Annotated in this window: 47 protein-coding genes, 1 tRNA gene and 1 pseudogene (1 of these 49 running past the window's edge); 39 read left to right on the forward strand and 10 right to left on the reverse strand. The window is 37.9% G+C overall.

Annotated elements, in window-relative coordinates; translation table 11 throughout:
* Positions 1-193 precede the first annotated feature (193 nt).
* Both LDB17_RS07125 and LDB17_RS07130 read left to right on the forward strand, forming a co-directional pair.
* Positions 194-880, forward strand: coding sequence for a hypothetical protein (locus LDB17_RS07125; protein WP_393924963.1), 687 nt, complete (start codon positions 194-196; stop codon positions 878-880).
* 154 nt (positions 881-1,034) lie between these two features.
* Positions 1,035-2,270 carry a CinA family nicotinamide mononucleotide deamidase-related protein gene (locus LDB17_RS07130; RefSeq protein ID WP_252636910.1) on the forward strand — a complete coding sequence of 412 codons (1,236 nt, stop codon included), beginning with the start codon at positions 1,035-1,037 and terminating at the stop codon, positions 2,268-2,270.
* Between the two features lie 253 nt (positions 2,271-2,523).
* Here LDB17_RS07130 and LDB17_RS07135 read toward each other — a convergent pair whose 3' ends face one another.
* Both LDB17_RS07135 and LDB17_RS07140 read right to left on the reverse strand, forming a co-directional pair.
* Complete coding sequence (locus tag LDB17_RS07135) at positions 2,524-3,426, reverse strand: hypothetical protein (protein WP_393924964.1); 903 nt, start codon at positions 3,424-3,426, stop codon at positions 2,524-2,526.
* 9 nt (positions 3,427-3,435) lie between these two features.
* On the reverse strand, positions 3,436-4,875 hold the full coding sequence (locus tag LDB17_RS07140; RefSeq protein ID WP_393924965.1) for a carboxypeptidase-like regulatory domain-containing protein: 1,440 nt from the start codon (positions 4,873-4,875) through the stop codon (positions 3,436-3,438).
* A gap of 262 nt (positions 4,876-5,137) precedes the next feature.
* Between LDB17_RS07140 and rnpA the strand changes: the two genes are divergently transcribed.
* Positions 5,138-5,566, forward strand: a complete 429-nt coding sequence (gene rnpA / locus LDB17_RS07145; RefSeq protein WP_252636907.1) for a ribonuclease P protein component — start codon at positions 5,138-5,140, stop codon at positions 5,564-5,566.
* A complete protein-coding gene (gene yidD, locus LDB17_RS07150) occupies positions 5,563-5,784 on the forward strand; it encodes a membrane protein insertion efficiency factor YidD (RefSeq protein ID WP_006843153.1) in 222 nt (73 codons plus the stop codon). Before rnpA ends, yidD begins: the two co-directional genes overlap by 4 nt.
* Positions 5,785-5,858: 74 nt before the next feature.
* Here the strand turns inward: yidD and LDB17_RS07155 are convergent, their stop codons facing one another.
* Positions 5,859-6,257, reverse strand: a complete 399-nt coding sequence (locus tag LDB17_RS07155; protein ID WP_252636905.1) for a hypothetical protein — start codon at positions 6,255-6,257, stop codon at positions 5,859-5,861.
* 323 nt (positions 6,258-6,580) lie between these two features.
* Positions 6,581-6,775: pseudogene (locus tag LDB17_RS07160) on the reverse strand (AraC family transcriptional regulator); the annotation flags it as partial.
* Positions 6,776-6,804: 29 nt separating this feature from the next.
* Between LDB17_RS07160 and LDB17_RS07165 the strand changes: the two are divergent.
* The 21 genes from LDB17_RS07165 to LDB17_RS07265 all read left to right on the forward strand — a co-directional run bounded on the left by LDB17_RS07165 (position 6,805) and on the right by LDB17_RS07265 (position 40,325).
* Positions 6,805-7,374 (forward strand): helix-turn-helix domain-containing protein, encoded by a 570-nt coding sequence (locus LDB17_RS07165; protein WP_393924966.1) that lies wholly within the window; start codon positions 6,805-6,807, stop codon positions 7,372-7,374.
* A 331-nt stretch (positions 7,375-7,705) separates the two neighbouring features.
* Positions 7,706-10,885, forward strand: coding sequence for a TonB-dependent receptor (locus LDB17_RS07170; RefSeq protein ID WP_252636904.1), 3,180 nt, complete (start codon positions 7,706-7,708; stop codon positions 10,883-10,885).
* A 16-nt stretch (positions 10,886-10,901) separates the two neighbouring features.
* On the forward strand, positions 10,902-12,596 hold the full coding sequence (locus tag LDB17_RS07175) for a RagB/SusD family nutrient uptake outer membrane protein (RefSeq protein ID WP_252636902.1): 1,695 nt from the start codon (positions 10,902-10,904) through the stop codon (positions 12,594-12,596).
* Positions 12,597-12,616: 20 nt separating this feature from the next.
* Entirely contained in the window at positions 12,617-13,876 is a 1,260-nt protein-coding gene (locus LDB17_RS07180; RefSeq protein ID WP_252636901.1) for a glycan-binding surface protein, read from the forward strand.
* 22 nt (positions 13,877-13,898) lie between these two features.
* Complete coding sequence (locus LDB17_RS07185; protein ID WP_252636900.1) at positions 13,899-15,839, forward strand: IPT/TIG domain-containing protein; 1,941 nt, start codon at positions 13,899-13,901, stop codon at positions 15,837-15,839.
* 65 nt (positions 15,840-15,904) lie between these two features.
* Positions 15,905-17,563 carry a glycosyl hydrolase gene (locus LDB17_RS07190; RefSeq protein WP_252636899.1) on the forward strand — a complete coding sequence of 553 codons (1,659 nt, stop codon included), beginning with the start codon at positions 15,905-15,907 and terminating at the stop codon, positions 17,561-17,563.
* Between the two features lie 70 nt (positions 17,564-17,633).
* Positions 17,634-18,605: a glycoside hydrolase family 5 protein gene (locus LDB17_RS07195; protein WP_393924967.1), complete on the forward strand. Its 972-nt coding sequence runs from the start codon at positions 17,634-17,636 to the stop codon at positions 18,603-18,605.
* Between the two features lie 244 nt (positions 18,606-18,849).
* Positions 18,850-20,619, forward strand: coding sequence for an acetylxylan esterase (locus tag LDB17_RS07200; RefSeq protein WP_252636897.1), 1,770 nt, complete (start codon positions 18,850-18,852; stop codon positions 20,617-20,619).
* Positions 20,620-20,621: 2 nt separating this feature from the next.
* Entirely contained in the window at positions 20,622-21,917 is a 1,296-nt protein-coding gene (locus tag LDB17_RS07205; RefSeq protein WP_252636896.1) for a cellulase family glycosylhydrolase, read from the forward strand.
* 70 nt (positions 21,918-21,987) lie between these two features.
* Positions 21,988-23,160, forward strand: coding sequence for a glycosidase (locus LDB17_RS07210; RefSeq protein WP_252636895.1), 1,173 nt, complete (start codon positions 21,988-21,990; stop codon positions 23,158-23,160).
* Between the two features lie 142 nt (positions 23,161-23,302).
* Entirely contained in the window at positions 23,303-24,733 is a 1,431-nt protein-coding gene (locus LDB17_RS07215; protein ID WP_252636894.1) for an MFS transporter, read from the forward strand.
* A gap of 3 nt (positions 24,734-24,736) precedes the next feature.
* Entirely contained in the window at positions 24,737-25,903 is a 1,167-nt protein-coding gene (locus tag LDB17_RS07220; RefSeq protein ID WP_252636893.1) for an AGE family epimerase/isomerase, read from the forward strand.
* A 16-nt stretch (positions 25,904-25,919) separates the two neighbouring features.
* A complete protein-coding gene (locus tag LDB17_RS07225) occupies positions 25,920-28,358 on the forward strand; it encodes a GH36-type glycosyl hydrolase domain-containing protein (protein ID WP_252636891.1) in 2,439 nt (812 codons plus the stop codon).
* A 178-nt stretch (positions 28,359-28,536) separates the two neighbouring features.
* Complete coding sequence (locus LDB17_RS07230) at positions 28,537-30,849, forward strand: glycoside hydrolase family 3 N-terminal domain-containing protein (protein ID WP_252636889.1); 2,313 nt, start codon at positions 28,537-28,539, stop codon at positions 30,847-30,849.
* A gap of 143 nt (positions 30,850-30,992) precedes the next feature.
* Positions 30,993-32,102, forward strand: coding sequence for a glycoside hydrolase family 26 protein (locus LDB17_RS07235; protein WP_252636888.1), 1,110 nt, complete (start codon positions 30,993-30,995; stop codon positions 32,100-32,102).
* Between the two features lie 158 nt (positions 32,103-32,260).
* A complete protein-coding gene (locus tag LDB17_RS07240; protein WP_252636886.1) occupies positions 32,261-33,385 on the forward strand; it encodes a glycoside hydrolase family 26 protein in 1,125 nt (374 codons plus the stop codon).
* Positions 33,386-33,808: 423 nt separating this feature from the next.
* A complete protein-coding gene (gene mutA, locus LDB17_RS07245) occupies positions 33,809-35,695 on the forward strand; it encodes a methylmalonyl-CoA mutase small subunit (RefSeq protein WP_252636884.1) in 1,887 nt (628 codons plus the stop codon).
* A 21-nt stretch (positions 35,696-35,716) separates the two neighbouring features.
* Complete coding sequence (locus LDB17_RS07250) at positions 35,717-36,619, forward strand: prenyltransferase (RefSeq protein WP_252636883.1); 903 nt, start codon at positions 35,717-35,719, stop codon at positions 36,617-36,619.
* On the forward strand, positions 36,616-37,233 hold the full coding sequence (locus tag LDB17_RS07255) for a CPBP family intramembrane glutamic endopeptidase (protein ID WP_006843133.1): 618 nt from the start codon (positions 36,616-36,618) through the stop codon (positions 37,231-37,233). The genes LDB17_RS07250 and LDB17_RS07255 overlap by 4 nt, the downstream gene beginning before the upstream one ends.
* Positions 37,234-37,254: 21 nt before the next feature.
* Positions 37,255-39,402, forward strand: coding sequence for a methylmalonyl-CoA mutase (scpA, locus tag LDB17_RS07260; protein ID WP_252636881.1), 2,148 nt, complete (start codon positions 37,255-37,257; stop codon positions 39,400-39,402).
* 467 nt (positions 39,403-39,869) lie between these two features.
* Entirely contained in the window at positions 39,870-40,325 is a 456-nt protein-coding gene (locus LDB17_RS07265; protein WP_291105145.1) for a hypothetical protein, read from the forward strand.
* Positions 40,326-40,345: 20 nt separating this feature from the next.
* Here the strand turns inward: LDB17_RS07265 and LDB17_RS07270 are convergent, their stop codons facing one another.
* The gene (locus tag LDB17_RS07270; protein ID WP_252636877.1) at positions 40,346-41,176 is read right to left on the reverse strand and encodes a glycosyltransferase family 2 protein; all 831 of its coding nucleotides are present in this window, start codon (positions 41,174-41,176) and stop codon (positions 40,346-40,348) included.
* Positions 41,177-41,899: 723 nt separating this feature from the next.
* On the opposite strand from LDB17_RS07270, the gene LDB17_RS07275 reads away from it, so the two are divergent.
* From LDB17_RS07275 to LDB17_RS07295, 5 genes are all read left to right on the forward strand, one after another.
* Positions 41,900-42,133 (forward strand): hypothetical protein, encoded by a 234-nt coding sequence (locus tag LDB17_RS07275; RefSeq protein WP_252636875.1) that lies wholly within the window; start codon positions 41,900-41,902, stop codon positions 42,131-42,133.
* A gap of 375 nt (positions 42,134-42,508) precedes the next feature.
* Complete coding sequence (locus LDB17_RS07280; RefSeq protein WP_252636874.1) at positions 42,509-43,159, forward strand: hypothetical protein; 651 nt, start codon at positions 42,509-42,511, stop codon at positions 43,157-43,159.
* A gap of 399 nt (positions 43,160-43,558) precedes the next feature.
* Positions 43,559-44,341 (forward strand): HipA family kinase, encoded by a 783-nt coding sequence (locus LDB17_RS07285; protein ID WP_252636871.1) that lies wholly within the window; start codon positions 43,559-43,561, stop codon positions 44,339-44,341.
* On the forward strand, positions 44,319-44,702 hold the full coding sequence (locus tag LDB17_RS07290; RefSeq protein WP_252636870.1) for a DUF3037 domain-containing protein: 384 nt from the start codon (positions 44,319-44,321) through the stop codon (positions 44,700-44,702). The genes LDB17_RS07285 and LDB17_RS07290 overlap by 23 nt, the downstream gene beginning before the upstream one ends.
* 307 nt (positions 44,703-45,009) lie before the next feature.
* On the forward strand, positions 45,010-45,654 hold the full coding sequence (locus LDB17_RS07295; protein ID WP_252636868.1) for a hypothetical protein: 645 nt from the start codon (positions 45,010-45,012) through the stop codon (positions 45,652-45,654).
* 14 nt (positions 45,655-45,668) lie between these two features.
* Here the strand turns inward: LDB17_RS07295 and LDB17_RS07300 are convergent, their stop codons facing one another.
* The gene (locus tag LDB17_RS07300; protein WP_252636866.1) at positions 45,669-46,331 is read right to left on the reverse strand and encodes a DUF2461 domain-containing protein; all 663 of its coding nucleotides are present in this window, start codon (positions 46,329-46,331) and stop codon (positions 45,669-45,671) included.
* A 200-nt stretch (positions 46,332-46,531) separates the two neighbouring features.
* Between LDB17_RS07300 and LDB17_RS07305 the strand changes: the two genes are divergently transcribed.
* Complete coding sequence (locus tag LDB17_RS07305; protein ID WP_252636864.1) at positions 46,532-47,212, forward strand: hypothetical protein; 681 nt, start codon at positions 46,532-46,534, stop codon at positions 47,210-47,212.
* 78 nt (positions 47,213-47,290) lie between these two features.
* On the opposite strand, the gene LDB17_RS07310 is transcribed toward LDB17_RS07305, so the two are convergent.
* Positions 47,291-47,758 carry a MaoC family dehydratase gene (locus tag LDB17_RS07310; RefSeq protein ID WP_006843122.1) on the reverse strand — a complete coding sequence of 156 codons (468 nt, stop codon included), beginning with the start codon at positions 47,756-47,758 and terminating at the stop codon, positions 47,291-47,293.
* A 275-nt stretch (positions 47,759-48,033) separates the two neighbouring features.
* Between LDB17_RS07310 and LDB17_RS07315 the strand changes: the two genes are divergently transcribed.
* Both LDB17_RS07315 and LDB17_RS07320 read left to right on the forward strand, forming a co-directional pair.
* Positions 48,034-48,939 carry a TIGR01777 family oxidoreductase gene (locus tag LDB17_RS07315; RefSeq protein WP_252636862.1) on the forward strand — a complete coding sequence of 302 codons (906 nt, stop codon included), beginning with the start codon at positions 48,034-48,036 and terminating at the stop codon, positions 48,937-48,939.
* An 82-nt stretch (positions 48,940-49,021) separates the two neighbouring features.
* Positions 49,022-50,116: a Gfo/Idh/MocA family protein gene (locus LDB17_RS07320; protein WP_252636860.1), complete on the forward strand. Its 1,095-nt coding sequence runs from the start codon at positions 49,022-49,024 to the stop codon at positions 50,114-50,116.
* A gap of 113 nt (positions 50,117-50,229) precedes the next feature.
* Here the strand turns inward: LDB17_RS07320 and LDB17_RS07325 are convergent, their stop codons facing one another.
* Positions 50,230-51,366, reverse strand: coding sequence for an adenylyltransferase/cytidyltransferase family protein (locus LDB17_RS07325; protein WP_252636858.1), 1,137 nt, complete (start codon positions 51,364-51,366; stop codon positions 50,230-50,232).
* Between the two features lie 567 nt (positions 51,367-51,933).
* On the opposite strand from LDB17_RS07325, the gene LDB17_RS07330 reads away from it, so the two are divergent.
* The 3 genes from LDB17_RS07330 to LDB17_RS07340 all read left to right on the forward strand — a co-directional run bounded on the left by LDB17_RS07330 (position 51,934) and on the right by LDB17_RS07340 (position 54,027).
* Positions 51,934-52,407, forward strand: coding sequence for a hypothetical protein (locus LDB17_RS07330; protein WP_135104974.1), 474 nt, complete (start codon positions 51,934-51,936; stop codon positions 52,405-52,407).
* Between the two features lie 51 nt (positions 52,408-52,458).
* Entirely contained in the window at positions 52,459-52,869 is a 411-nt protein-coding gene (locus tag LDB17_RS07335) for a hypothetical protein (RefSeq protein WP_252636856.1), read from the forward strand.
* 132 nt (positions 52,870-53,001) lie between these two features.
* Positions 53,002-54,027: a low specificity L-threonine aldolase gene (locus LDB17_RS07340; RefSeq protein ID WP_252636854.1), complete on the forward strand. Its 1,026-nt coding sequence runs from the start codon at positions 53,002-53,004 to the stop codon at positions 54,025-54,027.
* Positions 54,028-54,037: 10 nt separating this feature from the next.
* Here the strand turns inward: LDB17_RS07340 and LDB17_RS07345 are convergent, their stop codons facing one another.
* Positions 54,038-55,723 carry a peptidoglycan DD-metalloendopeptidase family protein gene (locus LDB17_RS07345; protein WP_252636852.1) on the reverse strand — a complete coding sequence of 562 codons (1,686 nt, stop codon included), beginning with the start codon at positions 55,721-55,723 and terminating at the stop codon, positions 54,038-54,040.
* A 247-nt stretch (positions 55,724-55,970) separates the two neighbouring features.
* On the opposite strand from LDB17_RS07345, the gene LDB17_RS07350 reads away from it, so the two are divergent.
* The 3 genes from LDB17_RS07350 to LDB17_RS07360 all read left to right on the forward strand — a co-directional run bounded on the left by LDB17_RS07350 (position 55,971) and on the right by LDB17_RS07360 (position 57,081).
* A tRNA-Glu gene (locus tag LDB17_RS07350) sits at positions 55,971-56,042 on the forward strand.
* A 40-nt stretch (positions 56,043-56,082) separates the two neighbouring features.
* Complete coding sequence (rpsT, locus tag LDB17_RS07355) at positions 56,083-56,334, forward strand: 30S ribosomal protein S20 (protein WP_006843113.1); 252 nt, start codon at positions 56,083-56,085, stop codon at positions 56,332-56,334.
* Between the two features lie 309 nt (positions 56,335-56,643).
* Complete coding sequence (locus tag LDB17_RS07360; RefSeq protein ID WP_006843112.1) at positions 56,644-57,081, forward strand: Hsp20/alpha crystallin family protein; 438 nt, start codon at positions 56,644-56,646, stop codon at positions 57,079-57,081.
* Positions 57,082-57,160: 79 nt separating this feature from the next.
* Here LDB17_RS07360 and sucD read toward each other — a convergent pair whose 3' ends face one another.
* Positions 57,161-57,671 carry the 3' portion of a succinate--CoA ligase subunit alpha gene (gene sucD, locus LDB17_RS07365; protein WP_252636851.1) on the reverse strand. The gene runs 362 nt beyond the window's last position, so only the last 511 of its 873 coding nucleotides appear in the window; its start codon lies off the right edge, out of view; the stop codon is at positions 57,161-57,163.

The raw sequence follows: 57,671 nt of genomic DNA on the forward strand, positions 1-57,671 counted from the left end.
GTACTTCCTGAGCAAACAAGAAAAAAGTGGACAGGAAGAAGCTGAATAGAAAAAATATTCTTTTTCTCATGGCATCATCATTAAGTTTTTAATATCGTTCCGATATTAATAGAGAAAAAGAATATTTTTTCTATTCAGCTTCTTCCTGTTCACTTTTTTCTTGTTTGCTCAGGAAGTACAAACTATACATGTAATGGTTGCCCTCTGTGATAATAAATATCAGGGAATCGTAAAAGTACCGAAGCGAATAGGTAACGGACAAGATCCTGATAATAATTTATATTGGGGTTGCGGATATGGCGTTCGCACATACTTTAAGAAAAGCCCTGATTGGCAGGAAGTAAGACATTATAAAAGCGCAGATGATATCTGTCTGGAACGAATTGTTTTCAAGCATAAGACAAAAAACTACTATCTTGTTGCAGATGCTTATGACGGAAGATATATAAGTGATTGTACCATCGATTTTCTTAAGGCTTGTGCCGGTAGTAAGAAAAATACAATAAAGCTTGATGATAAGCCAATATTGGGGTTGTATGGCGATGCTAAGCTGGTGGCGTACATCGGCCATAACGGATTAATGGATTTTTCGCTGGCTAATACATATCAAAATACAGATGGGAAAAAGCGGGATGCAATTATTCTAGCCTGCTATAGTAAACGATATTTTTCACCTTACTTGCAATCAGCCAAAGCCGAACCTTTACTATGGTCAACTCACCTAATGAGCCCTGAAGCATATACGTTGCATGATGCTATAGCTGTATACATAAACGGAGGTACATCTGTATCTATCCGTGAGGCTGCAGCTATGGCCTACAATAAATATCAGAAGTGCGGAATGAAGGGTGCTCGAGGATTATTAGTTACAGGATTTTAGACGTTTTTCTGATATATAGTTCATTTGTGAACATTCTGTAAATTATCTAATCTGTGGTATTTCATTTCAGAAGTATTTGTTGCCGAAATAAGCTTTTATAGTACATTTGCATCTGTCAAATTGAAAATAAAAGTTTGTAAAATTTCAGATAGAAATGAAAGCAGCAATAGTTACAATTGGTGATGAAATTCTGATAGGTCAGATTGTGGATACAAATTCTGCATGGATGGCTCAGAATCTTACACTAGCCGGATTTGAGGTAGAAGAGATGCAGTCGATAGGCGACAATGCTCAGCAAATAAAAAATACGATAAGCGATGTTTTTCAACGTGTTGATGTCGTGTTGATGACGGGAGGTCTTGGGCCTACGAAAGATGATATAACGAAGAAAACCCTTTGCGAGTATTTTGATACCACATTAGTTTTTGACGATGCTGTACTGGATAATATAAGGAATGTAATATCTAATTTTACATCTCTAAACGAATTGACTCGCAATCAGGCTTATGTGCCTAGAAATTGTACCGTGATACAAAATAAGGTAGGTACAGCACCCATTACATGGTTCGACCATAAAGATAAAGTGCTCGTTTCTATGCCGGGTGTACCTCACGAAATGAGGTATGTAATGGAAAACGAGATACTTCCTCGCTTGAAGAACAAGTATGATATAGAGGCATACCTCAAAAGAGTATTTATCGTAAAAGGTTATACCGAATCTGCTTTGGCAATGTACATTGCCGACTTCGAAGACAATCTGCCGCAAGGTTTTGGACTGGCATACCTTCCATCTTTGGGTCTGATGAAGCTTCGCTTGTTCGTCAGGGGAGAACATCGTTTGCCGGAGATGGAGACAGAGGTTAAAAAGCTACAAGCATTACTGGGCGATGCTATTATAGCAGAAGAAGATATTTCTCCCGAAAAAATACTAGGAGCACGGCTTTTCGAAAAAGGGCTGACCTTAGGCACAGCCGAAAGTTGTACAGGTGGAAATATTGCACATATGATTACATCCGTTCCGGGTTCTTCCAATTATTTCAAAGGTTCGGTTGTTTCTTATACAAATGAGGAAAAAGTAAATGTATTGCATGTTTCTCAAGAAAATATAGATAAATATACAGCTGTAAGTGAAATTGTCGCTGCACAGATGGCAAAGGGTGCACAAAATCTCTTGAATGTAGATTGTGTAATAGCTACTACCGGAATAGCCGGGCCCGATGGCAGTACAGAAGAGAATCCTGTGGGTACGGTATGGGTATGTACTGTATACAAAAATAAAAGCATTACAAAAAGGTATCAGTTTGGGAAATATAGAGAATCCAATATTATGCGAGCTTCTAATAATGGCATGTTGCAACTGTTGGAAATGATAGATAACAACATCTATTAAATTATGTTTTTTATATATTAAGTTATAAAAAGGAGTTGTTGTCGTATTCGCTCTTATTCATTTTTTTTACCACAGAGTAAAAAGAGTACCACAGAGTTTTTTGTAATGCAATAAGTAAACCATTCTTTTTTACCAATTACTTATCAAGTAAAGAGAAAAAAAATATTGCCTCTCCAAACATCACGTCTGTAGAGGCAATTTGTAAACACAATCAATATTAAGTTAATCTTAATATTATTTTGTTATATCAGATTTATTTTTTTGATCCTGACATGATACCTGCATCCGTATCATCATTATTCAATCGTTTGTTACCTGCTTTGTACTGACGTCCGAAGTTGAAGTTTATTGTGAAATTTATTACAAATATCTGTTTCAGATTATCGGTATACACGAGCGATTTGTTTGGTGTCAGAGCCGAATAATTGCGGCTGCCTTGCGAATAACTTTTTGAGAATGGATTAAACATTCCTCCGGTAAGGCTCCATTTAACTTTTTCCAGTCCTAGTAGGCGGCTTTCATCTGAATAGCCTACCGATACCGTATGAATGCGTTCTCCTCTATCCATTGTTTCGCCCCAGAAGTTATTCCAGCGTGTATACATTTCTCCTGTTAAAGACCATTTTTTATAATTGAATACGGCAGAACCCCGTACACGCCATGAGCTATACGTATGAGTAAATTCTTCTCCATAGCTTATATATCGGTTGAGTCCCGGAGTAACGGATAGTGTCAGATATTCACCAAAGGGTTTTAATTTGAATGTTGCCTCGGTGTTTAGTCTATGGAAACCTTTCTGATTGATGTTTGTACGAACGAATTTACCATCCTCGAAAGTTACTTGTTCCATGATTGGTTTATGATCGTAACTATATCGCATAAAGAATTCTACTCCGAATATTCCTTTGTTATATCCGCCCGTTAGTGTATGGGTATAGTACCATACTGTCTGAAGGTTCGGATTCCCCCTGCGGATTTGTAATGAGTCAATATCTTGTTCCACATTGTTCAAGTCCGACAATGAAGGCGAATATCCTGATATGTATCCATTATACCTGATATATGCGTTGTCATTGATATTATAAGATACACGAATATTTGGACGGAAGATATATTTTTCGTTATGGTTTTCACCTTGACTATTATAGTTGCGCATTACGCCCAGTCATAACGAATAGTCGAACTCATTCTTCTTAAATTGGAACTCTGCATAACCGTATGTTTCAGCAAAGTTGAGTCCTACATTGGCAGTAACATTTCCTTCATAACTATTGCTTGTATAACTTTGCGTATGTTTTAGTCCGGCTGATATTTTCCCTGCTTTCAGTGTTTTCTCATATATACCTTCCCCTATTAAGGAATATTTATCTCCAAGTACTGATGAATATATGTCTGTATTCAGTATATTGTTTCTGCGCTCCTGATACGAACGTGTAGATTTAGAGTCAATGTATGTGCCTACTAAATTGAATATCAAAAGCTGGTCGTTCTTTAGGTTTCGTTGGTAATACAAGTCTAGCGATGGAGAATAACTTCTCCATGTCGAATGATCGGAGATCGACAAAGGGTTATTATTATCCGAAGAGTAGATCATACTGTTTCTGTCCGAAAACTGATTCGGTGTTTTCTGATAATTATTTCTTAATGTTGCGTTAAACATGTATTTGTCGGCTTCATTCAAGCTATAATTTAGCGCAACGTTTAGTCTGTCGTCTTTAAATGTTGTTGGTTGTCCTTCTTCTGTACGAGTCAATGTTTTGTCCGGAAATACAAATGTCTCCTCATTTTCGCGTGTCCATTCTATATTTCTGCGCGACCAATATGCATTAACCCCAAACTCAGACTTCTTATGATTCACTTTCGCCGAAAGAAAATTTTCGCCCCAGCCCAATACTCCAAAAGGTACATTAGCCAGATTCGCCGATACATTTCCTCCCGAATCTCTGCGGCGTGTGATATAATCGATAACAGCACCTACATTTCCGTAGCGCATTCCCGGATCGTCATGATATTCGATACGGATTATATCTTCGGGCTGGATGGCTGTAATCTCAGCGATAGTTACTTCTACGCCATTGATGCGAAGTTGTACGGCATCACCACCCGGCAAGGTAATTGTATTGTTCAAAGGGTTTACGATAATGCGAGATAGCTGAAGATTACGTAATAATGTAACACCACTATTCGATGCTTTTATCTGGGTGTCAGATGGGATAATCACTTTCCTGTCGGGCTTTTGTATAACTGCATTTGCTGTTACTGTTACATCTTTGAGTGCTATATCAGAGGGTTTCAATGGCACATTTCCCAGATCTGTGTTTTCAATAGCATTCTTAACCGGGATATATCTTTTTCCATATCCTACAAATGTGGCAGATAATATATAGTCACCTGTGGGGATGTTATTAAAAGCAAATAGACCTTTTGTATCTGATGATGCGCCTGCTACAAAACTTGAGTCTTGCTTTAGCAGTGCTATGTTTGCAAATTCTATAATGTTATGAGTATCTGTGTCAACTACGGTTCCCGATATATTAATCTGACCTAACAGTGTTGAAGAGACGATTATAAATAGTGCGGCTAGTATTATTAATCTTTGTTTCATATTCCTTATTCCTTACATATTGATTTGTTGTATCGAGCTCGTTACTTTTATGACGTAGTTGCCTTGGAAAAGGTTACATGTAAAAATGAATTTTTCTATATATTCTTATCTGAATATTAAAAAATACGAATGGATTTGTGTTTTAATATTCTGTTTATATGTGTATTATGATTTGTGTGAAAATATTTTCTTTTGATAGCTAAAGAGCAAGAATGTTTTTTTGAAAATTATTTAATGTATCTTTGCTTCTTTAGAAAAAGTGATGACAGAAGCATATTCTACCGATTGTAAAAAGACATTTTCGAAACAAGAGAAGCTTTGTAGTACAAAGGCTATTGAGAACATTTTTGCAAATGGAGATTCTTTTGTGGCTTATCCTCTACGAGTTGTTTATTTATTCACTGATGAGGATAATAAGGAGAATCAGTATGCTTCGGTGATGATAAGTGTGGCTAAGAAAAAGTTTAAACGAGCGGTAAAGCGCAATAGGGTAAAACGCCTGATAAGGGAAGCTTACAGATTAAATAAATCATCTTTTTCGGATATGTTACAAACCCATAATAAGCGTTTGGATGTTGCTTTCTTGTATTTGAAGACAGAATTACCTACATATGCTGAGATAGAGAAGGCGATGCAAAAGGCTCAACTCCTATTATCCGATAAGATTGGGAAAATAGAGCAAAGCGAATGAAGAAACTATTATCCTGGATATTGTTGTTACCTGTATATTTCTATAAATACAGTATCTCGCCTATGCTACCTCCCTCGTGTCGTTATACACCTACATGTTCGGAATATGCAATTCAGGCAATCAAAAAATACGGACCATTCAAAGGTTTTTGGCTGGCGACAAAGCGTATTGCTCGCTGCAATCCTTGGGGTGGACATGGGTATGATCCAGTTCCTTAAAATAAAAAGAACTCCCTTCGATTTATCTACAGAGAGCTCTTCTTTTATTACTCAAGTGTTATTAAATGTCAAAACTAGATGTTGATAGCTTTCTCAGTTTTTATTTTCTGTATCTCCTTTTCAGCTTTTATCTTAGCTTTTAGTTTGGTCTTTTCAGCTTTCTCCTTGGCTTTTGCTATAGCTTTGTCTGCCTTTCTCTGAGCATCCTCAGCTCCTTTTTTCGAATCTTTTTCCATTCTTTTTTTAGCATCGTCTGCAGCTTTTTTAGTATCAGAATCTATTTGCTTTTTTGCCTTTTCTATTTCCTGCTCCATTTTTTTATCTGCATCGGCAGCATCTTTTGCGGCTTTGGCTCTTATACTTTCTATTTTAGCTGCGGTTCTTTCGCTGATAACGATTTTTTCTTGAGCTTTGATCGTTGTGACGGTTGTCATTGCTGTTAATATAAACAGACTGACTATTAATTTTTTCATAATTGTAAGTAATTAAATGTAGTTTACGATTGGTTCAATTAATTAGTTTGTTTAAATGTTTTCAATATTGTGTAGGATAAATATAATAAAAAAAATACAAATTGCAATTTTTTATATTTTATTTAATATTCTGTATGTTGCATTATGTTGTGTTATATTTTTTGCATAAATATATTTGTTTTTTCGGAAACAATGTTTTCTTTTGAGAAAAATATGAATATTATAACATTAAAATACAATGAAAGACTCAATATTGAGAGAGGTCACTCCTCTATCGCAAAGGGACTGTTTCATGATTTTTTCGCGTATAAAACAGCATTTTACATTTCCTTTATCTCTTTCGACTGACATTTATGATCGAGCCAACCATGTTCGAGACTAGAGCCGGTGATTAAGGTTAGTTCTAAATCGTCAATCTCCTCTATACTATCGCCGACTACCCGTCTTGCTCCCGCCCCATTTTCTATAAAATTCAGCTCAAACTCGGCATGGACATGAATAGGAAATAACAATTCAGTTTCATGGAGACCTTCTGAATGAACAGCTTTTGCAGAAAAATCAATTCAGGTCGGTAAAAGAGATGTTTGAGAAAGCCATCTATGGGGTTACCTTTTCGAAGGAGACCATAAAGCAAATAAAAGACAGGCTATATTCTCTTGCTTCCGAACATGAGGGAGCTCATTCTGTTTTAAATCTGTTTGGTATCCTATCCGATTTGTCTTTATCGCCTATGCGCGAATTATCCAGCCGATCGTTTAATGAACATACGCAAAATTATGATAGCAGGCGAATAGAACGTGCTTACAATCATATGTTGGAAAATTATAGTAAAGAAGTCCGGCTTTCCGATGTCGCAAATTTGGTCGGGATGACCGAAGTTGCTTTCAGCCGTTTTATAAAACAGCGTACAGGACGTAATTTTATAGACTCGTTAAATGACATACGCTTAGGACATGCTACGCGTATGCTGGTTGATACTACCCATAGTGTTGCTGAGATTAGTATTGTGTGCGGGTTTAACAATCTTTCGAACTTTAATCGTATATTCAAAAAGAAAAAAGGATGTACTCCACGCGAATTTAGAGAAAATTATAAAGAGTCTAAGTTTTTTGTGTGATAATACTTTTTTGTCAATTTGTGATATTTTTTTGATTTCTACCTAATGCTTTTTCTATATATGTCGGCTGAAAAATATTATTATTATCTATTGTGAATAACTCTTGTATATATAATATATACCTTATAATTAGATGTTAAAGTAGATTCTGAGCTTGCTAGTCAAAGAGTCTACTTTTTGTTTTTGATAATAAAGTATTACTATGTGATAATATAGTATTTGTTATATTTTATTATCATAAATATATTTGTATTACGCTAAGAAGCAATATGAGAATAAAGCAAATCTAACCGTGTAAAAATATTACTAATCATTATCGAAGCCTTAAATTATGAGAAAAATCCTTTTTTTATTGCTCCTGATATGTATGGTTCCATGTGCTATGTATGCGCAGAGCTATCAAATTTCAGGGAAGGTAACAGATGCTAAAGACGGCTCACCGATGCCGGGTGTGACAGTTCAAACACAGACCAAAGTCGGTGTGATGACTGACTTTGACGGAAATTATACTATAAAAGCGAATAAGGGCGATGTCCTTACATATTCTTTTATAGGTATGACGCCCCAATCAGTAAAAGTAGAATCAGATAAACCTATTAATGTTGCCCTTCAGGAAGACAATGTGGCTTTGGAAGAAGTCGTTGTTGTTGGTTATGGTACAATGAAGAAAAGTGACCTGACGGGTTCTGTTAGTAGCTTATCGGCAGACAGGCTTAAAGAGTCCGTTATCACAAACCTCGACCAGGCGCTCCAAGGGCGTGTGGCCGGAGTACAGGTTGCTTCCAACTCGGGAGCACCGGGAGCAGCTACCTCGATACGTATTCGTGGTGCTTCTTCTATTAATTTGACAAATGAACCTCTGTATGTGATTGACGGAGTGCCAATGAGTGGTGCCGGTTCATCTACAGTCGGTTTTTCTTGGTCGGGAGGTTCTAACGGTCAAAACGTAGTGAACCCATTATCAGCTATTGCTCCAAGCGATATCCTATCTATAGATGTATTGAAGGATGCGTCCGCAGCTGCAATTTACGGGTCTGCCGGAGCTAACGGGGTTGTGATCGTTACAACTAAAAGAGGAAACAAAGGGCGTACAAATATTACGTACGATGGAAGTATTTCTCTTCAATCTCCTATCGATAAATTAGATATGATGAACCTCCGTCAGTATGGAACTTACCAACAACAGCTTTACAATGAAGGTTTCTTGCCGAATGTTGATCAGGCTTACCTTGATCCTTCTTTGTTGGGCAAAGGTACAAACTGGCAAGATGCCGTAATGGATAATGCATGGATGCAAAACCATAGCCTTTCCCTAAATGGAGGAACAGATAAAACTCAATATCTGGCATCTATAAGTTATACAAATCAAGACGGTATATTACTAAATTCAGATTTCGAGCGATTTACCGGTAGGGTGAATGTTGATAATGAATTTAATAAATATATAAAGGTCGGAGCATCTCTTTCCTATTCACGGACAGATGAATCTATTATCAATAACGATGGTATCAATGGTGTGGTAATGCAAGCTGCATTAATGTCGCCGGCAGTTCCTGTTTATGACTTTGATGGAAATTATGCAGGACCTGAGACCGTAAATGGGTCTTCGATATACAATCCTGTGGCATTGACCAAAGATCAGATCAATACCTTGCGCCGCGAGAGGATTATAGCTAATATCTATGGGCAGTTTACTCTCAATCAATATCTTAATTTTCGTTCAGAAGTGGGTATTGATGGCTCCAATAGTACAAATAAGGGATTCAAGCCAAGTTATGAATATGGCCAGTTGAAGAATACCAATATAATGATTATGCAAAACGAAGCGCATAGCTTATATTGGAACTGGATGAACTATGCTACATACAATCAGACTTTTGATAAACACAGCATTAACTTCATGGCCGGAACAGAAGCTTCTAAGTCATCATGGGAAAGCCTGCAATTACAAAAAGATCAATTGTCTTCAAATGATATTCATGTGATTGGCTCTGATGGTAAGTTTGTGGCAAGTAGCGGTTCTAAAGATGCTCAGTCGAAGGTTTCTGTATTTGGTCGTGCAAACTATAATTTTGACAATCGTTATTTATTGACGGCTACATTACGTGCTGATGGTTCTTCTAAGTTTGGAGCAAACCATCGTTGGGGATACTTCCCTTCATTTTCAACCGCATGGCGTGTTTCCAGCGAGAAATTTATGGAAAATACGCAAGACTGGCTGTCGAATTTGAAATTGCGTTTAAGCTATGGTATGAATGGTAATGATAACTTACCTACCTATCGTTATGGATCTACTATGCAAGCTTTTCAAACAGTGTTTGGTACAGCATATCGTATGACAAATAATGCTAACCCTGACCTAAAATGGGAAGCTTCGGTACAGTATAATGCAGGTGTTGATTTAGGGTTGTTTAATAATCGTATAAGTTTAGTTGTAGACTTATATCATAAAACAACAAAAGACTTGTTACTTCAGCCATCTGTATCGCCTGTTCTGGGTGGATCTGGTTGGACAGATATTCAAACTCCTTATATGAATATCGGAAAAGTGGATAATAAGGGGATAGACATATCATTGAATACACACAATATAGCAGGTAAAGATTTTAACTGGACTTCAGCCTTATCATTCTCTTTGAACCGCAATAAAGTAAAAGAACTGGATGACTTAGGTACACCTTTTTATGGAAGGTTAGACTGGTATGCAGCTTTCCAAACAGTATCGATGATTTCGGTAGGACAACCTATCGGTGTATTTTATGGATACAAAACCGACGGACTTTATAAAGATGCGGAAGACTTGAGAAATTCAGCGAAGCCCGAAGGTGTAGAGATTCATCGCACTACCGGAGCTTGGGTTGGTGATGTTAAGTTTAAAGATCTCAGCGGACCGAATGGTGTTCCTGATGGCATCATCAACGAATATGACCAAACGGTTATTGGAGATCCTAATCCCGACTTTACTTTTGGTTTTTCTAATACGTTTAACTACAAAGATTGGGAACTAGGCATTGGCCTCACTGGATCGGTAGGAGGTGATATCTTGAACTATGTACGTGTAAAGACAGAAGGTGTGATGTCTCAGTGGGACAATCAGTCGACCACAGTACTCAATCGTGCACAATTGGGATACGTTAACGGAAATAACTATGATGTGTCAAATGTAGATAATAGCTATATAATCAATCCAAATGCAACACTGCCTCGTTGGAGTGGCAATGATATCAATGGTAACAACCGTATGAGTGATCGTTGGATAGAAGATGGAAGCTATTTACGCATTCAGAATATATCATTAGCATATAACCTGCCAAAGATTTGGTTGAAGAAGACAGGCATATCTAATTGTAAACTTTATTTCAACGTTCAGAATGTGTATACGTTTACAGGTTATTCAGGTTTAGATCCTGAAATTGGTTCTTACAACCAGCAGGCAGGTCTTTCTAACGTGGATATGGGACGTTATCCATCACCTCGTGTATTTACTTTAGGTGCAAATGTTACTTTCTAATTTTAAAGATAAAAACATGAAGAATATTAAAAATATAATCAAATCAATTTGTCTTTCATCCATTATCCTGGGTGCTACATCTTGTAATGATTTCTTGACTATAGTTCCTGAGTCAGAGCAGGTGCTGGAGACATATTACACATCAGAGTCTGCCGTTAATGCCAACTCTGCCTCTCTGTATGCTGCGTTTGTCTGGCAAGACTTTGGAATGAATTTTATGTGGATGGCAGGAGATGAGCTTGCCGGAGACCTTTATTATACTTACGATCAGGAAGGTCAATTTTATTATATGACTTTTCAGAATGGAAATTCCTTCCTTACTCAGGGTTGGAATGGACTTTACCGTGTGGTTTCGTACTGTAACAATATTATCAATGGTATGCCTGCGGCAGCAAGATCTAATGGAGTTTCGGAAACGGTAATAAATCGTGCTCTTGGCGAGGCTCGTTGTATTCGTGCTATTGCTTATTATTGGTTAACAGAGTATTGGCAAGATGTTCCGATTATAACAAATAATAATATCTCCGGAGGTCAGGTGATTCGCCATAAGCAAGCAAGTGTTTACGAATTTATCCGTCAGGATCTCGAATTTGCTAAAGACAATCTTCCTTCAACTCCATTTCAGACCGGTAGATGCTCAAAATATACAGCTATAGGTATGTTGGCAAAGCTTCATCTAACGATGGCTTCTCACCTTTCTGATGCATCATCATCCGATAATTTTGCCAAAGCTAAATCTTACGCAGCTGAGGTAATTAATGATAGTGGGCTGAAATTATATTCAGACCTTTCTACAATGTTTTATCCAAAAGGAAACAACTCTTCAGAGTCTTTGTTTGCTATACAATGTACAAACGATGGTTATGGATACGGTAACGGACGCAATGTCTCTTTGTCTCGTAATGCATTGATAACTTTAGGTTCATCTTGGGGAGCAGGTAAGGGGCCGACTCTTAGTTTGCAAGAAGCTTTTGATTCGAATGATGCCCGTCGTTATTATACATACATGCGCAACGGTGACAGTTACTCAAATTTGGGTGGCGGTGGATATACTTATCATAATTTTTCGCAAGATGAGTCTACCGAAACATCAAATGGTATGTTGGCACATGTAAGGAAATATGTAATCGGAGCTAATTCCGATTGTGACGGAGTTGCAGGAACATCCAATCAGGATGCAGGTAATAATATTTATTTACTCCGTTTGGCAGATGTATATCTGTGTTATGTTGAGGCATGTATCGGCTCGGGTACATCTACTACCGACGCTTTGGCATTGACCGTATATGATAAGGTACGTGAACGTGCCGGATTTTCTACAAAAGCCACTTCTATTACTTACGATCAGTTGATCAAAGAACGTCGTGTCGAATTTGCTCTTGAAGGTGTCAACTTCCTTGACATTAAACGGATGAGCTATAGGGATATGAATAAGGCTCTTTCTTATTTGAATGGAATGAAGCGTGAACGTCAATATATTTCTAATGGTAGTTATACATGGCAAGAACGTAATGCCAGCAATGCACATCACGGAGGGTTTACTCCTCTCGATCCGAGCGATGATTCTTCGGGTAAAGGTTCTATATTCTATCTTGATAAAAATGTAGGAACTATAACTATTACAGAAAAAAATCTTGTGTTGCCTGTTCCTGCGGAAACAGTAACAAAGACACCAAGTATAACTCAGGAACCGGTTGATTATGCATTTTAACTTTTAAGTAAGACTAGATTATGAAAAAATATATTTTAAATATAGCTATTGTATTACTTGCTCTTGTCTCATTCAATTCGTGCTCGGATGATGACGATAAAGGCGGCTCGGGAGGAGGTACTCCGGTCGTTAGATACATACGACCATGCGACGCAACTATTTCTGATTCTTTATTGACAAGCGGATATTTGGGTACTCAGATTGCCATTATTGGAGAAAACTTGTCGAAAGTTAATAAGGTTTATTTTAATGATCAGAAAGCCAAGTTAAACCCGAATTTTGTGACGGACAATACTATTATTGTTAATATACCTTCAGGTATTCCTGGAGAGAAGCAAGATTTGATTAAGTTATATACAAATAATGACTCTTGCTATTATACTTTCGAAACAAAAGTTCCTGCACCTGCACCTAAATCCATGACATGTGAATATGTTGATGATGGCAATGTTGCTTATATTCATGGTCTTTATTTTATTCATGAAGACGCCAACCCTTTGACTGTAACTTTTGAAGGAGGATTGCAAGGTGAGGTTGTGAGCCATGATTTAGATAATATAGCAGTAAAAGTTCCTGTAGGTGCTAAGCCCGGACCTGTAAAAGTTACATCTGTATATGGTACAACTGAAAGTCCATTCTATTTTAGAGATTATAGAAATATCATTCTAGATTTTGATACAAAGTTTGCTGATGGTGGATATCATCATGGATGGCATGCCGGATCAGGATATAGTACTGACGGTGGATTAACAGGTTGTGGACAGTATCTGATATTTACAGGAGAAATGGATGATGACAAATGGGATGATAGCAAATTTGGTTATGAACGCTGGACATATCGTACTACCGATCCTGATTTCTTTGATGCAGGTGCCCTTGATAAATATGTTTTAAAATTTGAGGTAAATATACCTGACGTATGGTCTGCTGCTGCTCTTCAAATTATTTTTACAGGAGCTTCAGATGTTTGGATGAATTGGCAGGAAGGTGGTCCTACCGGTGGTAACCCTAATAATGCTTATTTGTCAAATAGTAATTATCCTCGGGCATTGTGGATTCCATGGGCAGATACAGGCACTTATGTAAGTAATGGTTGGGTTACGGTAACCATACCAATGACAGATTTTAAATATAGCAAAGATGGTACTAACCTGAATAAGGTAAATGCTGCAGGACATTACTCCGGTATTACATTATTTGTTAATGGAGGAGGAGTAACGGGTACACCTTGTAACCCTACATTCCATATTGATAATGTACGTGTTGTTAAAGCTCAATGATAATTGCTAAAATTATAAGAATATGATATTGAATAATATATATGGTAAAGTCGTTTTAGTAATGCTGGTAATTTTTGCAGTTACATTCTCGGCATGTTCTAACGATGATGACAATGGTTCGGGCGCTGTGGTTCTTGAAGCTTTTGGCCCAAGTCCGGCTCTACGTGGTAGCGAGCTTACCTTTATAGGGAAAAACCTTGATAAAGTAACAAGTGTAATTCTTCCCGAAGGTATTGAGGTTACTGATATAGAAGTGGTAAGTAAAGAAAAAATAAAGATTACCATTCCTCAGGATGCTAAAGAAGGCTATGTTAAACTTGTTGCTTCAGGTTTAGAAATAACTACCAAAACGTTGCTTAAATATACAGAGCCTATATCTATTACGAAGTTTGCACCATCTCCTGTCAAGGCAGGTCAGACTCTAACAATAGAAGGTGATTATCTGAATTTGATTCAGAAAGTAGTCTTTTCTGATAATGTGGAAGTATCTTATAAAGATTTTTTGACATGGGAGCGTAAAAAGATTGAAGTCGTTGTTCCTCGCGAAGCACAGACCGGTATTATTATTTTGGCTGACACAGCTGCTATTCCGGTGGAATTGAAATCAGAAACAGAATTGCAAGTAGTTCTCCCTTCTGTAGAAAAGGTATTGGATCTTACAAATAAAAAACCCGGAGATGTAGTTTCTACAATAGGTCAGAATCTTGATCTGGTAGAGTCAGTACAGCTTCCTGATGGAGCGCCTGTGGCTCATGCAATAAAAGATGACGTATTGGCATTTACTCTGCCTGAAGGTATCACCGATGGCGCTATTGTAATGGTTGCTTACTCGGGCGTGCATGTAGCTATAGCTAATATAGGTGTCGCTGTGCCAACGGATTTGGTGGCTACTCCTGCTACAGGCATAAAGGATGGTAGTGTCATTTCGATCAAAGGGGTTAATATGGATTTGGTTACTACAGCATTATTCCCAGGAGTATCAGAGGCTGTAACACCTATATCGAAGAGTGCAACGGAAATAAAAGTAACTACTCCAACTAATGCCAAAACAGGAGATCTTATTCTAAATACCGCTAGTGGAAAAACTGTATCAGTAAAAATTACTACGTTAAAACCTGAGATATTGTCATACAATCCATCTTCTGTCGCTGCCGGTAATGAATTTACAATAAAAGGTAAGAATCTAGATCTTGTTACATCTGTAACATTTGGAGGAAACAAAGTTGTTGAAGTTACTCCAACATCTTCTACTGACTTGGTGATAAAAGCCCCGGTAGATGCAGAGACAGGAGAACTGACATTAACAATGAAAAATGGAGAGACTGTAAAGGGCTCCGTTTTGACAGTGACTAAACCAGACTTCTGTTATATACCTGTTCTTCCGGGTTCAGATGAGGAAATCAAGTCGGGTACTATTTTGAAAGTAGATGTTCAGAATGCGGATAAACTGACCAATGTGCAGGTAAACGGAAATAATACACAGTATATTTTGCAAGGTTCTACTCTTAGTATACTTGTTCCAAGTAATGCTAATGGAAATACAGCATTTAAGCTGATCTCATCTAACGGAGAAGTGACTTATACAATACGTATTATCTCTTCGGGGATAGTAGAAACTGTGATAATGAATGAAACACGTGACCTTGGATCTTGGGCGGGTGAAGGTGCTGGAGGTGCATTTCGTCTGTATAAGGAATCTTTTGATGGAATAAAAGCCGGAGCAATACTTAAATTCTATTTTACAGTTACCGGATATGGACAATTGCAGATTAATAATGCAAACTGGGCAACGTGGGATACACCTGTATTTACTGATACAAGTTTAACATATTATGAGATGGAATTAACTCAACCATTCCTTGACAATATATTAGGAGCTAACGATGGTTGGTCAACTACAGCAATTATTATTCAAGGAGAGCATCTTGTTATTTCTAAGGTTTCTATTATAACTGGTCGGTAATATTTAAATAAAGGCTTGCCTAATCTGAATTTACATTAGGCAAGCTCTTTACAAAAAGATATATTATGAAAAAAATAGCACTAAATATTTTTTATATCCTATTGGGGGTTATCCTAATGACTGCCTGTACCGATATAGATGATCCGGTTATCGGCGATCCGGGCATTCCCCAATTAGCAAGTAGTACACCTGCTGATGGAACAACAGATTTGCCTGAAGGTGACATAACTATTGTTCTGAATTATGATCAGAATATATTCTGTCCTAAAGCCGGACACGAAAAGATTACTTTAGAGGGGGCTACTATAACGGATGTTTCATTCAAGTTAAGCCAGGTAACGATTAAAGCTACCGGATTGGAAAAAGGAAAGACTTACAAACTAGTTGTACCTGCAGGTGTTGTACTTGGACCTACTTATAAAGAAGCACCCGAAACAACCATCAGCTTTACAACGAAGGCCGATCCTGTTATAACAGCTACGCTTTGTAATCCGAATGCTACAGCTCAGGCAAAGAAGGTGTATCAGTTTTTGGTAGAAAGCTATAAACAAAAAGTTATCTCCGGTACAATGGCTAATGTAAACTGGAATGTAGAAGAGGCAGAAGCTGTTCATACACTTACAGGAAAATACCCGGCATTAAATACTTTCGATTATGTGCATCTGCCATATTCTCCTAGCAACTGGATTGACTATAGCGATATTTCGCCTGTAAAAAACTGGTGGGATGCAGGTGGATTGGTTTCTATTATGTGGCATTGGAATGTTCCCGTATCGGCTAGGTTATGGAATGGTAATGTAGCTATGCCTTCCGATTGGTCGGGCAATGTACAGCTTACTGATGCGTCAGCTCTTGAGGGGTTTGCATCAGCGAAGGTTAACGACATTATCCGTGTTGCAATCAAAGACGTGGCATCAGGAGCTCAAGGCTCACTAAAAGGTAGCGACTGGGGACAGATTGCCGATGGTTACGAATATTTTTCTATCAGCGGCGATTATTATGAGATGAAAATAACAGATGCTATCCTAACTAAATTAAAGTCTTCGGGTCTTATCATAAGCGGACATGATTACACTGTAACAGCTGTTTATCTGATACCTGCCGATTCAAATGGAGATTATGCTTTTTACAAAGCTGATACATACTTCGATGCAGCCAAGGCTACAGTTGAAGGAACACGCGAAAATGAAGTCTTTAAGGCCGATCTTGCAAAGGTAGCTACTTCATTAAAACAATTGCAATCGGAAGGGATTGCTGTGATCTGGCGTCCATTCCACGAAGCTGCCGGCGGTTGGTTCTGGTGGGGTAAAGATGCTGATTCTTGCAAAAAACTTTGGATTGCCATGTTCGACTATTTCAAATCGCAGGGTGTAAACAACCTGATCTGGGTGTGGACAAGCGAGTCTGACGATAGTAGCTGGTATCCGGGCGATGAGTATGTAGATATCATTGGTCGTGATTTATATAGTAAGAATACAAGCGATTGTGTATCTATATACCAATCGGAGTTTGCTCGCTATGGGCATAAGGTGATTGCCCTTTCCGAATGTGGAACAGTTGGCCTTCTATCCGAACAATGGAGTGCGGGGGCACGCTGGGCCTGGTTTATGCCATGGTATGGAAAAGCTGATAGCGGTAGCAAACATGCTACTGACGAATGGTGGAAAGATGCAATGAAGCAAACTTATGTGATTACTCGTGACCAGGTTCCGAGCATAAAATAATATAAGAATGAATATTAACTCTCTCCTTGTTTTAGGGCAAGGAGAGTTTTTTCACAAAATATAGAGAGTTATGATTAAGAATTTTTACAAGGCTTACATTCTACTGTTTTTCCTGTTTGTCGGATGTAGCGGAGACAATGCAGATCAGATAATTGCTCAGACTTTTGTAGAGCAGCATGGTCAACTTTCAGTAAAAGGTACTTCATTGGTAGATAAGGACGGCAAGACAATAGCTCTCAAGGGGGTAAGCTTTGGGTGGCATAATTGGTGGCCGCGCTTCTATAATGAGTCTACTGTAGCATGGCTCAAATCGGATTGGAATTGTAATCTGGTGCGTGCAGCAATCGGGGTTGAACCCGAAGGAGCATACATAACCAACCCTCAAAAAGCGAACGAATGCCTCGATAACGTTGTTGATGCGGCTATCGAAAATGGAATGTATGTTATTGTAGACTGGCATAGTCATGGGATAAAGACACAGGAAGCCAAGGAATTTTTTACAAGGACTGCCAATAAATACAAAGGCTACCCGAATATAATATACGAAATATTCAATGAGCCGGTAGAAGATTCTTGGGAAACAGTAAAAGCATACTCGGAAGAAATAATTAAAACGATTCGAGCGATAGATACTAAGAACGTAATATTGGTAGGTACACCTCATTGGGATCAGGATATACATCTGGCTGCAGATAATCCGATCGAAGGATATGATAATATCATGTATACACTACATTTCTATGCTGCAACACATAAGCAATATTTACGTGATAGGGCTGATGATGCCATTGGAAAAGGACTTTCGATTTTTGTGTCGGAGTGTGCAGGAATGGAAGCATCGGGTGATGGTGCTATAAACAAAACAGAATGGAACAATTGGTTGAACTGGATGAAACAACATCAGATAAGTTGGGTTGCATGGTCTATCGCAGATAAAAACGAAACATGTTCGATGATTAAAGATTCTACATCTCCTGCTACCGGCTGGAAGGATACCGATTTGAAAGAATGGGGTAAAATAGTAAAGGCCGCACTACAGTAAAAAGAACAGTGAGTTGTAACGAAAGATTAAAAAAGTATTATTCTTTGTATGGATGTCGGTATTCTCCATACTGTCTATTGAATATTCTTATTTATATGTCTAATAAGCGAATAATGTTTAGTTTGTAGGCGCTGTAAAATGCCCAAAAAAGTATTATAATTGATTAAAAAAGTATTTGTAATAAGATGCCGACAATTATAAATTTGTACTATCTATCATTAAATAGAATCATAGCTAAAGGACCATGAAAAAATATACCATATATTTCTTATCCGTAATCACTTTCTTTCTTGTTTTATCCTGCAAGCAAGCGGTAAAAGAAAATCTCGACCCGATCGTTTCCGAATCATTTTCTGCCGATTGGAAATTTCATGCCGGAGAAGGAGTCGATAGTCTTTGGATGAATGTAGACTACAATGATACTGCATGGCAAGAAGTGTTGTCGTCTAAATCCTTAAAAGATCAAAACATCAATTTAGATAACGGCTTTGGTTGGTATCGTAAAAGAATACAAATGTCGGATGTCTTAGTCAATGCCATAAAGAATAAAGGTGGAATTATGCTTCATCTCGGACGTTTGGCTGCTACCGATGAGGTTTACTTTAATGGTAAGCTTGTAGGTAAAACGGGCGAATTTCCGCAAGACTATAGAGGCTACTTTGACAATGAACGAAACTATTTTGTTCCCGAAGAAGATATTGATCTTACAGGAGAAAATCTGATTGCGATTAAGTTTCATGATGGTTGGAATGTCGGTGGCTTCCTCCAAGGGGCTGCTCTATCGATCTCTACCGCTGAAACAAAAGATAAATTAGCCTTAAATGTTCAGGTGGCGGACTCCGATTATATATTTATGGCTCCTAGTCCTGTTCAAATAAAGGTAAATATCGATAATAAGAACAAATGGGCAGTACAAGGACGATTGATGGTAACGCTCACAACAGACGATTATCAACCGCTAAAGGCTGACTCTATGGATATAGAAATAGACGGAAAAGCTTCAATATCCAAGTTCTTTAGCTTCGATAATCCAAATCCCGGGTTTTACAGATATACCGTCCAGTTCAGACGCAACGATACAATAGCCTGTGAGAAAAAGTTTAATGTCGGCTTCGAACCCGAAAAGATTAACTCGCCTCTCGATGCAAAAGATGATTTTAAAGCATTTTGGGATAACAACTTGAAAGAGCTTGCAAAAGTTGCGCCGGATTATAAATTGACACTTGTTCCCCAGTATTCGAAAATAGATTACGATGTCTATTTGGTTGAAATGCGTTCTTTTGGTAATGAGCTGATAAGAGGATATTATGCTAAGCCTAAAAGAGAAGGTAAGCATCCCGTGATTGTAGAATATATGGGGTATGGTTCACAACCTTATCCTCCAAATCAGTGGTGGGATGGATTTGCATACTTTGTTTTATCGATCAGAGGACAAGCATTAAATCAGCCCACAAATCGTTTTGGAACATGGATTACATACGGGCTCGATAATAAAGATAATTATTATTATCGAGGGGCATTCTTAGATGTAGTAAGGGCACTTGATTTTGTTTGCAGCCGACCAGAGATAGACGCCGAAAAGATTGCTGTAAGAGGAGGTAGTCAAGGTGGTGCACTTTCATTTGTGGCTGCGGCTCTCGACAAACGCGTAAAAGTAGCAGCACCCAGTATTCCTTTCTTATCCGATTACCCTGATTATTTCAAAATAGCGCCTTGGCCTAAAAGCGATTTTGATAATTATATGACAACACATCCCGAGGCTAAATGGGAAGACGTTTATTCACTTCTTACTTATTTTGATATCAAGAATCTGGCTCAGTGGATTGAATGTCCTCTTATTATGGGGATTGGAGTTCAGGATAATGTTTGCCCGCCTCACATAAATTTTGCGGCTTACAATCAGGTAAAATCTGAAAAACGCTGGATGGCATTCCCTGAGTTTGCTCACAGTGTTGGCAAAGAGTATAATGATGCTTCGAAAGCATTTATCAAAGAAAAATTAAACGTAAAATAATAATGAAGAAACTAATTCTTTTTACGATCACAGTTCTAAGTCTTTTTTCTTGTAACAGTAAGAAAAGTACAACCATGTCGGAATCTGCTTTTGTAAAACAAAAAGATGGTCACTTTGTAATAGGCGACAATCCGTATTATTTTATTGGTACAAACTACTGGTATGGCGCAATATTAGGCTCTACCGGAGAAGGAGGAAACCGTGAACGCTTGTTGAAAGAACTCGACTTCATGAAAGAAAATGGTATCAATAACTTGCGTGTACTAGTCGGTGCAGATGGTGTTGCCGGACAAGCTGTAAAAGTGAGGCCAACGTTGCAAACAGCACCCGGTGTATACAACGATACTATCTTCGATGGACTAGACTTCTTCATGGCAGAGTTGGGAAAACGCAATATGCATGCTGTTCTCTACCTAAATAATAGCTGGGAGTGGAGTGGCGGTTATGGTCAGTACCTCGAATGGTCAGGAAAAGGAAATGTTCCCGAAAAAGGAGTTTATGACTGGCCTGTATTTGTTAAGCATGTGGCACAATATGCCGATTGCGACAGTTGCCATACAATGTTTCTCAATCATGTAAAGCATGTCGTTTCTCGTACAAATAAATATACAGGAAAAAAATATACCGAAGATACAGCACTTATGTCGTGGCAGGTGGGAAACGAGCCGCGTGTGTTTAGTGACGAAGGTAAACCTGCTTTTAAGAAATGGCTCAAAGAAACAACAGCATTGATACGTTCCCTAGACTCTAATCATCTAATATCTATCGGAAACGAAGGACTTATGGGTTCGGAAGGAGATATGAATCTTTATGAAGAGATACATGCAGATCCGAATGTCGATTATCTGACAATACATATTTGGCCTAAAAACTGGAGTTGGATCGATATAACCAAGATTAAAGAATCGGTAGATACGGCAATCGTGAGAACAGATGAATATATCTCTGAGCATTTGGCTGTGGCAAAAAAACTGAATAAGCCGATGACAATCGAAGAGTTTGGCTTTCCTCGCGACAATCATAAATATACCTTGGATGATCCTGTTACAGCCCGTGATAAATACTATGCCAATATCTTTGAATACATAGTAACAGCTTCTAAGGATAAAGGAAATATCGCAGGTTGTAATTTCTGGGCATGGGGTGGATTGGGACGTCCGGCGCATGAATTTTGGAAACCGTGGGACGACTATGTAGGAGATCCGGCGCAAGAAGAGCAAGGTTTGAACTCTGTGTTTGATACAGATTCAACAATCAAATTAATAAAAGAATATGCAGATAAGTTAAATACTAAATAGAAGCTAAAACACAAATTATAAAGTAATTCTAATAAAACAGAATCAGGTTGAACCTCTTAAAAATCAAGTGATGAGCAACATTTTCAATACACGTCTTAACGCTGTTACAGCAGAATACGAGAATTTAGTTACATTAAAAAATGAACCAATATTACCGGGAAATGGTATTTTCGAACGATATAAAAATCCTGTATTAACAGCCGGTCATGCTCCTGTCTTCTGGCGTTATGATCTCAATCCCCAAACCAACCCTTATTTTATGGAACGTTTTGGAATAAACGGAACATTCAATGCCGGAGCAATCAAGTGGAATGGGAAATATATAATGGCTGTACGTGTAGAAGGCAATGATCGTAAATCGTTCTTTGCAATAGCCGAAAGTCCGAATGGTATAGATAATTTCCGCTTTTGGGATTATCCTATTGCTATGCCTGAAACAGAGAACCCTGATACAAATGTTTACGATATGCGCCTTACCGCTCACCAAGATGGGTGGGTTTATGGTGTGTTCTGTTCCGAAAGGAAAGACCCGAAAGCGCCAGCCGGAGATTTGTCTTCAGCTGTAGCTGCAGCAGGTATTGCGCGTACAAAAGATCTGATCAATTGGGAGCGTCTGCCTGATCTGAAAACAAAGAGTCAGCAGCGTAATGTTGTTTTACATCCCGAATTTGTAAACGGAAAATATGCACTTTATACACGCCCTCAAGACGGATTTATCGATGCCGGTAGTGGTGGCGGAATCGGTTGGGCACTGATAGATGATATTGCCAATGCAGAGGTAAAAGAAGAAAAAATAATCAATTTCCGTTATTATCATACCATCAAGGAATTGAAAAATGGAGAAGGGCCACATCCTATAAAAACATCAAAAGGTTGGCTTCACCTTGCACATGGAGTGCGTGCCTGTGCTGCGGGATTAAGATATGTATTGTATCTTTACATGACTGACTTGGAGCAGCCCGATAAGTTGATAGCAGAACCTGCAGGACACTTAATGGCTCCGATAGATGAAGAAAGGGTAGGAGACGTGTCTAATGTATTATTTACGAATGGTTGGATAGCGGACGACGATGGTACGGTATATCTGTATTATGCTTCTTGCGACACACGTATGCATGTGGCAGTATCTTCTGTAGATCGCTTGGTTGATTACTGTTTCAATACAGCGCCAGACGGCTATCGTTCGGCTACATCGGTACAGACATTGTCGGCTTTGATTAAGAAAAATCTAGAATTAAAATAATAATACTAAATGTTTCGAGGGTATTTTTCACTATCTCTTTGTCATGCCGGATGTAATGGAGAACTTCCGGTTTGTTCGGCGTGACAAAGAGGATAACACTTTGATAGAGTGATCTTACTTTTGAAACAACCTATTATCCACCATGAAAACAACAACAGTTACTTTAAAAGAGAAAATCGGCTACGGATTTGGAGATATGGCCTCTTCCATGTTTTGGAAGATATTCGGCATGTACTCTTTGTTCTTTTACACAGATGTTTTTGGTATAACAGCAGCAGCGGCAGGAACTATGTTTCTGGTTGCCCGCCTGTGGGATTCGGTATTTGACTTATTCGTTGGTATAGCTGCCGACCGTACTAAGACCCGTTGGGGAAGATATCGCCCATATTTACTTTGGTTTGCTGTGCCATTCTCCGTAATGGGAGTTATAACATTCTTTGTTCCCGATTTCGGATCAACAGGGAAACTCGTTTATGCTTATATCACTTATTCCCTGATGATGATTGTATACTCACTGATAAATGTGCCTTATGCTTCATTATTGGGTGTGATGTCATCTAATCCGCAAGAACGGAATATTCTTTCTTCGTACCGTATGTCGTTTGCTTTTATTGGTAGTTTTATAACCTTTATGTTGTTGCAGCCATTGGTTGATATGTTTGCTAGTCTCGAGGGCAAAGCGGCTGTAGATGTTACGAAAGCGGTAACCGAAACATCTGTAAGTACATCTCCTATTGGTTGGACGTTAGCCGTAGCTTCTATTGGGGTGTTATGTACTATTCTGTTCATCTTTTGTTTCAGATGGACGCGCGAACGTGTAGAACCTGTTAATGAAGATGAAAATACTTCTGTAAAGCAGGATTTAAAAAATCTGTTTCATAATGCGCCTTGGTGGATATTGGTAGGCACAGGGCTTGCTGCTTTGTTGTTTAATGCTGTTCGCGATGGTGTAGCCATTTACTATTTTAGAGACTACGTACAGTTTGCATATAAAATGCCGGTTACAGGTTGGGATATGACGACTATTTACTTTCTTGTTGGTCAGGCTGCCAATCTTGTAGGTGTTATTCTAGCTCCTGTTTTATCCTCCAAATACGGAAAAAAAAGAACATATATGTTGGCTATGGCGGGAGCCGCAGCGTTAAGTGTAGTGTTCTATTTTATACCTAATGAGTTAGGCTGGATATTATTGCTACAAACATTAATATCTCTTTGTGCAGGTTATGTTCTACCTCTTCTTTGGAGCATGTTTGCTGATATTGTAGATTATCAGGAACTGAAAACGAACCGTCGTGCTTCAGGGCTGATTTTCTCATCGTCTTCTATGTCCCAAAAATTAGGCTGGGCATTAGGTGCAGCTCTTACCGGATGGATTTTATCCATATTCAAATACAATCCGCATATTGCTCAGCAAAGTATGGATACTATTTTTGGAGAGCGACTTATGATAAGTATCCTTCCTGCTATTTGTTGTATTATTGCTTTCCTTGGAATGATGGCTTATCCCCTTTCTGAAAAGAAAGTAAAAGAAATAACTGCCGAACTGGATGCTAAACGTGCCCAAAAAGATTGATCTATGAACGGTTTCAAAAACGAACTGGAGAATAATATATTGGCTTTCTGGATCGATAAGATACAGGATACAGAGCATGGAGGTTTCTACGGACAGATAGATTGTAATAACACATTGCACCCTGAAGCAAATAAGGGTGCTATACTAAATGCCCGTATACTGTGGACTTTTTCTTCTGCATACCGCATATTGAAGAAGAAGGAATACCTCGATATGGCTCAACGGGCTTTCGATTATATTACTGCATATTTTCTTGATAGGGAATACGGCGGAGTATATTGGGAGCTCGATTATAAAGGAAATCCTGTAAGTACAAAAAAACAAACCTATGTGCAAGGGTTTATGCTATACGGTTTCTCGGAGTTTTATCGTGCAACAGGAAACAAGCAGGCTCTTGAATTGGCAAAAGAATTCTTCTATCTGATAGAGAAATGTCATGATAGTGAATTGGGCGGCTATCTCGAAGCCTATACTCAGGATTGGAAGCCTATTGAAGATATGCGTCTGAGTGATAAGGATGCCAATGAAAAGAAAACAATGAATACACATCTGCACGTTTTGGAACCATATACCAATCTGTGCCGGGTGTGGGACAATGAGCAGCTTAAAGCAGCCCAGAAAAGATTGATTGGTATTTTCACCGAGCGTATATTGGATAAGAAAACAAACCATCTGAATCTCTTTTTCGACGAAGAGTGGAATGTGAAGTCTACAGCCATATCCTACGGACACGATATCGAAGCCTCATGGTTGTTGTTCGAAGCTGCTGATGTATTGGGCGATAGAGGCTTACTTGCCGAAATCAAAAATATATCATTGGAAATAGCGGATGCAGCATCCGAAGGTTTGCAGGCAGAAGGCAGTATGATATACGAAAAGGATGGGAATCACATAGATGGCGACCGTCATTGGTGGGTACAGGCAGAATCTGTAGTAGGATATATGTATGCGTACAAAAACTCTAAGGACATAACATATAAAGAGAAGGCTGCACGGATATGGAATTATATTCGCAATCAGATCGTAGACCAAGAGAGTGGCGAATGGTATTGGAGCCGAAAGGAAGACGGAACAATCAATCAAAAAGATGATAAGGCAGGGTTCTGGAAATGCCCGTATCATAATGGGCGTATGTGTATGGAGATGATAGAACATTTCGATTTAAAATAATGCTTAAAATTAAAATATGAAGTTTGGATATTTTGACGATCAGCGTCGGGAATATGTGATTACAAATCCTCAGACGCCATGGCCATGGATCAACTATCTGGGTAATGAAGATTTCTTCTCTTTGATATCAAATACCGCCGGAGGTTACTCTTTTTATAAAGATGCTAAGTTTCGCCGTATTACTCGTTATCGCTACAACAATGTCCCTATGGATAATGGCGGACGCTATTTTTATATCAACGATGGCGGAACTGTTTGGTCGCCGGGGTGGAAGCCTTGCAAAACCGAACTCGATAAATATGAATGCCGCCACGGAATGAGTTATACGACCATTACCGGGGAGAAAAACGGAATAGAAGCAGAAGTACTTTTCTTTGTGCCCCTGAAGACATGGGCGGAAGTTCAGAAAGTGAAGTTGACAAACAAGTCGACAGAAACCAAACGATTCAAACTGTTTTCTTTTGCCGAGTGGTGCTTATGGAATGCTGCTACCGACATGGAAAACTTTCAGCGTAATTTCTCTACAGGAGAAGTAGAAATAGAAGACTCTGTCATTTATCATAAAACAGAATACAAAGAGCGTAGAAACCATTATGCTTACTATAGCGTAAATGCTCCGATACAAGGGTTTGATACCGACAGGGAATCATTCATCGGTTTGTATAATGAGTTTCGTGATCCACAAGCTGTGATGGCGGGAAAGCCTTCCAACTCTGTGGCTCACGGTTGGTCGCCTATAGCATCGCATTACCTCGAAATAGAATTGCAACCCGGCGAAACGAAAGAACTGATATTCGTATTGGGTTATGTAGAATACGAAAACCGCGAGGATAAATGGGAATCGAAAGGTGTTATCAATAAGAGCAAAGCAAAAGAGACTATTGCTAAGTTCGATACGGTTGCAAAAGTACAGGCTGCATTTGATGAATTAAAAACCTATTGGAATAATTTGTTAAGCAGCTATGTGCTAAAGAGCAATGAAGAAAAATTAGACCGCATGGTCAATATTTGGAACCAATACCAATGTATGGTTACGTTTAATTTTTCTCGCTCTGCATCTTTCTTTGAATCGGGAATCGGGCGAGGTATGGGATTCCGCGACTCCAATCAGGATTTGGTTGGTTTCGTTCACCAAATTCCCACACGTGGCCGTCAGCGTATTATCGATATTGCATCTACACAGTTTAGTGATGGCGGTTGTTATCACCAGTATCAGCCACTTACCAAGCGAGGGAACAATGATATCGGCGGTGGTTTTAACGACGATCCGATGTGGCTTATTTTTGGAACAGTCGCCTATCTGAAAGAGACGGGAGACTTCTCTATATTAGACGAGGCTGTTCCTTTCGACAATCAGGCGGGAACAGAGAAATCACTGTTTCACCACTTGACTGTTTCATTCAATCACGTGATCGAAAACTTGGGACCTCACTTACTGCCTCTTATCGGGCGTGCCGACTGGAACGATTGTTTGAATCTAAATTGTTTTTCGTGGGATCCGAATGAGTCATTCCAGACGACTGAAAACAAAACGGAAGGATCTAAAGCCGAATCTTTGATGATCGCCGGACTGTTTATTGTTTGTGGTCAGGACTATGTAACGCTTTGCCGTCAGATAGGAAATAATCAGGAAGCTGACCGAGCACAGGGTTATATCGACTCTATGATCGAAGCCGTTAAGATGCATGGATGGGATGGTAATTGGTATCTTCGTGCCTATGATTATTACGGAAAGAAAATCGGTAGTAATGAAAATAAGGAAGGAAAGATATTTATTGAGTCGCAAGGTTGGTGTGCGATGGCAAAAGTGGGGCTGGAAGAAGGCATGGTAGAAAAATCGCTGGATTCTGTCAAAAAATATCTGGATACACCTAATGGTATTGTGTTGAATAATCCGGCGTTTACAGAATATGTAGTCGAATACGGAGAGATTTCTTCTTATCCTGCCGGCTATAAAGAAAATGCAGGTATTTTCTGCCACAATAATCCCTGGATCATGATTGCCGAAACCATCTTGGGACGAGGCGACTATGCATGGGAATATTACCGCAAGATATGCCCTTCTTATACCGAAGAAATATCAGAATTGCATAAAGTAGAGCCTTATGTATATTCTCAGATGATTGCCGGGAAAGATGCATTCAAGCCGGGTGAAGCTAAGAACTCTTGGTTAACCGGTACGGCAGCATGGAATTATTATGCGATCACCCAATTTATTCTGGGTATCAAGCCGGATTATAATGGATTGGAAATAAATCCTTGTATTCCTTCCGATTGGAAAGGCTTTGAGGTGACACGCAAATTCAGAGATGCAACTTATCTCATCGATATTAAAAATACAGGAGTGAATCGAGGAGTAAAAAGTATAACAGTTAACGGAAAGGCTTTGTCTGGAAACATTATTCCGCTACAGCCTGCCGGTTCGGTGAATAAAATAGAGGTAGTATTAGGTTAATTTTTAGTTTGAATTATAAACTCTTTGTTTCGGAGATCGTGTTTTTTGAGGTATATTTGACATATATTGTCTTATTGAGAACAGAAAATACCTTACCGCTAGAGTAGAAATTGTTTACTGTCAAGTTCAGGATGACAATGTATACGAATAGTTTATTTGTAGAACTTAAATATTTTATATGAGAAAATTAGCAGTATTAGTAGTTGTATTGGGTATCGCCTGCGGCATGTATGCGCAAAAGGGTGATGCAGAGAGAAGAGCAGCCGAGATGGTGTCGAAAATGACATTGGCAGAGAAAATAGGGCAGATGTCTCAGATAACAGTTGATCTGGTTTGTAAAGGTCAGGACACTCCTCCTACCAGCACATTGGAGATAGATGCAGACAAAGTGCGCGAAGCTGTTGTTAAATACCATGTAGGATCTATTCTTAACGCTCCAGGTACACGTGCGCGTACGCCTCAGTGGTGGACTAAAGCTGTAGAACAGATTCAGGAAGTAGCAACGAAGGAAACCCGTATGAAAATTCCTGTTATATATGGTCTCGACCAGATACACGGAGCTACTTATACGGCAGGTTCTACCATGTTCCCTCAGGAAATAGCTATTGCTGCTACATGGAATCCGGCGCATGCCCGTAAGATGGGTGAAATTACCGCTTACGAAACACGTGCCAGCAATGTGCCTTGGAACTTTTCTCCTGTACTCGACTTAGGAATCGATCCACGTTTCCCTCGTCAGTATGAAGGATTTGGAGAAGACCCTTATATCGGTTCGGTTTTCGGATACGAATTGGTGAAAGGATATGAAGGTGATGATAATAATATCGCAAACCCAACAAAGGTGGCTTCATGTATCAAACACTTTATAGGCTATTCGGCTCCAATTAGTGGAAAAGACCGTACTCCTGCTTATATTCCCGAGAATGTATTACTCGAATATCATGTTCCTGCTTTTAAGGCGGCTATCGATGCCGGTGCACATACCATAATGATCAACTCGGGTATTATAAACAATGTACCTGTACATGCCAGCTATGAGCTGATGACTAAATTGCTGCGTCAGGATTTAGGCTTTCAGGGTATGATTGTTACAGACTGGGAAGATATAAATAAGTTGTATAACCGTGACAAAATGGTTCCTTCTATCAAAGAAGCAATCAAAGCAGGTATTAACGCAGGAATCGACATGTCGATGATTCCTTATAACTATAAAGAATTCTGCGATTTGTTGACAGAGCTTGTCAATGAAGGTCAAGTACCGATGTCACGCATCGATGACGCTGCAACAAGAGTATTGACTGTGAAAATAAAGCTTGGATTGTTTGAAACACCGAATACCTATGCGAAAGATTATCCGGAGTTTAACTCTAAGGCATTCCAAGAAGCTTCTTACAATGCCGCAGCAGATGGTATCACGTTGCTGAAAAACAACAACAATGTATTGCCATTGAGTAAAGGTGCGAAGATTCTGGTGACAGGTCCTAATGCTGTTAGCAAACGTGCATTGAACGGAGGATGGACATTCTCTTGGCAAGGTGAAAAAATAGACGAGTTTGGAGACTTGTATCATAATATTCTTGATGCGGTACAACAAAAATTCGGCAAAGCAAATGTTTCTTATGTTCCGGGTGTGAGCTACACAAAAGAAACCAAATGGGATACAGAGCATAAAGACCGTTTCGATGAGGCTATTGCTGCCGCTAAGAATGTAGACTATATTATATTGTGTTTGGGTGAAAATTCATATTGCGAGAAACCGGGAGATTTGAACGATTTATACCTGAATGACTTGCAAACAGAGCTGGCTCAGGAAATGCTGAAACTTGGCAAGAAAGTGATCTTGGTATTGAGCGAAGGACGACCTCGTTTGATCTCTAAGTTCTCATCCAAAGTAGATGGTATAGTACAGACATATTTACCGGGAATTTACGGAGCCGATGCATTGGCCGATATTTTGGCGGGAGATGTAAACCCTTCAGGTAAACTGCCTTATACATATCCGGCATATCCGAATTCATTAGTGCCGTATTTCCATAAATATTCTGATGAGCAAGTAAATACCGATGCTGCATACAATTACGAAGGAGACTATAACTTCGAATATCCGTTCGGGTATGGCTTGAGTTACACAACTTTCGCATATTCAAATATAAAGTTAGATAAGTCTCAATTACCTCTTAATTCGAACGAAGAAGTAACTGTATCTGTAGATGTGAAAAATACAGGTAACCGTGATGGTAAAGAGGTTGTACAACTTTATACAAGCGACTTGGTTGCATCACTGGTTCCCGACGTGAAAAGATTGCGCCGTTTTGAGAAGGTAGCATTAAAAGCAGGTGAAACAAAGACTGTAACATTTAAGTTGAAGCAAAACGATCTTTCTTTTATTAATCTCGAAAATAAACGTGTGGTAGAGCCCGGAGATTTTGAATTTCAGGTAGGTTCTTCCTCTAATGATATAAAAGGCAAGGTATTGTTTACTATAAAATGATTGTTTTTCAATATAGGTTGGTTTTTTTAGGTGAGAGATTCCATACTTACCCAGAGTATAGAGTATGGAATTAAATTAAGTATTATTATTTCAACAGTTTTCCGGCCAGTCCGGGAGACTGTTGATTATTAACCTTTACCGTGATGATGAGGTGTATCTTCTTTTTCCTATTCGTTTTTATTATTGTTCCTGTGAAAGCTTCGGATACATTGGTTGACAGGCAAGCTACAGAGCGAACAAAAAACTTATATCAGCACTTGAAAGATATACAGAAGAGTGGTAAGGTTCTTTTCGGGCATCAGGAAGCTACCAGCTATGGACGTACTTGGGTTGGAGATAAAAATAGGAGTGATGTAAAAGATGTTACGGGCAGCCATCCGGCGGTTATAGGCCTCGATTTTGCCAATGTGACTACCTCCGATTCAGAGCGGTTTGAGAAGGCTAAACATGAGCTCATTACTTCCGTTATTGATACTTACAACAGGGGAGGTGTTTCCACCTTTGCTTGGCATGCTAGTAATCCCGCTAACGATGGAAGTTTTTATTGGGAGAAAGATCCCATAAAAGTTGTTCCGGACATTCTTCCCGGAGGGAGATTACACGATAAATATAAAAAATACTTACAATCTATTGCTGATGTTGCTTCAGCATTTAAAGATAAAGAGGGAGTGCTTATCCCTGTTATATTTCGTCCGTTTCATGAATATGATGGCGATTGGTTTTGGTGGGGAAAGGGACATTGTACCAAAGATGAATTCATTGCTTTATGGCGGTTTACGATCGACTATTTGCGAAACGATCTAGGAGTGCATAACTTCATATATGCATTCTCGCCCGATTGCAAGTTTACAACACAAGCGCAATTCTTAGAATACTATCCGGGTGATGAATATGTGGATATGCTCGGTATGGACAACTATTGGGACTTTCGCCCCGATGGAGGGAACAACCCTCAGCTTGCAGCAAAGAAGCTCAAAATAGTATCGGATATAGCCGAAAGCAAAGGTAAACTCGCAGCCTTCACCGAGACAGGATTGGAGGGGATACCTCAATCGGATTGGTTTACGGTAACATTACTGTCTATTCTACAAAAAGTAAAGGTTTGCTATGTGCTTGTATGGCGCAATGCCAGTGATATGGCGCATCATTATTATGCACCTACTGTAGGGCATCCTGCCGCTGACGATTTTAAGGAGTTCACTCAGTCTGAAATCATATTGATGGAGAGTGATCTGGCTGATATATATAATTGAAACAGTTAATTATCTATTTAATGATTAGAACCAGAAATGCTATATGTCGGACAAAAAAGTGACACGAATAAAATAACTTGAACCTGTTACTTTTACATACACTTTGCTCCTGTGACCGTTGGTTGTTACTTTTTAACAAACTGAAAAATGAATATATAATGAAGAAAACATTTGTATTACTAATGTCTGTAGCTATGGTACTCGTATCGTGTAAGCAAAAAGAATCGATAGCAGATATGAAATCACCCATTGACAAAAATGCCACCAAAGAAACCGTTGAGTTATACAACCGATTGTTCAAGTCGTTGGATAAGGGTATAATGGTTGGTCATCAAGATGCTTTAGCGTATGGTCATGGCTGGTATAAAGAAGCCGGGAGGTCGGATGTGAAAGATGTGACGGGCGATTATCCTGCAGTGGTAGGATGGGAGTTAGGACATGTCGAAATCGGGGCTCAATTTAATCTTGATTCTGTCTACTTTTCCGATATGAAGCACTATATCAAAGAAACCTACGATAGAGGCGGTATAACAACAGCCAGTTGGCATGGAGACAATATCGTAACAGGAAATACCGCTTGGGACTGTGCGCAGGATTCGGTTGTAAGAACGATACTGCCTAATGGCTCTAATCATGCAAAGTATCTCACATGGCTCGATCGTGTTGCGGATTTCTTTCTCGACCTCAAAGATGATAAAGGCAACCTGATTCCCGTTGTGTTCCGTATGTACCATGAACATACAGGAGCATGGTTCTGGTGGGGCAGTAAGCAGTGTACGCCCGAGGAGTATAAACAATTGTGGATTATGACCGTAGAGTATCTGCGTGATAAGAAAAACGTACACAATCTTCTTTATGCCTATTCTCCATCAGAAACAAAAAATGAAGCCGAGTATCTAGAGCGTTATCCCGATGATGAATATGTTGATATAGTGGGTTATGACTGCTATGTGCCGGGTAAAGACAGTGAAGCTGTAGCAAAATACAAAGAAGCGATGGATCTCAACCTTAAGATTGTAACCGGCTATGCAGCTAAGTCTGGTAAAATACCGACTATCGGAGAAACGGGAATGGAATCTATACCGGATTCTATGTATTTTACACAAGCTGTATATCCTGTTATAAACCAATATAAAATAGCATGGGTATTATTCTGGCGCAATGCATGGGAGAGCGATAAGCCGGAACATTTTTATGCACCATTCAAAGGTCATTCGTCTGCAGATGATTTCAGAGAATTTGTAGCTAAACCCAATATTCTGATGAATGCAGATGTAAAATAAAGACTTTCTTATGTCTTAATATACTGAAGGATAGAACTCGGGTTCTATCCTTCTTCTTTGTTATATCAAACTGTTTAGGGGTGATATAGCAGCCAAATTTCTGATGCTTTTTAGAAGCCTTAAAATGTAGCATTGGTATTTCAATTCTCCCTTAAACGACTTGCCCGATGGAAGAAGTGAATGGTATAAAAATGCTAAAGTCCTTTTCATTATTAACATATAAACAGTCAATCCTAAGTTTTTTTAGGCTCGAAAACTTTACCAACCAAACAAAAAGGATTACTTTTGTGGTGCATTTTTAATAAGGATAACTGTTTGAATTTAAGCACCTATAAATAACATTTATGTAAATATAGATAGGCCATTTATAATCTTTTAAGAATCAATAAAATATAACCTATATATTAAACAATTTTATTAATCATGGCTAATCAGAAAGAAAAGCTTTTCTCAAATTTTCCGCCGATATCTACTGAAGAGTGGATGGCAAAAATCGTAGCAGACCTGAAAGGGGCTGATTTTGAGAAAAAACTTGTTTGGAAAACAAACGAAGGGTTCAATGTAAACCCTTTTTACAGAAGTGAGGACCTTGAAGGCCTTAATACGGCTGTGTCACTTCCGGGTGAATTTCCTTACGTGCGTGGTACCAAGAAAGATAACGACTGGTATACTCGTCAGGATATTGACGTCCGCGATTTCAAGGCAGCAAACGCAAAAGCTCTTGACGTACTTTACAAAGGTATCACATCTCTAGGATTTCATATCGAAGGAGATGATGTAAACGCCGACAACATCAAGACATTGTTGAAAGACATTCACCCTGAAGCTGTAGAGCTTAACTTTAGTACATGTCATCGCAAATCTTTGGAATTAACTAAGATCTTAGTTGAATACATCAAAGAATCGGGTGCAGATGTGATGAAGTGCTTTGGTTCTGTAAACTACGATCCTTTCAAACCTCTATTGAAAAAGGGACGTAATGCAGACGGATGGGTAGAGAAAGCAGCAGAGATCGTTAAAGCTGCGGCTCCGCTACCTCGTTTCAGAGTGTTGGCTGTTAATGCCTATGCATTGAGTGACGGTGGTGCTTATATCTATCAGGAACTTGGATATGCGCTGGCTAATGGTAATCAGTTGATGTCTGCTCTTGTTGAAGCAGGACTAGACCCTACATTGGTTGCTAAGAAGATCAAATTTAACTTTGGTATTGGCGGTAACTATTTTATGGAAATCGCTAAGTTCCGTGCTGCACGCTGGTTATGGGCAGAAATAGTAGAAGCTTACAAACCTATCTGTGCTAACGAATGTCCAAACAAATCTCCTGAAGGAATTTGTCATTGTGCTGCAAAAATATATGTTCATGCACAAACATCTACTTTCAACAAGACTGTTTACGATGCCCACGTGAACTTGCTTCGTACACAAACAGAATCAATGTCGGCTACTATTGCCGGAATTAATTCGTTGACAGTACGTCCTTTCGACGAAACATATAAAACTCCGGATGACTTCTCTGAACGTATTGCACGTAACCAACAACTATTGTTGAAAGAAGAATGTCATTTCGATAAGATAACTGACCCTTCGGCGGGTTCATATTATATCGAGAACCTTACTAAATCTATAGCTGAACAAGCTTGGAAATTGTTCCTCGAAGTAGACGAAAAAGGATTTTATGAAGCATTGAAAGCGGCAACAGTACAAACTGCCGTTAAAACTTCAGCTGATACCCGTTTCAAAGCATTGGCTACTCGCCGTGAAGTATTATTGGGTACTAACCAATATCCTAACTTTACAGAGAAAGCTGAAAGCAAAATTGTAAAAGAAGGTTGTAATTGCGGATGTTCTTCCGAAAAAGGAGAATATATGCCGTTACCTACCAGCCGCTTAGGTACAGCATTCGAAATACTTCGCCTGGCTACAGAGAAACATGGTGCTCCTACAGTATTTATGCTAACAATTGGTAATCTGGGTATGCGTCTTGCACGTGCACAGTTCTCAAGTAACTTCTTTGCTTGTGCCGGATACAAGATTATCGACAATTTAGGTTTCGAAACAGTTGAAGCAGGAATCAAAGCTGCTCGTGAGAAAAAAGCAGATGTTATTGTACTTTGTTCTAGTGACGATGAGTACGCAACATACGCTCCTGAAGCTCATAAGTTGATCGAAGGCAAAGAACATTTTGTTGTTGCCGGAGCTCCTGCATGCATGGAAGATTTGAAAGCACAAGGTATAGAGCACTTCATTAATGTGAAGAGCAATGTCCTTGAGACTCTGAAAATGTTCAATGCAAAACTGGGCATCGAATAATATTTTATAATTCGGATAAAAATGGAAACAAAAAAACCAACACTAAAAAACTGGATGATTGCTACGCGACCATGGTCGTTTCCGGTATCATCTCTTCCTGCTCTTATTGCAATGATGTATACAATACACGTGTACCCCGAAAGCTCTGCTAACTGGATATTGGGTGTAATTGCAATCATTGGCGCAGTTGTTTTTCAGGCAGGTGGTAACCTGATCAGTGATTATTACGACTATAAATATGGTGTAGACAGAGAAGGCAAGGTAGGAACAGATATTCTTACCAGCAAGCTGTTTACTCCTAAACAGGTGTTTATTTACGGATGGGCATTTATTGCTTTGGGGATAACTCTTGGTTTATTTTTGGTTTCGCAAGCAGGTATAGACTTGGTGTGGGTTGGTTTATTTGGTACTATAGGCGCTGTATTTTATTATCGTTTCAAGTTCAAAGCATTGGGAGACCTTCTTATCTTTCTGGTTTATGGAGCCTCTATTATGCTGGGTACAGGATATGTAATGCTTGGGCACTTCGACTGGTTGTTGCTTTTTGTTTCTTTCCCTATGGCGTTTATTACTGTCAACGTGTTGCATGCAAATAATACACGTGACATCAGAAGCGACCGTTATGCGGAAATCAAAACATACGCAATGCTGATCGGGATGAAGGCTTCTGTAATACATTATTATCTGTTGACGATATTGGCTTATTTGTCTATTATCGTAATGGTGGTTCTTAATATTTTGCCGATAACGGCTCTTATCACTCTGATAACAGTACCGGTAGCATATAAGAACTGTAAGGCCATGTCGCAGATAACAGAAGATGATGTTACTCCTATTAATGAATTGGACAAAGGAACTGCTCAACTACAATTGATGTTTAGTGCATCATTGTCGTTAGCCCTAATTTTAGCTATCCTGATATGAAAAAACTTGCAGGTGCAATCTTAGTAGCAATAGTCTTTTGGTTTGTAATGTTTTCGCAATGGACAAGTCCGCATATCAATTTCTGGTATGTTATGCTTGCCGCCGCAGGAACACTTACAGCTTTGAGCTTTCTTTTTAGAAAAGACTGGAAAGCCGAGTTCTCATTCAATATAAAAGATGTTGCTTTGGGTGTTGGCTCTGCAATCGTATTATGGGGCGTTTTCTATTTAGGTAATGCAATCTCCGGAATGCTTTTCGATTTTGCTCATCCGCAAGTAAGCGATGTGTATGCCATGAAAGACGGGCAAAGCAAATTGTTTCTTGCATTGGCTCTATTGTTTTGGATAGGTCCTGCCGAAGAAATCTTTTGGCGTGGATATGTTCAACGTTCATTGAGCGAAAGCAAACTCGGAAGTATGAAAGCATATATTATAACAACACTTATCTATGCCTTTGTGCATATATGGGCGTTCAATTTTATGCTTTTTATGGCTGCCTTTATATGTGGGGCTTTTTGGGGATTCATATATATGAAAAACAGAAACTTGCTGACAGTACTTATATCCCATGCTATTTGGGATGTGGCTGTTTTCATTTTATTTCCTATATCGTAAATAATCAAATAAAAAATAAATATGAAACCTAATTTCAAAAACATTGATATCAACAGTTCGGGTTTTGTTGCTACAGACGCTACAAAATGGGCTGCTGATAATGGTATAGAAGCTGACTGGATGACACCCGAACTCATTCCTGTTAAGTCTGTTTATACAAAAGAAGATTTGGAAGGGATGGAGCATCTTAACTATGCTTCAGGTATTCCTCCATTCTTGCGTGGACCATACTCGGGTATGTACGCTATGCGTCCTTGGACAATCCGTCAGTATGCAGGGTTCTCTACTGCTGCTGAGTCGAATGCATTCTATCGCCGTAACTTGGCTTCGGGTCAAAAAGGTCTTTCTGTTGCGTTTGACCTTGCCACACACCGTGGATACGATGCCGACCATCCTCGTGTAGTAGGTGACGTTGGTAAAGCCGGGGTGTCTATTTGCTCGGTAGAAGATATGAAAGTTTTGTTTGAAGGTATTCCATTGAATCAGATGTCGGTATCTATGACAATGAACGGTGCGGTACTTCCTGTTCTTGCATTCTATATCAATGCAGGATTGGAGCAAGGTGCTAAGCTGGAAGAAATGGCGGGTACTATACAAAATGATATCCTTAAAGAATTTATGGTGCGTAATACATATATCTATCCACCGGAATTCTCAATGAAAATTATCGCTGACATCTTCGAATATACATCTCAGAAGATGCCTAAGTTCAACTCTATATCTATCTCGGGCTATCACATGCAGGAAGCGGGAGCTACTGCCGATATCGAGTTAGCATATACGCTTGCCGATGGTATGGAATACCTTAAAGCAGGTATCGATGCAGGTATCGACGTAGATGCGTTTGCCCCTCGCTTGTCATTCTTCTGGGCTATTGGTATGAACCACTTTATGGAGATTGCCAAAATGCGTGCCGGACGTCTTTTGTGGGCTAAGATTGTGAAGAGCTTTGGTGCTAAAAATCCGAAGTCTCTCGCATTGCGTACTCACTCTCAGACATCAGGATGGTCGTTGACAGAGCAAGACCCTTTCAACAACGTTGGACGTACTTGTATCGAAGCTATGGCTTCTGCTTTGGGACACACTCAGTCTTTGCACACAAATGCATTGGATGAGGCTATCGCATTGCCTACCGACTTCTCTGCTCGTATTGCACGTAATACTCAGATATACATTCAGGAAGAAACTCAAATATGTAAAGAGATCGACCCTTGGGCTGGTTCTTATTATGTGGAAACACTAACAAACGAACTTGTGCATAAGGCTTGGGATTTGATTCAGGAAGTTCAAAAACTGGGTGGTATGGCTAAGGCTATCGAAACAGGTCTTCCTAAGATGCGTATCGAAGAAGCTGCTGCTCGTACTCAGGCTAGAATCGACTCTGGTCAGCAAGCAATTATTGGTATCAACAAGTATCGCCTCGAAAAAGAAGATCCTATCGATATTCTTGATGTTGACAATACCGAAGTGCGTCGTCAACAGATCGAACGTTTGAACGACTTGAAGTCTAAACGTGACAACGAAGCTGTGAAGAAAGCGTTAGCTGCTATCACAGAATGTGTGACAACGAAGAAAGGTAACCTGTTGGAGCTTGCAGTTGAAGCTGCGCGCTTGCGTGCTACTTTAGGAGAAATCTCCGATGCTTGCGAAGAGATTGTTGGACGTTATAAAGCAGTAATCAGAACTATATCAGGCGTGTATTCATCAGAAAGTAAAAAAGACCCAACATTCCATGAAGCGAAGGCACTTGTGGAAGAGTTTGCAAAGAAAGAAGGTCGTCAACCACGTATCATGATTGCCAAGATGGGTCAGGATGGACACGACCGTGGTGCAAAAGTTGTAGCTACAGGTTATGCAGACTGCGGATTCGACGTAGATATGGGACCATTGTTCCAAACTCCGGAAGAAGCTGCCCGTCAGGCTGTAGAAAACGACGTAAATGTACTTGGTGTTTCGTCTCTTGCTGCCGGTCACAAAACTCTTGTGCCTCAGGTTATAGACGAGCTTAAGAAACTTGGTAGAGAAGATATCATCGTTATTGCAGGAGGTGTAATCCCTGCTCAAGACTATGACTTCTTGTATAAATCGGGTGTGGCTGCTATTTTTGGTCCTGGTACATCAGTAACCAAAGCGGCTGTACAGATTTTACATATTTTGCTAGCTGAATAATTTAGTTTAAAATCAAACTATAATTATATGAAAGAGCTGCCCGGAATAAGGCAGCTCTTTTTTTGTATCATATTTCATTCTATTTATCTCATAATAGAGGGTGACCTGAAAGTAACAAGAGTAAAATAGTGTAATAGTCGTCATTTTTTATTGTTTGGTTTTAGTCTCTATAGAAAATAGCGATCCTTTATAGAAGTGATGTATAATGTACATCATATTGCATTTTGCAGTATATTGATGGGGTGGATAGCTGGAGTGAGCGTAAAGAAAATATGATTGTAGAATAGAAATGGCTAGGATTTATAAATAATTTTTATAAATTTGTCTTTCTGTTATGTGTTAATTTGATGCTTTTTATACTTATTTGATATCTAAAGAATCGATTAATGTGTTTTATTTGTGATAATTTTTATTGAAAAATGAGATTTGCTATACTTTTATTTATATTTTGTTCGAGTGTAAATTTAATGGCTCAGAATGTTTTAGGTGATAATGGTGAAAGATATAAGATTGCTTATGATTATTTGCTGTCAGACTCTAAGACTTCAGAGCGTGACTATATAGTTTCGGATACACTTATGTTTATGGAAAGAAGCCCATTTTGGAAATATTTCCAGAAGAATGGCGAGTCTTCGTTAGACTGCATAACTCGTATTGATAGCATTGATAATACAAATAGATTTACAAAAGAATATTCTCGCGAATTGGTTAAGCTCTTTGGTTCTGCTGAGGAAACACCAAACTTATACTTTTCTAAAATCTCCGACAATGTTTTGTTTGCCGAATATTTTTATCGCTTCGGATTGAATAAGGATTTGACTCAGGCTCCTCCTAAATACAATGGTAGCTATCGCTATCTCTTTATCTTTGGTTCAGATAATAGTATTGCCGATGTTCTAAAACAGGTGGTTGCCTATAAATAAGATATACTTTGCTTTAAGGATCAAAGCTTTTCTATTCCGTTCGGTGTTTTTATTATTTTATTTGCCTTTACGTTACGGCGTATTTCTTTATTTCTCTCTATTAGTTCCTTGTTTTTGTATGGGCGAGAATGATCCAGGTGTACGCAAATGGCTGAATATCTGATTTGTTTAGAACGTATTCCCATGTTAACCAGTCGTTCCCCAAACTCCCTGTCCAATCCACCATATTGCATAGACTCGTTAAAACCATTGATAGCCAGCATGTCTTCTTTCCATCCTGATGAGTTGCAGCCATTCCATGAGGCTTTTGCGGGTGTGATGAAATTCATAAATGAAGCAAAGGTTTTTGACTTTAAGAGTTTAGTATTCTTGAAAGAACTCTTCAAGCCGTGTTGTCTTAGCCATTTAATATCGAATGCATTTTCGGAGATGATATCTTCATAATTAATAGCTTTGCTGGTCTCCATCGGTAATTTGGGATATCCGCCAGATAAGAAATATCCTTTTTCGGCATATCTTAAATGAGTCTCAATAAAATCCTTTCGAGGGATACAGTCGTGGTCTGTAAATATAAGGTATTCTGATTCTGAAGCTACTATGGCATCGTTTAGTATTTTGCACTTTCTGAAACCTTCATCTGTGTGCCAGATGTGCTTTATGTTCGGGAAATATTTATTCCTGAATTTATCTATTAATTCTCTGGTGTCTTCACCCGAGCCATCATCTGCAAGGATTAATTCGAATGTATTGTGAGTCTGTAGAGTATATCCCCATAAGGTTTTTTCTAACCATTCGGGATTATTGTAAGTTGATATGACAATCCCTATACTTTGAGGTTTTATATTTCTCATCTTATAATATATAGCCTGTAGATTTTAGTATGACCTTTTTGTAAGACAAAATTACAGTAAAAAAGTATATATCAACTATGATGTAGTAACTAAATGAAATGAGCTTTAAATAAGCCTCCTTGAATACTCAAGGAGGCTGCGCCTGCAGTTTGCTAAATTGTCTGTGTTAATGTCAGGCGTCTGCATATACATAAATTACTTTCGTGTATATTCCTACTCCAAAAAACATTTAGCTTTTTGACTTATTCCAATTTTATCTATACTATAGACATAAAATTGTATATCTTTTTTAAGAGGGAATTATAGTTTTTCTTATTTACTGTGAATAACAAATCTTTTCTTGGTAGGAAAATAGAGAGTTATGCAGTTTTAATAAATTTATGTAAAAGTTTCCCTTATGTTTTAATCTTCAATACCTCGTGTAATTAATAACAAAAGTAACTTTTATTTTTATATTATCAAGTGATTTGATATAAAAAAAGAGAAAAATTATACTTGTTTTTAATCATTCTATATTGTGCTATGATTGGTAGTTAGGTGTAGTCTGTGTGTAATTTATATAGGCTAATGTAATTTTTGATTGTAAAATAAAATAGTATAGGAAGGCATTCAATTTGGTTAAAAGCGTTATATTGTTAATAACTAATTAGTATCATGTTTTTTAGTTTTATTTAAAAAAATTATTTTTGCCATCGGAAGATTTTAAATAAAAAATAATAGACGATGACTAAAACACTTCTAATATTTAAAGAGGGAATAGCAAAATCGCAAAAAGTAAGAGAGAGACTTGTGAAAAATATTGATAGGCAAACTGATACAGAGATTACACTGAACTTATCGGATTTGGATTTTGATTTCAATAAAAAAGAAGTGAAAATTTCGCACTATATTAAAGATACAGAATATCCGGATGTAGTTCTTAAATTTAATGATTTTATATCATTAGTTCAGAGCTAATTAAATATCTCTAATATAAGGGTTTAAGATCTTTGGTGTAAAGAACACTTTTAAAAGACTTTCCTCCTTTCCTTTTTATATTATAAGAATTATGTTTAATCATATCAGATATGGTTAGGCATTTTTATTGTCATTCTCGATTAATCCTTTGAAGGTGATTATCGTTAAAAATGATACCCTTATATTCAGGATTCTCTCAAAAAGTTGTAAAAGGTGAAATGATCTCTTATATTTGTATTATAAGAAGTGAAATACTATAAAAAACTGTTATTTTTTTAGGTGATCAGATTTATTATAAATGGCTTATAATAAAGTCTAGTCGATTAAGATAAGAGCTTTTACATTTTCTAGGGATTTTAGATTATCTACTCTGAGATGATTCGTGAAGTAAAAATAGATTCATTTGATGATATCTGTTCATCATTTAGTATTTGGATTATCAAGTATTGTTCGCAGAATTATACTTTTCCATTGTATATGGTTTGGTATAGTGATACGGATGTAGAGGGACGTCATGCCTTCATGCTTGATAAATCAGGATGTATTTTTGCTGTTACTGATTTAGTGAAGATAAAAGAGACACTACTGAAGAATATAGATAAAATTCAACAACCAAACAATTTGATGAATTGGTTAGCTTGCTTTGGAAATATCATACCTGAGTATGTCGAATCTTATAATGTAGGACAAATAGAAAATAATATACGGGGGAATGATTTCTACGATGAGTCAATAACCCAATTTATAGGCTTTATTAATTTGTTTGGAGATTTTGTATACCAGTCGAAAGATAATCTTCTCTATGAAAGAGACTTGAATAATAAGTATATAAGCATGGTATACAAATACTACGATCAATATATTCAATTATCAAATTATAAGATCAAAGAACAATATAATCAGAAGGATAAACCGCGGTTGGAGATAAATCATCTGGAGTTACTGCATGCTTTTATAAAGATTAGGTATGTTATCGAAGAAAATATTTCAGTCGCCTATTTACAAAACACTGTTCAGTCCCTATAATGTCTGATCGAAAGATGAACGACTTCCTAAAATTCAGACAACTTTAAGTTGTAATATAAAAATAGATTATAAACTTCTGTTTTGTTTCTATTTAAGTGTTTGTTTGTTAAGGCGTTTTAAAATGTTTATGTTCTAAAAATACATAAGGAAATATAGTTAATTAACAAAATAAATTGAACTTTATTCTACTACTTATGGTTATATAACATGTAGTTTTGTAAAGTTTGTGTTAAGGCATGAGAAAGTCCTACGACGTGATGTTGTGGGCTTTTTTTATTAGTAGACATGCGATCTACAGACATTAATAATATACAACAATAAGGAATAATTGCTGACTATTTTTTATCTTTATCAACACGAACTAAGTAAATAATAAAAAAGGAAGGGGCGTTATTGAAAATGGAATTACGGACAGTAAATGTTACACGCTATATATCTCCTTTACGCGAAGGAGGCTCTTTGCCTGCACTGGCAGAAGGTGACGATGGATTCAAATATGTTGTCAAATTTAGAGGGGCCGGGCATGGTACAAAAATGCTAGTTAGTGAATTAGTTGGTAGTCTTATTGCCCAAGCACTCGGCTTTCGTGTTCCGGAAATAGTATTTATCAATCTGGATGAGGCTTTTGGTCGTACTGAGGGTGATGAAGAGATACAAGACCTCTTGCAGGCTAGCCGTGGTTTAAATATGGGGCTGCATTTTTTGTCAGGAGCGTTAACTTTCGATCCCGTAGCTGTGCAGATTGATCGTAAAACAGCCTCTCAGATAGTATGGATGGATGCCCTGTTGACAAATGTAGACCGCACAACCAAAAATACGAATATGCTGATGTGGCACAAAGAACTATGGCTTATCGATCATGGAGCGTCGCTTTATTTTCACCACTCGTGGGTAAATTGGGAGAAGTATGCACTAAGTCCTTTTACTCAGGTTAAAGATCATGTATTGCTGCCTTATGCTTCAGATTTGGAGGAGGTTGATAAGGCTTTTAGAGAGATTCTTGTACCGGAGAAAATAGAAGAGATTGTTGCTTTGTTGCCCGATGATTGGTTGCATTGGGGTGAGGAAGGTGAAACTCCCGCAGATATACGTCAGATATATGTAAACTTCCTGAAGGAGAGATTGGTACATTCAGAAATATTTATAAAAGAAGCACAACATGCCAGGGAAACACTTCTATGAATATGCTGTTATTCGTGTTGTGCCAAGGGTAGAACGCGAAGAGTTTATCAATGTTGGGCTTATTATGTACTGCAAAAGGGCTAAATATATAAAGGCTCGTTATGTGTTAGATGAGAATAAGTTACGTTTGTTTTCGTCTGAGTTAGACTTAGAATCATTATCTATCAATTTAGAAGTGTTTGATAAAATATGCTCCGGAACAAGAGCAGGGGGGAAAATTGCATCTTACGAAATATCGGATCGGTACCGTTGGCTTACAGCCGTTCGTAGCACTTCTATACAAACATCTGTTTCTCGTTCGGGATTTTCAGACGATTTGGATGATACTTTCGAGAGGTTATACAACGAATTAGTTCTGTGATTGATAAAAGAGTAAGTCATTTTCTATCCGAATTTATAAAAAACTACATCACTTTTACTGTAATAGTGATGAGATAATCTGAACAGATGCTATATTCTTGTGTTTAATAATATATATCCAGTCTGGAAAAGGATAAGATTATATAAAAGGGTTTTGTTTGGTTATATTTGAGGATTGTATTATATTTATGATTAAGTAGTATACAATACCAGAAAATAAAGAAAAACCAATCCTTCTTGTTTACAAAAGAGTAATATATTTATTCTGTAATATACCATTGTAACCTAAAATACGAGTTTATAATACGATGAAAATATCTACATTGGCTATACTTTCAATGTCTCTTTTAATATACACTGCAATTTTGTTCGGCTGTAGAGGAGGGCAGGAGAGCGAAAGGATACAGTTGTTTATTCAATCTGCGGATATCGGTGACTGTAAGCTCAAAGGTTCGATGTCTTATGATTCTCTGAAAGGTATTTATACACTAAAGGGAGCAGGAGCGAATATGTGGGGTGGAGTAGATGCTTTTCATTTTGCCTGGCTAGAGAAAGATGGGGACTTTGTTTTGCGGGCAAACATTATGTTCGAAGGAGACGGTGTAAATACTCATCGCAAGATTGGTATACAAGTTCGAGAGACATTAGATGCCGATTCTCGCTATGCCGATATTGCCGTTCATGGAGACGGGCTTACTTCCTTGCAATACAGGATGGTTAAAGGTGGCGTTACAGAAGAGCTTGTTTCAGCCAATAGAGCTCCTAGTCAAATACAATTTGAGCGTAAAGGGAATTTTTTTAGGATGAAGACCGGAACAAGTTTAACTCCTCAAATAGCCGATAATGAGATAGAAATACAACTGCCTGCTAAATGTTACATCGGGATATTTATCTGTTCACATGAAGAAAATATTTTAGAAACAGCATACTTCTCAAATGTTGTACTAGAATAATGCTTTTGCCGCCTTTATTCGTTTACAATATCGCTCAGAAATTCGCCTAATGGATGCATTATCTTATATATTTTAGCGGCGTATTCTGCAAAATCTTCACTCAATAATTGTTCTTTAGATATAGGTTTGCATACATAGAAGCGTTTGAGCTTTAGATATTCTGCTGCAGGATGGTTTTTGTCAAATCCATTTGGTACACGTTGAAGTGTATCCTCGTCACGATATAGATCTCCTATTTCTTGTTTAAAGCTTTTATCGTTCAATATATCACTGAATGTGTCAAAATCTTCATAGATACCACGTCTTATTTTCTTTAGTTGCGTACCATCAAGCATATAATATCCTAAAGAGAGGAATAGTTCTTCGGGATCGATATGCATGTAATAGCCTGATGCCTGATCTGCTGTGCGAGCGCGAAAAATAGCACCAAAATGAGTTTTGTATGGTGATTTGTCTTGTGAGAAGCGAACATCCCTATAGATACGGAAAAGACATTTCTTTGGATCGATATGTCCAATTTCTGGATTGAATGTTGCTATTTTTAATGCCATTTCTCCTACCAATAATTCAACATCCTTGCGGGCACGTTCGTACCACGATTTATTTTCAGTAAACCATTCACGATTATTATTCTTTTTTAATTCCAGAAGGAATTTTAGCGTATCTTCTTTTAGCATAATTTTATTCTTTTGAGATATAGACATGATATTCTATTGAAAACGATATTCTAAGTAGTTTTATATCAGATATATCTTTAACTAGCTTTTTATCAGTATAAAGATATTCTAATTTTCAACAAGAGCTTCTTTTTTTAATTGTAAATTTTATATATTTGAAGAAATATACAACACAAACTGAACCAAAACACATACTTAAAATGAAAAAAATAGGAATATCATTTTTCTTACTCACCTTTTTTTGTGCCCATAGCGCACTGTATAGCCAAAATAGTGTACAAGTAGAGATATACCCTCGTCAGAAAGTGATTCTTAGCTACGAAAAGTTCGATATGAATGCTTTTCGCAATCAGGTGGCGCAATCAGGTAGCCTTGATTATGTTTATACCGAAGCGGACGGTACGCAAAAACGTATATCGAACCTCCGTAAAGGGCTACCTATAGAGGTGTATGAAGTGCCGCCCTTGCCTGCTGTATATCGTATATTCAAAGAGTTTTATCCCAGTGGAAATTTAAAACGAAAAGGAATATATTTGCCTCATCAGTTTCCTATCGGTAAATGGCTTGAATGTGATGAGCGGGGAAACTGTAGTGTCATCAATTATGATCTATACAGAGGCGCTTTTGGTTATAACAGTTTGCTTAAAACCCTGGAAGATAAAGGCTACATAAATACTCTGGCAGGAAGCCAGAACTGGTCTTTTATTGTGTGGTACAATGATAATTCGCATCAGTGGGGAATTAAGCTGCAAAAAGGTTCTAAGTATAAAATGCTTCAGATTGATGCTAATTCCGGAGATATCCTAAGTGAGGCAGAGCATGAGGTGAAGCCCATCAACACATCAGTTTATGGTGATTACAATGCTTTTGGCGATTATTAATGTAAGCTTATAAAGAAATAAGGAAGGTATTTGAGATCTCAAATACCTTCCTTATTTTATTTCAAACGGTGCTTGTTCTTAACTGTTGAAGTGATATAGGAATATAACAGTTTCTTCCAATGCACTTTTAGGAGAATCTTTTATCTCCAATACAACTTTTATCTCAGCTTTGGCAATACCCCTTAAGTTAACGAGTGAGTCTAATTTTACTCTTAGGCGAACTTCGTTACCTGCTACTACGGGTTGATTGAATTTTAGTTTTTCAATGCCATAGTTGATAAGCATTTTTATATTATTTACTTCTATGATCTGATCCCATAGATAAGGTAATATTGAAACCATCAGATAACCATGTGCGATAGTGCTTTTAAAAGGGCTTTCTACTTTAGCTCTTTCTACATCTACGTGAATCCATTGGTAGTCTAGTGTAGCTTCTGCGAACAGGTTGATACGTTCTTGTGTAATTTTAAGGTAATCAGAAACACCAAGTTCTTTACCTACATATTGTTCAAAGTCTTGATACGAATTAATGATAACTTTACTCATAAGAATGGTTTATTAACAAACAGTCTATAAAATTATTGATATTAACCGAGATCACCAAATAAATATGGCTTTGGATGAAAAACATGATAATATTTTACTCATATATTCCATCCTAGCAAATAATTTAGTTTAGTTACAAAATTATTATTTTATAAAGAGTGATATTAAAAAATAATAAGAATAAATATGTAGATTTGCATAACTATGCATTCTGTATAGTGTGTTGATCCAGGTAGTTTGTGTCCAATAAACATTCTAGTATTAAATAAATATATATGCGGGTTTTTATTACAGGAGGTACAGGGTTAATCGGTACGTTATTAGTCAAGGCCTTATTAGTGCAAAATCATAAGATCACGGTTTTGAGCAGAGATGTAGTCAAAGCAAAACAAAAGCTGGGATCAGATGTCGAATATTGTCAATCATTAGATAAACTAGATTCGTTAGATGGTTACGATGTCATCGTAAATTTGGCGGGCGAATCTATTGCCGGTAAACGATGGACAGCAAAGCAAAAGGAGCGCATGTGTGATAGTCGCTGGGATATAACCCGTCGTTTAACCGAACTGATCAAATTGAGCAACACTCCTCCGTCTATATTTATTTCAGGATCTGCTGTTGGTTATTACGGACTTCAGGATGACGATGCAATAAATGAAAATTCGGAACCCGGAGAAGGGTTTACTCATTTGCTATGCAAGAAATGGGAGGCTTTGGCAATGGCTGCAGACAACAGACATACGCGCGTATGTATCCTGCGAACAGGTATCGTTTTATCTAAAGACGGGGGAATGTTGCCCAAGCTGGTTCTTCCTTTTAAGCTGGGGCTTGGTGCTGTAATAGCATCCGGAAGCCAGTATATATCATGGATTCATATCCAAGATATGGTTAACGGTATATTGTTTTTGATAGACACTCCCGAAGCAAGAGGAGCTTTTAATTTTACTTCTCCTAATCCGATTACCAATAGGCGTTTTGCAAAAGTGTTGTCACGCACTTTATTTCGTCCATGTTTATTTAAAATACCATCATTTGTGATAAAAATGATGATGGGTGAAAGTGCAACATTGCTTATCGATGGGCAACGTGCTATTCCTCAACATTTATTGGATAAACATTACCGTTTTGCCTTCGAACATATTGATGAGGCTTTGGCTGATATATTAGTCAAGAAAATATAACTCGTCAATTGAAGGTAAAAGCAGAGTTGAATACAATTGATCGATATTTCTTTTTTATCTTTTATAATAATGCCCTTGAATAATGAAATTAACAAAGATTTTTCTGCTTACTATTTTCTTTTCTCTTGCTTTGCCATTTTTTGCTCAAAAAGACAAGCCTTTGCGACTTGGAGTAGTGGGTCTGTCTCATGGACATCTATGGGAAGTGTTGTCACGTCTGGATAGAGGTGATTTTCAGGTTGTGGGAGTTGCCGAAAAAAACACGCAGCTATGGAATAATAAAATGCTGCGGGCTAAAGTTGACGAAAAGCTTTTCTTTCAGAATTTGGACGAAATGCTTGACAAGACAAAACCGGAAGCCGTAATAGTCTATGAACCTATATATGATCACCTTCGGGTGGTAGAAGCGTGTGCCCCTAGAGGTATCCATGTGATGGTAGAAAAGCCTCTAGCCACTACTGTACAGCAGGCTAAGCGAATGGCTGAACTAGCACAGATATATCATATTATGGTTCTTACCAACTATGAAACGACATGGTATCCTGCCAATCATAAGGCATACGATATGATTCAAAAAGATGGAGCTGTAGGTAAGATGTCCCGAATAAATGTATATGATGGACATTCCGGGCCTGTAGAGATTGGGTGTGGCCCTGAGTTTTTAGAATGGTTGACCGATCCTGTGAAAAATGGAGGAGGAGCTGTAATAGATTTTGGATGCTATGGCGCGAATCTGAGCACATGGCTTATGGGTGGAAAAAAGCCTGTGAGTGTGTCAGCCGTATTGCAGCATCAGAAGCCCGATGTGTATCCAAAAGTGGACGATGATGCTACCATAGTTCTCGAATATCCGGGGGTAACTACCATTATTATGGCTTCATGGAACTGGCCGTTTGGCAGAAAGGATATGCATATTTATGGAAATAAAGGAGCCCTATATCAGGATAATGCAAAGGATATGCGTTTCTTTTCAGGAAACAAAGATACTAAAATGGTTGCAGATGCTTTGCAAGAGCCATACAATGATTCTTTCTATTACCTAAAAGCTGCTGTGCGAGGAGACATAGAAGTAAAATCAACAGACTTGTCTTCTTTGGAAAATAACCTGATTGTCGTTGAAATATTGGAGGCAGCTATAAAGAGTAATGCTACGGGTAAGGCTGTTAAGCTTCAGTAAATACGAATTAAATATTATCTGACCTGTTTGGGCTTGTAGCTCGATGGGTTTTGTTAAAATAGAAAGGGACAGATACTTTATTGATATCTGTCCCTTTAATTATTCTATGTCTCTTATTCGGCTTTTCTTATTCTTATCTGAATTGCATTTTCTATAGGTGTTTCACTTACGAAAATTAGATAACCACCGCCACCGGCTCCACTTAACTTCCAACCTAAAGCGGATGATTTATATTTGTTTAAAACTTCGAGAATATCGTCCGATACCATGTGCGGATACATCACTATTTGAGCTTCGAAACTTTCTCTAATCGCTTCACCTAGTTTTTTTATATCTTTTTCTTTTAGTGACTTCCATGCATTATCAGCAGCATTGCTTAATCTTTTTGCATTCTCAAGTGTAATATTTGTGTTTGATAGGACATCATAGTCTTGGTGGCGTGGATATAATGGTACAAGCCACAAATGTTTTTCTAGCCACAATAATATCTCATCATCCAATACTTTTTCTATATGCGATGGCCAAAAATCCCCGTCGTAATATAGTTTGTTTAGTCCGGGTAGAACGATTCCCAATGAATCCTGTGAGCCACTTACATATTTTGTTCCCGGAGGATTCTCGAAGCAGAACAAGGTTTTAGCAAGTTTTTCTTTATCTCCCGTCGGAATATCTACCTGCCAGAGTTCTATGGCTTTTTTACGTGAGCTGGTTGACATGCCACTCCTGTCGTTGAAGTCATAATCGGGCTCAATAGATATTGTAAGTACAGCTCCCGGATATAGACTGCTTACATTTGGTTGATCAAGCCACCCTCCTGCCAGATCTATCCTATAAGGAATTCTGCATTCTTCACGCAAAGCCGTTGTGGAGCGAGTTGGTAATCCGGCGTGGGGGATTCTTTTGCTTACGATGTATTCTATATGAAGGTCTTTGCATAGCTGTTCTTTTAAGGCGCTGTGTCCGTCACTGTTAACAAAGAAGATGTCGGGTTTCAGTTCCTTCAGGTCATCAATAAAGTCAAGTATGCCACTTCCTTTATTGATCCAGGCATCTTTTACAAACCGAAGAGACTTTATCATATATAGGCGCTCCTGCTCGTTGTTTATGGTTTTTCGGGCTTTTAGTTCATTTACTGTTTTGTCGGAACCTATCCCCACATATAAATCTCCGTAACCGGCAGCTTCTTCAAAAAATGCAACATGGCCGCTATGGAGCATATCGTAGCACCCACTTACAAAAACCTTTTTCATATTTTATATTTTCATGTTCGAATTATAGTATGTAAATATATATCTTTTTCACTAATTATTGCTCCTTCTAGGATAGGTGACTATGTCTTTTTTTTAACAAATTTCCTCAATAAAGTTTGTTTCATTACTATAATACATTAAATTTGCAGAAGACAAACTGATATTAGCTATTAATGACCTTATATAGAACTTGATTTTCTCATATAAAAAACTAAGAATATGTTTTGTATTTTGTCTCTTTTGCAATATTAGTTGCTTTATATAGGCTTTTTTATATTCATTATATACTTGCACATTATTCTTTAATATGAAATTAACGTATGATGTTTGTTTCGAAAAAAGCCGAGAGATTGAAAAAAGAGCTGTAAAGCTTTAATATATAATTATGTGTTGCCGGACGTTAGTGTAAGAATAAGAGAATATTTCTCTGTTTTTTACGAAACTGTTATTTTATAAAATATTTTTCAAAAGTTGTATCTTTTAAACATTATGACTTCTATAGTTGTTTTTAGGGTATGCGTTTGTTTATATTTTATTTTGTAGAGGTAGAACATAAACACCGAAGAAATGGGATTATTTGATTTTCTGCGAAAAAAGAAAGAAATAGCACAAATAACGGATAATGATCGACAGCAATTTACTGATGACATGTCTGCAAATGCAAACCTATTAGTCAAACAGTTTAAGGATGATGCTAAGCTTGATTTTACTATCGAAAGTTTGCGTGAAGTTGACCTTATAATAAAGGATAGCATTGTGTTTTATAAAAAGGCTGACTCAGAGACTAAAAGGAAGATGATAATAAAAATTGGAGCCTACGTATTTGAAGTGGCAAGAAAAACGTTTGGAGGACAATACTATTGGTATAATCGTTTAGATCAACCTATATTAGTTACAGGTCAACCCGAATTTGAAATGTCATTCTTAGCGTATGAGAAAGTCAGGGGGTGTTTCGAAAACGGAAAACAGAATGAAATTTCGCCTGTTTTTGAAGATTATGCAGTAGGGATAGCAAATAAATCTACCCTGATGATTGTATAGAAAGTACGATTCCTTAAAATTTAACTATTAACCCACATTTTATAATAACTCATGAAAAGATATTCACCATATATAAAAAAGTATATCAAGGAGATAACTGAAGCCGGATATACTGTCAACGATAGTGGGAGTCATATATCAAAAAGCATTGGTTGCTACGAAATATTAATTACAGATCTCACTGTTAAAAGCTTATTTACAAAGATAAAAAAGGTTCTTGTTTGGATAAAGAACAAAGAAACAAGAGTCATAGAGATAGAGAAGCTATATAAGCATGAGCTTCTGCCTCTTCCTTTCCATAAAATAGATAGTTTTGTGCAAAATGCGATCGCTGACTTTGGTGTAGAGGATACAGATGTTGGGGTGGTGAAAGAACAGAAGGTGGTTCGTGATTTGGATTTGAAGATTCCTATCCCTAAGATTAATGTCAGGGAAGTTCCTGTTCGAGATATAAGAGTCTGAATATAATTTATAAAACATCCTAATTTAGGATGTTTTTTTATTTGTAAGGACTTTATATTTCCTTCTATATATTCTAATCAATATTCTCTCTTTATACTTAAATTTACACTCGAAAAATAATAAAGAAATAAAATGAAGTATAGTTTCGCGAATGATTACTCTGAAGGATGCCACCCTTCTGTGTTAAATGCTCTTGTAGAAAGCAATCTCGTACAACAATCTGGATATGGAGATGATGAATATACGCGGCGTGCAGCTAAGATGATTGCAGAATTAACACACAAACCGAATGTCGGAGTGCATTTGATAGCTGGCGGAACTTTGGCAAATTTAGTCGTTTTATCTTCTATTCTGCGTCCTTTTGAGTCTGTTGTGGCTCCTACAACCGGGCATATTTATGTAAACGAAACTGGAGCAATAGAGGCAACCGGGCATAAAGTAGAAGCTGCACCAACTGTTGATGGAAAGTTGCGTTCACAGGATATCAAACCGTTCTTGAATAAGCTTCGCGGACATCATGTTGTTCGTACAAGAGTTGTTTATATCTCTAATTCTACCGAATTGGGAACTATATATACAAAGCAAGAGTTATCTGATCTTTATTCTTTCTGCAAAGAAAATGATTTGATTTTGTTTATGGACGGTGCTCGTTTACCTATGGCTTTGACTGCTGAATCTAATGATATGACTTTAGCTGATATTGCAGCTTTTACTGATGTGTTTTATATTGGTGGTACAAAATGTGGAGCTCTGTTAGGAGAGGCAGTTGTTATAACAAACCGTGAGTTAGACAAAGATTTCAAATATCACCTTAAGCAGCGAGGTGCTCTTACTGCAAAGGGTAGGGTGATGGGAGTGCAATTTGATCAACTGCTCCAAGGTAACCTGATCTTTGATTTAGCAGCCCATGCAAATAAAATGGCTGCGAAAATGGCTGCTGCATTCAAGGCTTTAGGCTATGCTATGCTGATAGACTCTGATACCAATCAAATATTTCCAATATTAACGAATGAAGTGATAAGTCGTCTGCAAAAAGACTATTCCTTTCTTACATGGAGTGTTGTTGATGATAATCATTCTGCAATGAGATTTATTACTTCCTGGGCTACTCCTGAGTCTATTGTAGATGAGTTTATCGAAGATCTGAAGACGTTATAAACAACAATTTCTAATACTTAAATTCATACCGGTACGTTGAAGTGTTTCCGCACTTATCCGTTGCTGTGAATACTAATTTTTGCATTTGTCCCTTTTTCAGTCGTGAAGAATCGAACTTATAAGAATAGATCGGAGATTTTACATCGTTTTCGAACAATACGAATGCGTCATTGATTGTGCCTTTGTATGAAGCTATACCGCTGAGGTTGTCCGATAATTTGATTCTTATTGTAGCATGTCTGGCCCATCTTTCGGGTTGAATGGGTGTGATTGTCGGGGCCTTGGTGTCGGCATCAATGGTGTATGTGTTTCCAAGTTCTCTTATCCGTCCAATGATTTTTCCTTCTTTATATGTTCCCCCTATCCAGATTTCGTTATTCCCCTTGATGCGTACAATGCCATATTGAGATTTATTGGATAAGGTGTCTTTCTTTAATTTTATTGTAATGTTGCAATAATCTTGCAAGGGAACATGTATGTCATTGACTCTGTATAAGTCAGCAAGATACTTTTCTGACCGATTTTTTTTTAGCATAAAGCACAGGTCATCATACAGGTATTCTTTGGGAATGCAGATGCTGAATGATTCTGTTGAATAGCTATTCTCCTCGTTCCATACCATGCGTTGCGAGCAAGTTCTCTTCTGAGGGATCGTTTGCTCTCTCCCTTTTACGCTGAACGAATAGTTTGTTTGATTCCCATACATATCTTCAAGTTCGTAACGAAGATTGTATACCCGCTCTTCTTTTATATCAATATGCCCATTATTTACCGATTTATAAAAAGGGAGTTTATTACCCGGTTCAATGTAAGATTTTTGATAGAAAATTCTCCTCCGGCTCCAATAATCGAAGTCTGTCATACTATTAATCATCCGGGTTTGCTTAAAATCTACATGAGATAAATTAGAAGAAAATATTTCTTTGTCGTCACAAAACAGTCTGACTTTTTTTACGCCATATATATTTGAAGTACCATCCATTCTGTCATTCGCATAAACTCCAAATCCAATTCTCCCCCATACTTCTGCTGTGTCTTTTAATGTGGCGTAAGCTCCATTCTTTAGCATGGGAACATTTCTGAAGTAAGGGTGACGGCTAAAATCTACTGCACCTTTTTCATTTATAGGATATATCGCTATTCCTTTTATTTGAGGTGCTTGCGTGTCTGTTATAGCATCTTTGTAATATTCCAAAGGATCAATGGCTATTTGATTTGCAGTGTTTCTTATTTCAAAGTGTACGTGTGGCCCTCCTGAAGATCCTGTATTTCCGCTATAGGCAACAAGCTCACCTTTTTTTACCGGAATTTCTTCTTTTCCTAATGTGATGTCTATGTGGAAGCTTTCACGCTCATACTGTTTGTCTTTTATAAATTTTGATATTTTGGGTGCGAATTTATTGAGGTGTCCGTATACACTTGTTTGTCCGGTGGAAGGGTAGTCTATATAAAGTGCAAGTCCATAGCCCGATGCCGAAACAGAGATACGGGATACATATCCGTCCTCCATAGCATACACAGGCTTGTTCACCACTCTTTCGGTTTTTAGATCAATACCGGAATGAAAATGGTTTGGCCTGAGTTCTCCGAAGTTAGCACTGAGGATTAGCGGTATATCAAGTGGAGACCTGTAGGCGTTCTGCGCTACAGCGTTAAATGCATATATAAGGGATAAAAATATTAAAATTTTCTTCATGTGTTTTGTATAAATTCATTACAAAAATAGGAGAATATGGAGACCTTCACAAGTTTTTGTTTGTTAATGGATATTCTTTACTATTTCTTGATCAAATAATGTTATTGACTATCAGGAGTCTATCGTTTTGTGTGAAATATTTTAGAAAAAAATAGCCGCAAATATTTGCACATAACCAAAAATGCCTTACCTTTGCATCCGCAATCAAGGGAGAATGATACTGCAAAACAGAGAAGCTCCACAGGATGGCCCATTCGTCTATCGGTTAGGACGCAAGATTTTCATTCTTGAAAGAGGGGTTCGACTCCCCTATGGGCTACTTAATAAGAAATAAAATAACAATATAAGGATTAGTCGATATGGCAAATCATAAATCAGCAGAAAAAAGAATCAGACAAGCAGAAACAAGACGCTTGAGAAACAGATATGTAGCTAGAACAACTCGTAATGCAGTTCGTAAATTTCGTTTACTGACTGATAAAGAAGAGGCTCAAAAGCAATATCCTTCAGTTTGCTCTATGCTTGACAGACTAGCTAAGAAAAATGTGATTCACAAGAATAAAGCAGGAAACTTGAAGTCAAAATTAGCTGCTCACGTTCATTCTCTGTAAATAATACTAATATTCTATTATAGATAGAGGCTAGACTTTTGATAGGTTTAGCCTTTATTAATTTATAAAAACTTCTATACGTTGGATATAGAAGTTTTTCTTGTATCTGACAGAATGTCTCGTTTGTTTTTTTGTTTTTTAGGTATGTGTTCTGATTATTAGATGTTTGCTTTTTTTTTTTGTTCGATTTTTTTTATTTGTTTTTATGACACAATTGCAGTGTGGCCTACTTTTTGCATTTGTATTTATAGATGAAATTAGATTCTGTAATAACAGATAAAAATTAATTTAATTAAGGAGGATACAGCAATGAAAAATCAATTAATTAGAAAATTTGACAGAAGTGGGAGCTTTTTCCCTACATTCTTTAGCAATTATTTGAATGATGATTTATTCAGCTTTGTTGAAGGAAATCTTCCGGCAACAAATATTACTGAAAATGACAAATCATTCAATATTGAATTGTCTATACCCGGATTTAAGAAAGAGGACGTAAGAATAGAGATAGAAAAGGGCGTTCTTAAAATTTCGGCGCAGAGTGAAACACAGAGTGAAGAAAAAGATGAAAACGAAAAAGTTTTACGTCAAGAGTTCAGGGCCTCTTCATTCTCACGTAGTTTTGCAATACCTGAGAACGTTGATGCAGAAAGTATTGAAGCTTCACAAAAAGACGGAGTATTGCAAATCACTTTACCGAAGTTAAATAAGGCATTAGAGGATAAGGTAAAAAAGATTGAAATTAAATAACTTCGTTTTATCAAAGGGTTTTTAGTGAAAGAGGTTGCCAAGTTAGGCAACCTCTTTCTGTTTTATGTTGTAATCATCTTTACTTCTTCAACTTTTCTTTTAATATACCCGGTATTTCCGATGGTTCTTTAGCTACTTGGACGCCCGCAGCCTCTAATGCTGCAATTTTCTCGGCTGCAGTACCCGATCCGCTCGATATAATAGCTCCCGCATGTCCCATTTGTTTTCCCGGAGGAGCCGATTGCCCGGCAATAAAGCCAACTACGGGTTTTGTTACATGCTTCTTTATATACTCGGCGGCTTGTTCTTCTGCGTTTCCGCCAATCTCTCCAATCATAACAATGGCATCTGTGTCCGGATCGTTTTGAAGCATCTCCAGTAATTCACGGAAGTATAATCCTACAACAGGGTCTCCTCCCATTCCTATTGCTGAAGATTGTCCCATACCATTTGCTGTTAAATGATATACAACTTCATAAGTTAGAGTTCCACTACGGCTGATAACTCCGATATTCCCTTTCTTAAATATTTGTCCGGGTAATATTCCCACCAAGCTTTTTTCAGGAGACATTAGTCCTGGGCAATTAGGG

This window comes from Dysgonomonas sp. Shenzhen-Wh21, assembly GCF_043392705.1.
Taxonomy (GTDB): Bacteria; Bacteroidota; Bacteroidia; order Bacteroidales; family Dysgonomonadaceae; genus Dysgonomonas.

Bases quoted from the DNA above. Each gene is read 5' to 3' on its own strand.
- LDB17_RS07225 (WP_252636891.1), top strand. From the start codon at position 25,920: ATGAAGTTTGGATATTTTGACGATCAGCGTCGGGAATATGTGATTACA.
- LDB17_RS07205 (WP_252636896.1), top strand. From the start codon at position 20,622: ATGAAGAAACTAATTCTTTTTACGATCACAGTTCTAAGTCTTTTTTCT.
- scpA (WP_252636881.1), top strand. From the start codon at position 37,255: ATGAAACCTAATTTCAAAAACATTGATATCAACAGTTCGGGTTTTGTT.
- yidD (WP_006843153.1), top strand. From the start codon at position 5,563: ATGAAGAAACTATTATCCTGGATATTGTTGTTACCTGTATATTTCTAT.
- rpsT (WP_006843113.1), top strand. From the start codon at position 56,083: ATGGCAAATCATAAATCAGCAGAAAAAAGAATCAGACAAGCAGAAACA.
- LDB17_RS07295 (WP_252636868.1), top strand. From the start codon at position 45,010: ATGAAAATATCTACATTGGCTATACTTTCAATGTCTCTTTTAATATAC.
- LDB17_RS07215 (WP_252636894.1), top strand. From the start codon at position 23,303: ATGAAAACAACAACAGTTACTTTAAAAGAGAAAATCGGCTACGGATTT.
- LDB17_RS07195 (WP_393924967.1), top strand. From the start codon at position 17,634: ATGATTAAGAATTTTTACAAGGCTTACATTCTACTGTTTTTCCTGTTT.
- LDB17_RS07360 (WP_006843112.1), top strand. From the start codon at position 56,644: ATGAAAAATCAATTAATTAGAAAATTTGACAGAAGTGGGAGCTTTTTC.
- LDB17_RS07230 (WP_252636889.1), top strand. From the start codon at position 28,537: ATGAGAAAATTAGCAGTATTAGTAGTTGTATTGGGTATCGCCTGCGGC.
- LDB17_RS07345 (WP_252636852.1), bottom strand. From the start codon at position 55,723: ATGAAGAAAATTTTAATATTTTTATCCCTTATATATGCATTTAACGCT.
- LDB17_RS07190 (WP_252636899.1), top strand. From the start codon at position 15,905: ATGAAAAAAATAGCACTAAATATTTTTTATATCCTATTGGGGGTTATC.
- LDB17_RS07250 (WP_252636883.1), top strand. From the start codon at position 35,717: ATGGAAACAAAAAAACCAACACTAAAAAACTGGATGATTGCTACGCGA.
- LDB17_RS07240 (WP_252636886.1), top strand. From the start codon at position 32,261: ATGAAGAAAACATTTGTATTACTAATGTCTGTAGCTATGGTACTCGTA.
- LDB17_RS07170 (WP_252636904.1), top strand. From the start codon at position 7,706: ATGAGAAAAATCCTTTTTTTATTGCTCCTGATATGTATGGTTCCATGT.
- LDB17_RS07185 (WP_252636900.1), top strand. From the start codon at position 13,899: ATGATATTGAATAATATATATGGTAAAGTCGTTTTAGTAATGCTGGTA.
- LDB17_RS07265 (WP_291105145.1), top strand. From the start codon at position 39,870: ATGGCTCAGAATGTTTTAGGTGATAATGGTGAAAGATATAAGATTGCT.
- LDB17_RS07275 (WP_252636875.1), top strand. From the start codon at position 41,900: ATGACTAAAACACTTCTAATATTTAAAGAGGGAATAGCAAAATCGCAA.
- LDB17_RS07140 (WP_393924965.1), bottom strand. From the start codon at position 4,875: ATGAAACAAAGATTAATAATACTAGCCGCACTATTTATAATCGTCTCT.
- LDB17_RS07335 (WP_252636856.1), top strand. From the start codon at position 52,459: ATGAAAAGATATTCACCATATATAAAAAAGTATATCAAGGAGATAACT.
- LDB17_RS07340 (WP_252636854.1), top strand. From the start codon at position 53,002: ATGAAGTATAGTTTCGCGAATGATTACTCTGAAGGATGCCACCCTTCT.
- LDB17_RS07155 (WP_252636905.1), bottom strand. From the start codon at position 6,257: ATGAAAAAATTAATAGTCAGTCTGTTTATATTAACAGCAATGACAACC.
- rnpA (WP_252636907.1), top strand. From the start codon at position 5,138: ATGACAGAAGCATATTCTACCGATTGTAAAAAGACATTTTCGAAACAA.
- LDB17_RS07330 (WP_135104974.1), top strand. From the start codon at position 51,934: ATGGGATTATTTGATTTTCTGCGAAAAAAGAAAGAAATAGCACAAATA.
- LDB17_RS07235 (WP_252636888.1), top strand. From the start codon at position 30,993: ATGATGAGGTGTATCTTCTTTTTCCTATTCGTTTTTATTATTGTTCCT.
- LDB17_RS07305 (WP_252636864.1), top strand. From the start codon at position 46,532: ATGAAAAAAATAGGAATATCATTTTTCTTACTCACCTTTTTTTGTGCC.
- LDB17_RS07125 (WP_393924963.1), top strand. From the start codon at position 194: ATGGTTGCCCTCTGTGATAATAAATATCAGGGAATCGTAAAAGTACCG.
- LDB17_RS07325 (WP_252636858.1), bottom strand. From the start codon at position 51,366: ATGAAAAAGGTTTTTGTAAGTGGGTGCTACGATATGCTCCATAGCGGC.
- LDB17_RS07270 (WP_252636877.1), bottom strand. From the start codon at position 41,176: ATGAGAAATATAAAACCTCAAAGTATAGGGATTGTCATATCAACTTAC.
- LDB17_RS07315 (WP_252636862.1), top strand. From the start codon at position 48,034: ATGCGGGTTTTTATTACAGGAGGTACAGGGTTAATCGGTACGTTATTA.
- mutA (WP_252636884.1), top strand. From the start codon at position 33,809: ATGGCTAATCAGAAAGAAAAGCTTTTCTCAAATTTTCCGCCGATATCT.
- LDB17_RS07210 (WP_252636895.1), top strand. From the start codon at position 21,988: ATGAGCAACATTTTCAATACACGTCTTAACGCTGTTACAGCAGAATAC.
- LDB17_RS07255 (WP_006843133.1), top strand. From the start codon at position 36,616: ATGAAAAAACTTGCAGGTGCAATCTTAGTAGCAATAGTCTTTTGGTTT.
- LDB17_RS07220 (WP_252636893.1), top strand. From the start codon at position 24,737: ATGAACGGTTTCAAAAACGAACTGGAGAATAATATATTGGCTTTCTGG.
- LDB17_RS07285 (WP_252636871.1), top strand. From the start codon at position 43,559: ATGGAATTACGGACAGTAAATGTTACACGCTATATATCTCCTTTACGC.
- LDB17_RS07130 (WP_252636910.1), top strand. From the start codon at position 1,035: ATGAAAGCAGCAATAGTTACAATTGGTGATGAAATTCTGATAGGTCAG.
- LDB17_RS07180 (WP_252636901.1), top strand. From the start codon at position 12,617: ATGAAAAAATATATTTTAAATATAGCTATTGTATTACTTGCTCTTGTC.
- LDB17_RS07310 (WP_006843122.1), bottom strand. From the start codon at position 47,758: ATGAGTAAAGTTATCATTAATTCGTATCAAGACTTTGAACAATATGTA.
- LDB17_RS07135 (WP_393924964.1), bottom strand. From the start codon at position 3,426: ATGCGCAACTATAATAGTCAAGGTGAAAACCATAACGAAAAATATATC.
- LDB17_RS07300 (WP_252636866.1), bottom strand. From the start codon at position 46,331: ATGCTAAAAGAAGATACGCTAAAATTCCTTCTGGAATTAAAAAAGAAT.
- LDB17_RS07200 (WP_252636897.1), top strand. From the start codon at position 18,850: ATGAAAAAATATACCATATATTTCTTATCCGTAATCACTTTCTTTCTT.
- LDB17_RS07280 (WP_252636874.1), top strand. From the start codon at position 42,509: ATGATTCGTGAAGTAAAAATAGATTCATTTGATGATATCTGTTCATCA.
- LDB17_RS07290 (WP_252636870.1), top strand. From the start codon at position 44,319: ATGCCAGGGAAACACTTCTATGAATATGCTGTTATTCGTGTTGTGCCA.
- LDB17_RS07320 (WP_252636860.1), top strand. From the start codon at position 49,022: ATGAAATTAACAAAGATTTTTCTGCTTACTATTTTCTTTTCTCTTGCT.
- LDB17_RS07175 (WP_252636902.1), top strand. From the start codon at position 10,902: ATGAAGAATATTAAAAATATAATCAAATCAATTTGTCTTTCATCCATT.